49 protein-coding genes and 2 pseudogenes (2 of these 51 cut by a window edge) are annotated in these 57,196 nt (G+C 72.5%); 20 read left to right on the forward strand and 31 right to left on the reverse strand.

The features are described from left to right. The 3 genes in view from AB0F52_RS16055 to AB0F52_RS16065 are tightly spaced (at most 14 nt apart) and all read right to left on the reverse strand, a layout consistent with a single transcriptional unit that may run on beyond the window. A protein-coding gene (locus AB0F52_RS16055; RefSeq protein WP_360170529.1) for an acetate--CoA ligase family protein crosses the window boundary here: on the reverse strand, positions 1 to 330 show its 5' end (the start). 1,797 nt of this gene lie to the left of the window's left edge; only the first 330 of its 2,127 coding nucleotides appear in the window; the start codon lies at positions 328 to 330; its stop codon lies off the left edge, out of view. 1 nt (position 331) lies between these two features. Next, positions 332 to 1,561, reverse strand: coding sequence for a formyl-CoA transferase (gene frc, locus AB0F52_RS16060; RefSeq protein WP_360170801.1), 1,230 nt, complete (start codon positions 1,559 to 1,561; stop codon positions 332 to 334). 14 nt (positions 1,562 to 1,575) lie between these two features. Continuing rightward, positions 1,576 to 3,312 (reverse strand): thiamine pyrophosphate-binding protein, encoded by a 1,737-nt coding sequence (locus AB0F52_RS16065; RefSeq protein WP_360170532.1) that lies wholly within the window; start codon positions 3,310 to 3,312, stop codon positions 1,576 to 1,578. A gap of 262 nt (positions 3,313 to 3,574) precedes the next feature. Here AB0F52_RS16065 and sucC point away from each other — a divergent pair, with 262 nt between their 5' ends. Genes sucC through AB0F52_RS16080 form a run of 3 tightly spaced genes read left to right on the forward strand, consistent with a single transcriptional unit; the run spans position 3,575 to position 6,618 of the window. Then, positions 3,575 to 4,720 carry an ADP-forming succinate--CoA ligase subunit beta gene (sucC, locus tag AB0F52_RS16070; RefSeq protein ID WP_360170535.1) on the forward strand — a complete coding sequence of 382 codons (1,146 nt, stop codon included), beginning with the start codon at positions 3,575 to 3,577 and terminating at the stop codon, positions 4,718 to 4,720. 3 nt (positions 4,721 to 4,723) lie between these two features. Then, entirely contained in the window at positions 4,724 to 5,608 is an 885-nt protein-coding gene (gene sucD / locus AB0F52_RS16075) for a succinate--CoA ligase subunit alpha (RefSeq protein WP_360170538.1), read from the forward strand. Beyond that, positions 5,608 to 6,618 (forward strand): LysR family transcriptional regulator, encoded by a 1,011-nt coding sequence (locus AB0F52_RS16080; RefSeq protein ID WP_360170804.1) that lies wholly within the window; start codon positions 5,608 to 5,610, stop codon positions 6,616 to 6,618. The genes sucD and AB0F52_RS16080 overlap by 1 nt, the downstream gene beginning before the upstream one ends. On the opposite strand, the gene fdhD is transcribed toward AB0F52_RS16080, so the two are convergent. The 3 genes from fdhD to AB0F52_RS16095 all read right to left on the reverse strand — a co-directional run bounded on the left by fdhD (position 6,606) and on the right by AB0F52_RS16095 (position 9,655). Beyond that, positions 6,606 to 7,442, reverse strand: a complete 837-nt coding sequence (fdhD, locus tag AB0F52_RS16085; protein WP_360170541.1) for a formate dehydrogenase accessory sulfurtransferase FdhD — start codon at positions 7,440 to 7,442, stop codon at positions 6,606 to 6,608. The genes AB0F52_RS16080 and fdhD overlap by 13 nt on opposite strands. 1 nt (position 7,443) lies before the next feature. Then, entirely contained in the window at positions 7,444 to 8,754 is a 1,311-nt protein-coding gene (locus AB0F52_RS16090) for an OFA family MFS transporter (protein ID WP_360170544.1), read from the reverse strand. A gap of 490 nt (positions 8,755 to 9,244) precedes the next feature. After that, complete coding sequence (locus AB0F52_RS16095) at positions 9,245 to 9,655, reverse strand: Lsr2 family protein (RefSeq protein ID WP_103339250.1); 411 nt, start codon at positions 9,653 to 9,655, stop codon at positions 9,245 to 9,247. A 471-nt stretch (positions 9,656 to 10,126) separates the two neighbouring features. Here AB0F52_RS16095 and AB0F52_RS16100 point away from each other — a divergent pair. After that, positions 10,127 to 10,309: pseudogene (locus AB0F52_RS16100) on the forward strand (class I SAM-dependent methyltransferase); the annotation flags it as partial. Between the two features lie 248 nt (positions 10,310 to 10,557). On the opposite strand, the gene dinB reads toward AB0F52_RS16100, so the two are convergent. Then, on the reverse strand, positions 10,558 to 11,748 hold the full coding sequence (gene dinB, locus AB0F52_RS16105; protein ID WP_360170548.1) for a DNA polymerase IV: 1,191 nt from the start codon (positions 11,746 to 11,748) through the stop codon (positions 10,558 to 10,560). A 155-nt stretch (positions 11,749 to 11,903) separates the two neighbouring features. Here dinB and AB0F52_RS16110 point away from each other — a divergent pair, with 155 nt between their 5' ends. Both AB0F52_RS16110 and AB0F52_RS16115 read left to right on the forward strand, forming a co-directional pair. Further along, complete coding sequence (locus AB0F52_RS16110; RefSeq protein ID WP_360170551.1) at positions 11,904 to 12,323, forward strand: hypothetical protein; 420 nt, start codon at positions 11,904 to 11,906, stop codon at positions 12,321 to 12,323. A 16-nt stretch (positions 12,324 to 12,339) separates the two neighbouring features. Then, a complete protein-coding gene (locus AB0F52_RS16115; RefSeq protein ID WP_360170554.1) occupies positions 12,340 to 12,852 on the forward strand; it encodes a 2'-5' RNA ligase family protein in 513 nt (170 codons plus the stop codon). Between the two features lie 12 nt (positions 12,853 to 12,864). Here the strand turns inward: AB0F52_RS16115 and AB0F52_RS16120 are convergent, their stop codons facing one another. From AB0F52_RS16120 to AB0F52_RS16135, 4 genes are all read right to left on the reverse strand, one after another. After that, positions 12,865 to 13,944, reverse strand: coding sequence for a hypothetical protein (locus tag AB0F52_RS16120; RefSeq protein ID WP_360170557.1), 1,080 nt, complete (start codon positions 13,942 to 13,944; stop codon positions 12,865 to 12,867). A 9-nt stretch (positions 13,945 to 13,953) separates the two neighbouring features. Continuing rightward, positions 13,954 to 14,544, reverse strand: coding sequence for a hypothetical protein (locus AB0F52_RS16125; protein ID WP_360170560.1), 591 nt, complete (start codon positions 14,542 to 14,544; stop codon positions 13,954 to 13,956). A 20-nt stretch (positions 14,545 to 14,564) separates the two neighbouring features. Further along, positions 14,565 to 14,999 carry an XRE family transcriptional regulator gene (locus AB0F52_RS16130; RefSeq protein ID WP_360170563.1) on the reverse strand — a complete coding sequence of 145 codons (435 nt, stop codon included), beginning with the start codon at positions 14,997 to 14,999 and terminating at the stop codon, positions 14,565 to 14,567. Between the two features lie 385 nt (positions 15,000 to 15,384). Then, positions 15,385 to 16,179, reverse strand: a complete 795-nt coding sequence (locus tag AB0F52_RS16135) for a helix-turn-helix transcriptional regulator (RefSeq protein WP_360170566.1) — start codon at positions 16,177 to 16,179, stop codon at positions 15,385 to 15,387. Positions 16,180 to 16,297: 118 nt separating this feature from the next. Here AB0F52_RS16135 and AB0F52_RS16140 point away from each other — a divergent pair, with 118 nt between their 5' ends. After that, positions 16,298 to 16,648 (forward strand): VOC family protein, encoded by a 351-nt coding sequence (locus tag AB0F52_RS16140; protein ID WP_360170569.1) that lies wholly within the window; start codon positions 16,298 to 16,300, stop codon positions 16,646 to 16,648. A gap of 73 nt (positions 16,649 to 16,721) precedes the next feature. Here the strand turns inward: AB0F52_RS16140 and AB0F52_RS16145 are convergent, their stop codons facing one another. Beyond that, entirely contained in the window at positions 16,722 to 18,446 is a 1,725-nt protein-coding gene (locus tag AB0F52_RS16145) for a discoidin domain-containing protein (RefSeq protein ID WP_360170572.1), read from the reverse strand. A 212-nt stretch (positions 18,447 to 18,658) separates the two neighbouring features. Here AB0F52_RS16145 and AB0F52_RS16150 point away from each other — a divergent pair, with 212 nt between their 5' ends. Together AB0F52_RS16150 and AB0F52_RS16155 are read left to right on the forward strand one after the other, a co-directional pair. After that, a complete protein-coding gene (locus AB0F52_RS16150; RefSeq protein WP_360170575.1) occupies positions 18,659 to 19,591 on the forward strand; it encodes a DUF1996 domain-containing protein in 933 nt (310 codons plus the stop codon). Next, positions 19,588 to 20,148, forward strand: coding sequence for a DUF305 domain-containing protein (locus AB0F52_RS16155; protein ID WP_360170578.1), 561 nt, complete (start codon positions 19,588 to 19,590; stop codon positions 20,146 to 20,148). Before AB0F52_RS16150 ends, AB0F52_RS16155 begins: the two co-directional genes overlap by 4 nt. 60 nt (positions 20,149 to 20,208) lie before the next feature. Here AB0F52_RS16155 and AB0F52_RS16160 read toward each other — a convergent pair whose 3' ends face one another. The 3 genes from AB0F52_RS16160 to AB0F52_RS16170 all read right to left on the reverse strand — a co-directional run bounded on the left by AB0F52_RS16160 (position 20,209) and on the right by AB0F52_RS16170 (position 24,995). After that, complete coding sequence (locus tag AB0F52_RS16160; protein ID WP_360170581.1) at positions 20,209 to 23,433, reverse strand: TIM-barrel domain-containing protein; 3,225 nt, start codon at positions 23,431 to 23,433, stop codon at positions 20,209 to 20,211. Between the two features lie 111 nt (positions 23,434 to 23,544). After that, positions 23,545 to 23,826, reverse strand: a complete 282-nt coding sequence (locus AB0F52_RS16165) for a DUF664 domain-containing protein (protein WP_360170584.1) — start codon at positions 23,824 to 23,826, stop codon at positions 23,545 to 23,547. Positions 23,827 to 23,963: 137 nt separating this feature from the next. Continuing rightward, a complete protein-coding gene (locus tag AB0F52_RS16170; RefSeq protein WP_360170587.1) occupies positions 23,964 to 24,995 on the reverse strand; it encodes a LacI family DNA-binding transcriptional regulator in 1,032 nt (343 codons plus the stop codon). A 130-nt stretch (positions 24,996 to 25,125) separates the two neighbouring features. Between AB0F52_RS16170 and AB0F52_RS16175 the strand changes: the two genes are divergently transcribed. Genes AB0F52_RS16175 through AB0F52_RS16185 form a run of 3 tightly spaced genes read left to right on the forward strand, consistent with a single transcriptional unit; the run spans position 25,126 to position 27,192 of the window. After that, positions 25,126 to 25,509, forward strand: a complete 384-nt coding sequence (locus AB0F52_RS16175; RefSeq protein WP_360170590.1) for a hypothetical protein — start codon at positions 25,126 to 25,128, stop codon at positions 25,507 to 25,509. Positions 25,510 to 25,519: 10 nt separating this feature from the next. Beyond that, the gene (locus tag AB0F52_RS16180) at positions 25,520 to 26,587 is read left to right on the forward strand and encodes a sensor histidine kinase (RefSeq protein ID WP_360170593.1); all 1,068 of its coding nucleotides are present in this window, start codon (positions 25,520 to 25,522) and stop codon (positions 26,585 to 26,587) included. Further along, positions 26,584 to 27,192: a response regulator transcription factor gene (locus AB0F52_RS16185; protein ID WP_360170596.1), complete on the forward strand. Its 609-nt coding sequence runs from the start codon at positions 26,584 to 26,586 to the stop codon at positions 27,190 to 27,192. The genes AB0F52_RS16180 and AB0F52_RS16185 overlap by 4 nt, the downstream gene beginning before the upstream one ends. 31 nt (positions 27,193 to 27,223) lie before the next feature. Here AB0F52_RS16185 and AB0F52_RS16190 read toward each other — a convergent pair whose 3' ends face one another. The 9 genes and pseudogenes from AB0F52_RS16190 to AB0F52_RS16230 form a co-directional block, all read right to left on the reverse strand. Beyond that, positions 27,224 to 28,585, reverse strand: a complete 1,362-nt coding sequence (locus AB0F52_RS16190; RefSeq protein WP_360170807.1) for a rhamnulokinase family protein — start codon at positions 28,583 to 28,585, stop codon at positions 27,224 to 27,226. Between the two features lie 44 nt (positions 28,586 to 28,629). Then, a pseudogene (locus AB0F52_RS16195) lies at positions 28,630 to 30,050 on the reverse strand (L-fucose/L-arabinose isomerase family protein). Positions 30,051 to 30,066: 16 nt separating this feature from the next. Continuing rightward, the gene (locus tag AB0F52_RS16200) at positions 30,067 to 32,085 is read right to left on the reverse strand and encodes a bifunctional aldolase/short-chain dehydrogenase (protein ID WP_360170599.1); all 2,019 of its coding nucleotides are present in this window, start codon (positions 32,083 to 32,085) and stop codon (positions 30,067 to 30,069) included. 2 nt (positions 32,086 to 32,087) lie between these two features. Further along, on the reverse strand, positions 32,088 to 33,263 hold the full coding sequence (rhaI, locus tag AB0F52_RS16205) for an L-rhamnose isomerase (RefSeq protein ID WP_360170602.1): 1,176 nt from the start codon (positions 33,261 to 33,263) through the stop codon (positions 32,088 to 32,090). Next, positions 33,260 to 33,604, reverse strand: coding sequence for an L-rhamnose mutarotase (locus tag AB0F52_RS16210; protein ID WP_360170605.1), 345 nt, complete (start codon positions 33,602 to 33,604; stop codon positions 33,260 to 33,262). The genes rhaI and AB0F52_RS16210 overlap by 4 nt, the downstream gene beginning before the upstream one ends. Positions 33,605 to 33,659: 55 nt before the next feature. Then, positions 33,660 to 34,721: a rhamnose ABC transporter substrate-binding protein gene (gene rhaS, locus AB0F52_RS16215; protein WP_360170608.1), complete on the reverse strand. Its 1,062-nt coding sequence runs from the start codon at positions 34,719 to 34,721 to the stop codon at positions 33,660 to 33,662. A gap of 5 nt (positions 34,722 to 34,726) precedes the next feature. After that, on the reverse strand, positions 34,727 to 35,725 hold the full coding sequence (locus AB0F52_RS16220; protein ID WP_360170612.1) for an ABC transporter permease: 999 nt from the start codon (positions 35,723 to 35,725) through the stop codon (positions 34,727 to 34,729). Continuing rightward, the gene (locus tag AB0F52_RS16225; protein WP_360170615.1) at positions 35,718 to 36,758 is read right to left on the reverse strand and encodes an ABC transporter permease; all 1,041 of its coding nucleotides are present in this window, start codon (positions 36,756 to 36,758) and stop codon (positions 35,718 to 35,720) included. Before AB0F52_RS16225 ends, AB0F52_RS16220 begins: the two co-directional genes overlap by 8 nt. Beyond that, the gene (locus tag AB0F52_RS16230; protein ID WP_360170618.1) at positions 36,755 to 38,272 is read right to left on the reverse strand and encodes a sugar ABC transporter ATP-binding protein; all 1,518 of its coding nucleotides are present in this window, start codon (positions 38,270 to 38,272) and stop codon (positions 36,755 to 36,757) included. The genes AB0F52_RS16225 and AB0F52_RS16230 overlap by 4 nt, the downstream gene beginning before the upstream one ends. Positions 38,273 to 38,435: 163 nt before the next feature. Between AB0F52_RS16230 and AB0F52_RS16235 the strand changes: the two genes are divergently transcribed. Beyond that, positions 38,436 to 39,482, forward strand: coding sequence for a LacI family DNA-binding transcriptional regulator (locus tag AB0F52_RS16235; RefSeq protein ID WP_360170621.1), 1,047 nt, complete (start codon positions 38,436 to 38,438; stop codon positions 39,480 to 39,482). A gap of 14 nt (positions 39,483 to 39,496) precedes the next feature. Here the strand turns inward: AB0F52_RS16235 and AB0F52_RS16240 are convergent, their stop codons facing one another. Genes AB0F52_RS16240 through AB0F52_RS16255 form a run of 4 tightly spaced genes read right to left on the reverse strand, consistent with a single transcriptional unit; the run spans position 39,497 to position 44,506 of the window. Further along, a complete protein-coding gene (locus AB0F52_RS16240; RefSeq protein ID WP_360170624.1) occupies positions 39,497 to 39,736 on the reverse strand; it encodes a hypothetical protein in 240 nt (79 codons plus the stop codon). Continuing rightward, positions 39,733 to 40,659 (reverse strand): hypothetical protein, encoded by a 927-nt coding sequence (locus AB0F52_RS16245; RefSeq protein ID WP_360170627.1) that lies wholly within the window; start codon positions 40,657 to 40,659, stop codon positions 39,733 to 39,735. The genes AB0F52_RS16240 and AB0F52_RS16245 overlap by 4 nt, the downstream gene beginning before the upstream one ends. Then, on the reverse strand, positions 40,656 to 40,919 hold the full coding sequence (locus tag AB0F52_RS16250) for a WXG100 family type VII secretion target (protein ID WP_360170630.1): 264 nt from the start codon (positions 40,917 to 40,919) through the stop codon (positions 40,656 to 40,658). The genes AB0F52_RS16245 and AB0F52_RS16250 overlap by 4 nt, the downstream gene beginning before the upstream one ends. Next, on the reverse strand, positions 40,916 to 44,506 hold the full coding sequence (locus AB0F52_RS16255; RefSeq protein ID WP_360170633.1) for an FtsK/SpoIIIE domain-containing protein: 3,591 nt from the start codon (positions 44,504 to 44,506) through the stop codon (positions 40,916 to 40,918). Before AB0F52_RS16255 ends, AB0F52_RS16250 begins: the two co-directional genes overlap by 4 nt. Before the next feature lie 323 nt (positions 44,507 to 44,829). Between AB0F52_RS16255 and AB0F52_RS16260 the strand changes: the two genes are divergently transcribed. From AB0F52_RS16260 to AB0F52_RS16270, 3 genes are all read left to right on the forward strand, one after another. Next, a complete protein-coding gene (locus tag AB0F52_RS16260; RefSeq protein WP_360170636.1) occupies positions 44,830 to 45,453 on the forward strand; it encodes a hypothetical protein in 624 nt (207 codons plus the stop codon). Beyond that, positions 45,450 to 46,583 (forward strand): glycoside hydrolase family 3 N-terminal domain-containing protein, encoded by a 1,134-nt coding sequence (locus AB0F52_RS16265; RefSeq protein ID WP_360170640.1) that lies wholly within the window; start codon positions 45,450 to 45,452, stop codon positions 46,581 to 46,583. Before AB0F52_RS16260 ends, AB0F52_RS16265 begins: the two co-directional genes overlap by 4 nt. Before the next feature lie 85 nt (positions 46,584 to 46,668). After that, positions 46,669 to 49,002, forward strand: a complete 2,334-nt coding sequence (locus AB0F52_RS16270; RefSeq protein ID WP_360170643.1) for a glycoside hydrolase family 2 TIM barrel-domain containing protein — start codon at positions 46,669 to 46,671, stop codon at positions 49,000 to 49,002. A gap of 82 nt (positions 49,003 to 49,084) precedes the next feature. On the opposite strand, the gene AB0F52_RS16275 is transcribed toward AB0F52_RS16270, so the two are convergent. Continuing rightward, positions 49,085 to 49,447 (reverse strand): DUF488 family protein, encoded by a 363-nt coding sequence (locus AB0F52_RS16275; protein WP_360170646.1) that lies wholly within the window; start codon positions 49,445 to 49,447, stop codon positions 49,085 to 49,087. Between the two features lie 442 nt (positions 49,448 to 49,889). Between AB0F52_RS16275 and AB0F52_RS16280 the strand changes: the two genes are divergently transcribed. Further along, positions 49,890 to 52,871 (forward strand): BTAD domain-containing putative transcriptional regulator, encoded by a 2,982-nt coding sequence (locus AB0F52_RS16280; protein ID WP_360170649.1) that lies wholly within the window; start codon positions 49,890 to 49,892, stop codon positions 52,869 to 52,871. A gap of 3 nt (positions 52,872 to 52,874) precedes the next feature. On the opposite strand, the gene AB0F52_RS16285 is transcribed toward AB0F52_RS16280, so the two are convergent. After that, positions 52,875 to 53,222, reverse strand: a complete 348-nt coding sequence (locus tag AB0F52_RS16285) for a hypothetical protein (RefSeq protein WP_360170652.1) — start codon at positions 53,220 to 53,222, stop codon at positions 52,875 to 52,877. Positions 53,223 to 53,353: 131 nt separating this feature from the next. Here AB0F52_RS16285 and AB0F52_RS16290 point away from each other — a divergent pair, with 131 nt between their 5' ends. Then, on the forward strand, positions 53,354 to 55,426 hold the full coding sequence (locus AB0F52_RS16290) for a putative Ig domain-containing protein (RefSeq protein WP_360170810.1): 2,073 nt from the start codon (positions 53,354 to 53,356) through the stop codon (positions 55,424 to 55,426). Between the two features lie 42 nt (positions 55,427 to 55,468). Then, complete coding sequence (locus AB0F52_RS16295) at positions 55,469 to 56,332, forward strand: GNAT family N-acetyltransferase (protein WP_360170655.1); 864 nt, start codon at positions 55,469 to 55,471, stop codon at positions 56,330 to 56,332. Here the strand turns inward: AB0F52_RS16295 and AB0F52_RS16300 are convergent. Next, positions 56,257 to 56,613, reverse strand: coding sequence for an MmcQ/YjbR family DNA-binding protein (locus AB0F52_RS16300; protein WP_360170658.1), 357 nt, complete (start codon positions 56,611 to 56,613; stop codon positions 56,257 to 56,259). The two genes, AB0F52_RS16295 and AB0F52_RS16300, sit on opposite strands and share 76 nt — an antisense overlap. A gap of 54 nt (positions 56,614 to 56,667) precedes the next feature. On the opposite strand from AB0F52_RS16300, the gene AB0F52_RS16305 reads away from it, so the two are divergent. Further along, positions 56,668 to 57,196: the 5' portion of a fructosamine kinase family protein gene (locus AB0F52_RS16305; RefSeq protein ID WP_360170661.1), read on the forward strand. 224 nt of this gene lie beyond the right edge of the window; the window shows 529 of its 753 coding nt (coding positions 1–529); it begins with the start codon at positions 56,668 to 56,670; the stop codon falls past the right edge of the window.

A 57,196-nucleotide genomic window follows, 5' to 3' on the forward strand; every position in this document is an offset into this window, starting at 1 on the left:
GAGGATGCGCGCATCGGCCTGGTAAGCCTGGACATTGTCTACAATCTGCACGAACCCCGCGGAGACTGCCTCCACGTCCTGCAGGCCGACGAGCACGCCGCCGGCCTCGGTCTTGTGCAGGACGTCCGGCGAGACGATCTTCAGCACCACGGGGAACCCGATGGCTTCGGCGTGCGCGACTGCTTCGTCGGCCGTGGTGGCCAGCCGCTCAGCGGGAGTCGGGATACCGTATGCCTCGCACACCGCACGCCCCTCGGGCGCGGTCAGCGACGACCGGCCTTCGGCGGCCGCGTGCTCGAGGATCTGTTCGACCGCCGCGCGATCCGCCACGTCAGATCACCCCCGCCGCGCGGAACTTGTCGAGGTCCGCTTCACCGTAGCCGAGCTCGGCCAGTACCTCGTCGTTGTGCTCCCCGAGCAGCGGCGGCCGTTCGATCTCCACCGGCGAGTCGGACAGCTTGAGCGGGCAGCCGACGGTCTTGAAGGTGCCGCGCTCGGGGTGCGGGACCTCGACGACCGAGCCGAGCTCGGCGAGGGTCTCGTCCTCGATCAGTTCCTTCGTGGACAGGATCGGTCCACAAGGGATGTTGTGGGCGTTCAGCTCCTCCATCACTTCCCACTTGGTGTGCTTCTCGGTCCACTCCTCGACGAGCGCGAACATCTTGTCCAGTTTGGACAGCCGGACCTCGGGCGTGGCCCACGCCGGGTCGTCGGCCAGCTCGGCCTTGCCGATCAGCCGGGCGAGCGGCGCCCAGCCGGGTGGCTGGACGATCACGTAGATGTAGTCGTTCGGCCCGCCAGGCGCGCACTTGACCGCCCAGCCGGGCTGGCCACCGCCGGAGGCGTTGCCCGAGCGCGGGACTTCGTCGCCGAACTGGTCGTTCGGGTACTCCCCCAGCGGACCGTGGGCCAGCCGCTGCTGGTCGCGCAGCTTGACCCGGCACAGGTTGAGCACGGCGTCCTGCATGGCGACCTGGACGCGCTGGCCGCGGCCGGTGGAAGTGCGCTGGTACAGCGCGGCGAGGATGGCGGCCACCAGGTGGATGCCGGTACCGGAGTCACCGATCTGCGCGCCGGTCGCGGTCGGCGGCCCGTCCTCGAAGCCGGTGGTGCTCATCGCGCCGCCCATGGCCTGCGCGACCACTTCGTAAGCCTTGAAGTCGGCGTAGCGGCCGGGACCGAACCCCTTGATCGAGGCGTAGACCAGCCGCGGGTTGAGCGCGGCCAGCTTCTCCCACGGGTAGCCGAACCGGTCGACCACGCCCGGGCCGAAGTTCTCCACCAGGACGTCCACCCCGGACACGAGCTTCTCGAAGACTTCCTTGCCCTCGGCGCTCTTCATGTTGAGCGTGATGCTGCGCTTGTTGGCGTTCAGCATCGTGAAGTAGAGGCTGTCCACGCCGGGCAGGTCGCGCAGCTGGCCGCGGGTGATGTCGCCGCGGCCGGGGGTTTCCAGCTTGATCACGTCCGCGCCGAGCCAGGCGAGCAGCTGCGTCGACGACGGACCGGACTGCACGTGCGTCATGTCGAGGACGCGGACGCCCTCCAGTGCCTTGCCCATGCCATGGCCTCCGCTCACTTGTACATGGTCTGGTTCATGGTTCCGGGGGCGTACACGTCGGGATCGACCCAGACGTTGATCAGCGATGGCTTGCCGGACTCCCGCGCCCGCAGCAGCGCCGGCCCGATGTCGGCCGGGTCGCGGACCTCCTCGCCGTGGCCGCCGAGCATCCGCGCGAACTCGTCGTAGCGGACGTCGCCGAGGGTGTTGCCGACGCGCTCGCGCGGCAGGCCGTACTTCGCGGCCTGGCCGTAGCGGATCTGGTTCATCGACGAGTTGTTGCCGACGATCCCGACGAACGGCAGGTCGAACCGCACGAGCGTCTCGAAGTCCCAGCCGGTGAGGCTGAAGGCGCCGTCGCCGAAGAGCGCCACGACTTCCTTGTCCGGGCGCGCGTGCTTCGCGGCCAGGACGAACGGGATGCCGACGCCGAGTGTCCCGAGTGGACCGGGGTCCATCCAGTGGCCGGGCGACTTGGGCTGCACGACCTGGCCGGAGAAGGTAACGATGTCGCCGCCGTCGCCGATGTAGATCGAGTCCTCGGTGAGGAACTCGTTGATCTCGTGGACCAGCCGGTACGGGTGGATCGGGCTCGCGTCGGAGTGCTGCAGCGGCAGCCTCTTCTGCTTCGCCTTTTCCTCCACGGCCTGGAGTTCTTCGAGCCACGCCTTGCGTCCGACGGCGCCGTTGTCGGCGCGGCCGGACGCGGCCTCGGCGACGGCGGCGAGGACCTGGCCCGCGTCGCCGACGATGCCGAGGTCGATGTCGCGGTTCTTGCCGACCGTGCGGTAGTCGAGGTCGATCTGGACGACGGCGGCGTCCTTCGACAGCCGCTTGCCGTAGCCCATCCGGAAGTCGAACGGGGTGCCGACGATGACGATGACGTCGGCGTTGTCGAAGGCGTAGCGGCGCGAGAGCTGGAAGTGGTGCGGGTCGCCCGGGGGCAGCGTGCCGCGGCCGGCGCCGTTCATGTACGCCGGGATGTTCAGCGTCCGGACGAGCTCGGTCGCGGGCCCGGTCGCCCGGGTGGTCCAGACCTGGCTGCCGAGCAGGATGGCCGGCTTCTTGGCGTGCACCAGCAGGTCGGCGAGCTTCTCGACGTCGGCGGGGTCGCCCGCGTTCTTCGTCGACGCCCGGTAGCGGCCGGCTTCGGGGATGCGGGCCTGGTCCAGCGGCACGCGCGCGTCGAGGACGTCACGCGGGATCTCCAGGAACGACGGTCCGGGCGCGCCGGCGTAGGCCTCGCGGAAGGCCATCGAGACGAGGTCGGCGACGCGGGCGGTGTGCGGCACGGTGGCGGCGAACTTGGTGATCGGCGTCATCATGTCCACGTGCGGGAGGTCCTGCAGGGACCCCATCTTGTGCTGGGTCAGCGCGCCTTGGCCGCCGATCAGCAGCATCGGGCTCTCGGCGCGCAGCGCGTTCGCGACTCCGGTGACGGCGTCGGTGGTGCCCGGCCCGGCGGTGACCACCGCGCAGCCGGGCTTGCCGGTGATCCGCGCGTAGCCGTCAGCCGCGTGCGCCGCGACCTGTTCGTGGCGGACGTCGATGACCTCGATGCCTTCGTCGACGCAACCGTCGTAGATGTCGATGATGTGGCCGCCGCACAGGGTGAAGATCGTGTCGACCCCTTCGGCCTTCAGCGCCTTGGCCACCAGGTGGCCGCCGGAAATTTCCGCGGGCGCGGGCTCGGCGCCGTTCGTCGCTGCGGCACTCTCCCCCTTGGTGGTGCCGGTCGTGGTCAGCGCCATGGCTCAACTCCTCTGGTCCGCCGCCGGATTTCTCTTGTCCGGCGGTGCGTGTCGCCTCTTCTTCCATCAACTGAGTTCCGAGGTCAGCGGCCCCTTCGCGGCAGACTGTAGATTGCATACCGTATGGGGTAGGCATATAGTCACTCTTCAAGCAGCCCGTGTCCAGGGCCATCCGCAGGGTTTTTCCGGACTCGAAACCGGCCCCCGCGGACCACCACTCCACGCCCTTCGCCCGGCCCCGTCGCGGAAAGGACGCTCCCCCATGGACTTGTTCGAACACGAAGCCCGCGATCTCTTCGAGAAACACGGCGTACCGGTCCCCCGCGGCCGGGTCGCCGCCGATCCGGCCGCGGCCCGGTCCGCCGCGGCCGCCCTCGGCGCGCCGGTGGTGGTCAAGGCCCAGGTGAAGACGGGCGGGCGCGGCAAGGCGGGCGGCGTCCGCGTGGTGCACACGGCCGACGACGCCGAGCAGGCCGCCGACGACATCCTCGGCATGGACATCAAGGGGCACACCGTGCACCGCGTCCTGGTGACCGAGGCCAGTGATATTTCGGACGAGTACTACCTCTCCTTCCTGCTCGACCGGGCCGGGCGGACGTTCCTCGCCATGGCGTCGGCCGAAGGCGGGATGGAGATCGAGGAGGTCGCGGCCACCCGGCCGGACGCTCTGGTCCGGGTACCGGTGGATCCGCTGACCGGGGTCGACCCGGCCGCGGTCGCCGCCGCGTTCCCCGCCGACGTCCGCGGTGAGGTCGCCGGGGTCGTCGAGAAGCTGTGGGAGGTGTTCGTCGCCGAGGACTGCACGCTCGTCGAAGTCAATCCCCTGGCTCGCACGGCCACCGGGATCGTCGCACTGGACGGCAAGATCACGTTGGACGACAACGCGTCCTTCCGCCGTTCCTCGTCGTTCGACGACCCTTCGGACGGAGATCCGCTCGAGCGCGAGGCCCGCGCGAAAGGCCTCAACTACGTCAAGCTCGACGGCGACATCGGCGTGATCGGCAACGGCGCCGGCCTGGTGATGTCCACTTTGGACGTCGTGGCGGCAGCCGCGGCCGAGGCGGGCGCGCGGGGGCCGGCGAACTTCCTCGACATCGGCGGCGGGGCGTCGGCGCAGGTGATGGTCGACGGCCTGACCGTGATCCTCGGCGACCCCCAGGTGCGCAGCGTGTTCGTCAACGTCTTCGGCGGCATCACCGCGTGCGACGCCGTGGCGACCGGGATCGTGCGGTCGCTCGGGGTTCTGGGAGCGCGCGCCGCCAAGCCGCTGGTGGTCCGGCTCGACGGGAACAACGTCATCGAAGGCAGGCGGATCCTCGCCGAAGCCGCTCACCCCCTGGTCACCGTGGTGGCCACCATGGACGATGCCGCCCGCGAGGCGGCGAAGCTCGCGATCGCGGAGGTCTGAGCCGTGGCCATCTTCCTGGACGAGAACAGCCGGATCGTCGTTTCGGGCATCACCGGCTCCGAAGGCGCGAAGCACACGCGGCGGATGCTGGCCGCCGGGACGAACGTCGTCGGCGGCGTCAACCCCCGCAAGGCCGGGCAGCAGGTGGAGCTTGCCGGTCGTTCGCTGCCGGTGTTCGGCAGCGTCGCGGACTCGATGGCGGCGACCGGCGCGGACGTCTGCGTGCTGTTCGTGCCGCCGCCGTTCGTCGCCGGCGCCGTGATCGAGGCGGTGGACGCCGGGATCGGGCTGGCGGTGGTGATCACCGAAGGCGTCCCGGTGCACGACAGCGCGCGGCTGTGGGCGCACGCCGTCGCGGCCGGCGGGCGGACCCGGATCATCGGCCCGAACTGCCCGGGCATCATCTCCCCCGGCCGGGCGAACGCCGGGATCATCCCGGCCGACATCACCGGCCCGGGGCGGATCGGCCTGGTGTCGAAGTCCGGCACGCTGACGTACCAGCTCATGCACGAGCTGCGCGACATCGGGTTTTCGACCTGCGTGGGCATCGGTGGCGACCCGATCATCGGGACCACGCACATCGACGCGGTCGAGGCGTTCGAAAAGGACCCGGAGACCGACCTGATCGTGCTGATCGGCGAGATCGGCGGCGACGCCGAAGAACGGGCCGCGGAGTTCGTGCGCGCCAACGTGTCGAAGCCGGTGGTCGGGTACGTGGCGGGCTTCACGGCCCCGGAAGGCAAGACGATGGGCCACGCGGGCGCGATCGTGTCGGGCTCGGCGGGAACGGCCGCGGCGAAGAAGGCGGCGCTGGAAGCCGCGGGGATCCGGGTCGGGCGCACGCCGAGCGAGACGGCGGCGCTGGCCCGCGAGGTCCTCGCCCGGTGATGGAGCTGCGCCAGCTGGCGGTGGTGGTGGCGGTCGCCGAGGAAGGTGGCTTCACGGCGGCCGCGCAGCGCCTGCGGACGGTTCAGTCGACGGTGTCCACGGTGGTCCGGGCGCTGGAGCGGGACCTGGGCACACCGCTGTTCCACCGCACGACGCACCGGGTGGTCCTGACACCGGCGGGCGAGGCGTTCGTCCCGGCCGCACGGGCGGCCCTCGATGCGGCCGAGCGAGCCCGGGCGGCGGTGTCCCCGGTGACCGGCCGGGTCCGGCTCGGGGTGTGCCCGGGCTTGCTGGCGGACCTGCACCGGACGCTGGCCCGGCTGCGGCACACGCACCCCGGCCTGGCGCTGGAGGTCCGGCAGCTGCGGCCGGAGCGGGTGCGGTGCGAAGTGGCGGAGTCCACTGTGGATGTGGCGCTGACGCTGGTTTCAGGCGGCGGCGCGGCCGGCTCGGTGCCCGGAGGCGGGAATCCCGGCCCTGCGGCCGAACCGGCGACGACCGCACCCGCGGAAAGCCGCCCCGCAGCCACCGAACTCCCCATCCCCCGCAATCCCGCACCCGCCCAACCGGTCGCTACCCCGCTCGGCGCCGACGAACTGGTCCTCGTCACCGCGCCCGGCGGCTCGCGCCCCACCCCCGCCGAACCGATCGCCACCCCACTCACCGCCGACGAACTGGTCCTCGTCACCGCGCCCGGCGGCTCGCGCTCCGCCCCCGCCGATCTCTCCGGACTGTCCCTCGTGGACTTTCCGGTGGGCTGGGCGATCCGGGAGGCCGTCGACCGCGCCTTTCCGCGCCGGCGAGTCTCCCTGGAAGTCGATGATCTCGCCGTGGCCGCCGGGCTCGTGCGGGCCGGGCTCGCCGCCTGCGTTCTGCCGTCCGCCGCCGTCGGGCGGTTTGCGGACCTCACCGTGCGGCGGTTCGACCGGCCCGTTCCGTGGCGGCTCGCCGCCGTGCACCGGGCCGACTCCGGCCCCGCCGTCGCCGCCGTGCTCGCTCAGCTCGGCTGAAGACCCAGGCGGTCCGGTCGCGTGTAGACGTTCATCGACGTCCCGCGCAGGAACCCGACCAGCGTCAGCCCCAGCTCGGCGGCCAGGTCCACCGCCAGCGACGACGGCGCCGACACCGCGGCCAGCAACGGGATCCCGGCCATCACCGCCTTCTGCACCAGCTCGAACGACGCCCGGCCGCTCACCATCAGCGCCGTCCCGGACAGCGGGAGCTCGCCGTCCCGGGTCGCCGAGCCGACGACCTTGTCCACCGCGTTGTGCCGGCCGACGTCCTCGCGCAGGCACCGCAGCTTCCCGCCGGCGTCGAACAGCCCCGCCGCGTGGAGACCGCCGGTGCGGTCGAAGACCCGTTGCGCCGCACGGAGTTCGTCCGGCAGCCCGGCCAGGGTCGCCGGGTCGGTCGCGAACGGGTCGCCGGCGACCGGCCAGGTGACCGACGTGCGCACGGCGTCCAGGCTCGCCTTGCCGCACAGGCCGCACGAGGACGTCGTGTAGAAGTTGCGCTCCAGCGAGGCGTCCGGCGGAGCGACGCCGTCGGCGAGCACGACGTCGAGAACGTTGTAGGTGTTGCCGGACGAACTCCCAGCGGCGCCGGCGCAGTAGCGGATCGACCGGATGTCGGCCGCCGCGCGGACCACGCCTTCGCCGACCAGGAATCCGGCGGCGAGGTCGAAGTCGTCGCCGGGCGTCCGCATCGTGATGGTCAGCGGCTTCCCGGCGACCCGGATTTCCAGGGGCTCCTCGACGGTCAGCGTGTCCGGCCGCGTGGTGTGCCCGCCGTCGTGGACGCGCAGCACCCGCCGCCTGCTGGTCATCCGCCCCACGTCAGGCCACCGGCAGCAGCGACTTGGGCCGGCCCGGCTGGGTCAGCCGCCCGGACAATACCGCCGCGGCCAGGCTCAGCACGCCGGCCGCGGTGAAGGCGCCGACGAACCCGTGCGCCGTCACGACGAGCGCAGCCGGGGCGATACCCACCACAGCACCGACGGCCTTGGCGCTGTAGAGGATCCCGAAGTTCTGCGCCGCCGACTCCTCGCCGAAGTACTCGCGCACCAAGCCGACGAGCAGCGTGTAGCAGCAGCCGTTGCCGAGGCCGGCCAGCGCGACGCCCAGCAGCAGGCCGGCGGCGTGCCGGTGGGCCCCGGAGTAGAACAGCACGAACTGGGCGACCCCGCCGGCGAGCAGGGCGAACCGCAGGATCCGGTGCCGGCCGAGCCGGTCGGCGAGCCGTCCGATGAGGACACGGCCGCTCCCGGTCGCCGCGGCGAGCAGCGCCAGCGCGGCCGCGGCGAGCCCGGGCCCGCTGCGCGCGGCGGTGAACGTGGCCAGGTAGGCCAGGTCGAACAGCAGGACGGCGGCCGCGAGCACGACGACGAGGTACAGCGAGAGCGTCGTCCGGCACCGGAACAGTTCCGCCGGCCGGTAGTGCCGGACCGCGGGACGCCGGTTGTGCGCCCGGTCGAGCGCCCAGGCCCGGGGTTCGGGCGTGGCAGGCCACCAGTGCCGCGGTGGGTACCGCAGCAGCGCGGCGCACCCGGCGATGACGACGAGCACGACGGCGGCGGTGACGTCCAAGAGCGCCGGACGCGCGGCCGGCCGGGCGGCGGCGAGCACGACGAAGGGAACGCTGCCGAAGGCGAACGCCCCGCTCACGATGCCGGCGCGGGGGCCGGTGCCGTCCGGGAACCAGGCGAGGACCGCGCCGACGCACGTGGCGTACACCAGCCCGGTGCCGAGGCCGCCGAGCACGGAGTAGCCGAGGAACACGGCGGACAGGCTGGTCGCGTGGCCGAGCGTCACGAGCCCGGCGGCGCACAGGACCGCGCCGGCCGCCATCGCCACGGGGGCGGGGAGCAGGCCACGGTCACGGAGCCACGCCACCGGGAACGCGGCCCCGGCCTGGCAGACCGCCCACACCGCGAGGGTGAGGGCGATCCCGCCGGACGTCCAGCCGGGCAGCCGGCTCAGCGACGGCACGATCGCGCCGAAGCCGTATTGCTGCACCCCGGCGGCGAGCATGGCGGCGGCGGCGAGCGCGGTGATCCACGCTCGCGGCCGGCCGAGCAGTTCCCGGTCGGACTCCCCGACGCGGTATCGCCGTCCGTAGACGTCTCGCAGCTCGCGCACCTCGGCCATGCCGACCGCCTCCCACCAAACTGAAGATTGTATGCAGTATGGAGTAGGCTGAGTGTGCACTCGGAGGCGGTGGATGTCTACCCGGAAGAGGGCGCGGGGGCCCGGATGGCGGAGCGAAGGGCCACGAACCGGCGCAGGGCAGCAGTTACGCCACGACGGCGTCGCCGGCTGTCACGGCGCGAAGGGGAGGCGGCCCGGTGGCCATCGAGGGAGGAGGCGGCCACCGGACCGGTGCTCCGCCGCGGTACCGGCCGCGCGGAGCACTGACAGTCTGGCCATCGAAACCGCTTTCCGACAAGCTTTCGCCGCCACCGGATGGCGCAACGCCCGATTGGCGGCGCCGAGAACCGGCGCAGCCGGTCCAAAGAGAACCGCCGGCGTGACAGCGAGGCACGAAGGGAACACCGAACGCCACCCGAGCACGGTCAAGCGGCGACCGGCCGGCGAAGCTGCGCCTGCCGGCGCGCCTTCGCCGGCACGGGCACGGCTTTCAAGACTTCTTGCGGGTCGCTCGCTTGCGCGCCGGCTTGGCTTCGGCCGGTTCGGCCGCCGCGGCCTGGTCGGCCTCGAAGCCGGCGATGATCTCGCTGGACAGGCGGCCGCGCTCGGCGACCTCGTAGCCGTTCGCCTGCGCCCACTCGCGGATCTGCCGGTTGCGCTCGCGGTCGGTGCCCGAGCCGGACGGGCCGGACAGCGACTGGCCGGTCGCGAGGCGGACCTTGCGGCCGCCGATCCGCCGCGCGGCGGCGACGTAGCGACCCAGTTCGTCCCGCAGCGCGGAGGCGTTCTCCTCGGACAGGTCGATCTCGTACGTCACCCCGTCGAGGCTGAAGGGGACGGTCTGCGAAGCCTCGCTGCCGTCGAGGTCGTCCACCATCTGGACCTGCACCCGTTGCGCCATGATTCGTCGTTCCTCATCTTCTCCAGAACACGGTCGGACTGACCCTAACCTGTCGAATCATGCCCGGCACGCGCGACACCCTGAAGCGTCCACAATGGCCGCCCGGGCGAGCGGCTCGCCCGCGTCCAGAGTGACCGCAACGGCGCCGAAATGCTCGTCGTTTTGGCGTCGATTCAATTTCGTGATATGCTCGAAATCGAATCGGTACCACGACGGCACGAACCTCGCCGGTTTTCCCGCTAATACTCCTCGCCCCGGCCACACCGCCTTCACGGCCACCGCCGCGCGAGCGGTACATTTGCGCCCCGCCACCGAGCCGCTCATCTTCTCCGATACCCTCGCGGCACGCCCGCTCGGCGACCACGCCGAGGAACTCCTGACCTACCACCGGCTCCACGGTACCCACCGTCCGATCCTGCCCGTGCCCGCGCCGAAGCGGTGCACCGGAGCCGGTTCGGCGAAGCGTGCCCGATGCGCGGCAATTCCGGTATAGACCAGTATGCGATTCTCGGCGCCGGGGTCGAATCGTTCGCGCCCCGGACCCCGTCGCGACGATTCCGGGGGTTCGAGGCCGACCATCCGCCGACTCAGGTCGTCAAACAGGAACTGCCGCCCGGCGTCGACCTCGCCGAACCGGCTTCGACGACCTTCGTCCCGGCCGACTTCGAAGCCGGGCCGCCGCGGCAACGGCTCGTCCAGAGTGGACTGGACCGTTTCTCCCCGTGTTCGCCGGCTGGCTCGGTGTCACCGGCTCCCCGGGCGCGGGCGGCGATTGCCGTGCCATTGCCGGAGCTCCGCGGATTCGCGCCGATCGCAAATCGTGGCCGGTCACCTGCCGCCGGCGGAACTGCGCCACGCGGTACCGCATCGGCCGAGAACTCCGCGGACGCTGCCGGGAAACCTCAGTCGGGCAGCATCGGCACTTCGAGGTCGTCCGGCCGGCCGAGCAGCACCGCACGGGTGACCGCGGACTTCCCGAACCGGTCCCGCACGGCGTCGAGCGCGGTGTCGAGCTCGGTCGCCGGCTGCCGTTCGAACGGCAGGGCCGGCTGGAACGGGTTGTCGTCGGCCAGGTTGGACAACGCCGCGCCCAGCAGGGTGATCCCGCGGTCGGCGATCAGCGGCAGCGCGGCGACGAGCAGCTCCCGCGCCGCGGCGAGCAGCACGCCGGTGCCGGCGGTCGGGTCGGTCAGCGTGTGCGAACGGGTGGCGCGGGAGAAGTCGGCGAAGCGCAGGCGGATCGTCACCGTCCGGCAGACGCGGCGGGCCGCGCGCAACCGGCGGGCGATCCGGTCGATCAGCACGACCAGCACGACGTCGAGCTCGGCCGGGGTCCGCCTGCCGCGCCCGAGGGCCCGCTGGGCGCCGATCGATCGCCGTCGCGTGCCGATCTCGACGCGGCGCGGGTCGTCGTTGAGCGCCAGGTGATGCAGGTGCGATCCGGCGGCCCGGCCGAGCAGGCCGACGAGGTCCACGTGTTCGGACGCGGCCAGCTGCCCGACGGTCGTGATGCCGCGCGCCCGCAGCTTCTCGGCGGTGACCTTGCCGACGCCCCAGAGCGCCGAAACCGGCAGCGGGTGCAGGAAGGCCAGCTCGCCGTCGTGCGGGACGACGAGCAGGCCGTCGGGCTTGGCGACGCGGCTGGCCACCTTGGCGAGGAACTTCGTCCGCGCCACCCCGACGGTGATCGGCAGTCCTGCCCGCTCGGCGACGGCGGTGCGCAGCCGTTCGGCGACGTGGCTCGGCCGCCCGCCGATCCTGGCCAGCCCTCCGACGTCCAGGAACGCTTCGTCGATCGAGATGCCTTCCACCCACGGCGTGGTGTCGTGGAAGACCTCGAAGACCGCCCGGCTGGCCGCGAGGTACGCCGACATCCGGGGTCGCACGACGACCGCGTGCGGGCACAGCCGGCGGGCCTGCGCGCCCCCCATCGCGGTGCGCACGCCGTAGGCCTTGGCCTCGTAACTCGCGGCGAGCACGACCCCGCCGCCGACGATCACCGGCCGGCCCTTCAGCGCGGGGTCGTCGCGCTGTTCGACCGACGCGTAGAACGAATCGAGGTCGGCGTGCAGGATGGGCCCCTCGTCGGTCATAGAACATATGTTCGCATATCCGGGCACCGAAGTCCGCTCATCCGCCTACCGCGGGTGACGTGCCGCCGGTCGAAACTGCGCTCTTTGACGGTTGTCGGCGCTCTGTCGCCCGGCTCACACTCGAGCCAACGCACCACCCGACGACTGGGGGCGACATGACCGAGAAGTGCCGATGCGGCGACCACCACGCCGAAGCCGGGCCGGACCCGGAAGACCGGCCGTCAGCACCGCGGCACCCACTGCTGGCGGCGACCCTGGCGCACGAAGACCACGTGGAGGACGCCGGCGGCCTGGATCCGACCGACCGCGTGACGTGCCGGACGCACCACCGCTGGCTGCACGACTGCGTGGCGTCGCCGGTGCACACGAACCCGGCCATCGGGTACCGGTGGTGCCGTCGCTGCGACCACCAGGCGCTGGTCGCGGTGGACGAGCTGGCGGGCGAGGTCACCATCCGGTGCGGGCTGTGCGGGGCGATCCCGCACAGCCGGGCCAACCAGGAGCTGGTGGAGCTGTGCCGGAGGAGCCTGGCGCTGGCCCGGTCCGCCCGGTTCCCGGCGATCGCCGCCGCCTGACTGCCATGATGCGGAGGTGCCCGCACCCGGAACCACCGCGTTGCTCATCCTGCTGCCCGCCGCCGAGCCGGCGCTGGCCGCGGCCCGGCGGGTCGATCCCGCCTTGGTCCGTCCGGGCGTGCCCGCCCACGTGACGGCGCTGTACCCCTTCTTGCCGGATGCTTCGCTGACCGACGAGGTCTTGGCGGACGTTCGCGCCGTGGCGGCCACCGTGCCCCCTCCGGAAGTCCGGTTGACGGAGCTGGTGGTGGCGCCGGGGTTCGTGGCTCTCGCCGCCCCCGCTCTCCAGGCGATCACCGATGCGGTTTGTGCCCGGTGGCCGGAGGTCCGGCCGTACGGAGGGCGGTTCGGTCCGCGCCCGGCCCCGCACCTGACGGTCGCGATGGGCGGTTCGGAGGACGCTCTCGAGCGAGTGGCCGGAGAAGTGCGGCCGCTGCTGCCGCTGGCCGATCGCGCGGAGGCACTGCAGCTGGTGGCGCTCACGGACCGCGGCTGGGAGCCGCGGCTGGAGGCACCCTTCGCCGGGTGAGCGGCGCCACCGTCACGGACGGGTGGTCTCGGCCGCCGTTGTTCCCGCGAGCTTCCGGTACGCACGGGCGATCGCGCGCAGCCGGGCTACGTCCGCGGCGAACGGTTCGGCTGCCGCGGTGGGCGGCTCCGTCTCGGACGGCTCGTCCGGCAGGTCCCGCACCAGCCTCGCCGCCGTCGCCGGGGCCAGGTCCGGGGTCGCGCCCGCCAGGATCAAGCCGTCGTTGGTCTCGCTCATCGCCGTCAGCAGCCGCTCCCGGCGGGACGACCCCGCCGGATCGATGCGCGCGATCTCCGGGAACCGCCGCGTCAGATGGGTGCGCAGCGGCCGGAGCAGGCGGAGCGTCCGCGCGTCGCGGCGCGATGCCGCCAGGCCCGGGACCGCCGGGATGGTCAGGCCCACGACGATCAGCAGCACCGACACCGCCGGGAACCCGACGTCCAGCGCGCACGGCAACGTCGAGAACGGCCCGCGGCACAACGCCTTGACCGGGTGATCGGCCTGCAGCGCGCGGATCGTCCCGGCCACCTTGCCGCCCAGGTACGCCACCGCGAACGCCGACGCCAGCAGCAACAGCGCGAGGCCCGCGCGCAGCGCTCCCCCGCTCGCCCGGATCGTCACCGCCGCCACGAAACCGATGTCGAGCACCGCGAAGCCCAGGTACACCGTGTAGGTGAAGACGTAGACCACCAGGGTCGGGTGGGTGCGGTACAGCTCGTCGAACAGGCCGATGCCGCGCGGCAGCCCCGGGGTGCTGAAGAAGGTCACCACCAGCACCGTCAACGCCACGCCGAGGGCGACCAGCCGGGTGCGGCGCCCACGGTCGCGGGTGCCGCTGATCTCCGCCACCGTCAGGCCGATGCCGTACGCCGCGACCATCGTCGCCAGGTTCGACAGCAGCCGGCCGAGGCTCGGGTAGAGCTCGCTCTCGAACTGCTGCGCCCGGTGCGACAGGAAACAGAACGCCGCGCCGAGCGCGATGAGCGAGACGGCCAGGCCCGCGCCCGCGCCGGTGCGTCGCGCGCGGGCCGCTCGCCAGATTCCGGCGAACAGGGCGAAGAGCCCCACTCCGACGAAAAGTATGTCGATCACGGGACGCGACTATCCCAGGAGGGCCGCCAGCCGCCTGGCCTGGTCCGCCGCTCGGCCGGACGCGCCCGGCTGAACGGCGCGTGGCTCGCTCGTCGCCGCGCTCATCAGCAGGACGGCGATCAGCTCGGCCTCGTACTCGTCGGTCCCGGTCGTGACGCGGGTGAGCAGGTGCGACAACGCCCGCGGCGCCAGGTCCGGGGCGAGCTCGGCGGCCTCGGCCTCCGACATCAGGCACGTCCCGGTGTGCGCGCACAGCATGTGGGCCAGCTCGTGGGCGATGATGTGGTCCTGGTGCAGCGCCGACGTCCGCTCGGTGTAGGCGATCAGGTCGTAGCCGGGGCGGGCCTGCCACGCACCGGACGGCTGACCGGGCCGGTACGTGATCGGGACGAGGTCGATCTCGCGGCCCCGCCACGCTTCGAGGCCGTCGACCCAGGCGTTCATCGACCACGGCCGCGGGAGCGGGACAGCGGCGAGCACCGTCCGCACGCGCTCGCGTGCCCGGTCGCGGAGGGCCGGCAGGCCGCGCTCGTCGATGGGTCCTCCCCGGTCACCGGGCGCCAGCCGGGTGCACCGGGGCGCGAACACGGACGAGGTCATCGTAGCCGAGCCGACCGGAGTCACTCCGGCTTCCGCCGCCGGCCGGCGCGACGCCGGGTCTCGTCGTAGCTGCTGAGCTGATCCAGCAGCGCGGTGACGGTTTCGCGGTCGCGCGGCGAGAGCCGCATGGCTCGCTGCGCCAGGTTCCGCGCCTCGCTGTCCCGCCACGCCACGACGTCCTCGACCTGCCGGTCGACCTGCCCGGCCACCTCGTCGTCGAAGAAGTACGTCACCGGGACACCGAAGAACTGGGCGAGCGCCTGGATGTGCGAGCGTTTCGGATCCTTGCGCGCGCCGACGGCCAGCTGCTGGACGTGGGTCGCCGACATCGTGACACCGGTCTGCTCGGCGACCCCGTGCGCGATCTCCCGGTAGGAGTACGGCTTGCGATCCGGCGGGTGCACGGTCGCGATCAGGTGCGCCAGCCGTTCGGCGAAACTGCGCTCTTCGCTCACCACACACCACCTGCAGCCATGAAACGTGACACCGGACAGGATAGCTGTTTCGAAAACTTGACACAACCTGTGCCGGAAAGACTACGATACTCGGGTCCGGTGTTTCGGAAACGTGACACCGGCCCGGGGTGGCGCAGCGGCCCGCGGGTGACTCACGTGGCCGCTGGGGGTGACCACGCGCCTAGCCCCACCGTCTGCGCCGCCCCTTCTCGCAAACTCCACCTCCTGCGCAGCCCTTCTCGCGACTCCGCCTCGTCCGGCCTCCCCCCTCCCGCCACTCCGCGTGATGTCAACGGGTGCTCGGCACTTGCGGCCCGCTCCGCGCGGACTGTGCCGCATCCGGTGACCGCGGCCGATGCCCACGCCGCGCCGCCGACCACCTGCCTCAGCGCGCCAGCAGCCGCCGGATTGCTCCGGGCGGTGCCCCCGCGTGTTCGCGGACCGTGCGGGTCAAATGGGCTTGGTCGGCGAAGCCGAGGTCCGCCGCCAGCACTCCCAACTCCCGCTCCCCCGCCTCCAGCCGCTCGAGGGCACGGCCGACCCGGACCCGGTTGCGGTAGCGCGTCAGCGAAACACCCAGCTCGCGCGGGAACGCGCGGCTCAACCGGTACGGCGACACCCCCAGCGCCTCCGCCAGCGGGAACAGCCCGGCCGCCGCCGGGTCGTCCGCCACGATCGCTTCCCGTGCCCTTCCCACCACCGCGCGGTCGTCGCCACGACCCGGCGATGCCGGTGTCGGGGCCTGCGCCGCCTGGATGATCGCGCCGCGCACCAGTGCCAGCAACTGTTCCGCCAGGGCGTAGTCCAGGTCGGCCGCCGAAGCGACCACGCGGCGGTGGGCGGGCTCGAGCGCGCCGTCGACGTACACCGTCGATGGGCCCGGCCGATCGCCCGCGAGGTGGCGCCACAACCGCGCGCCGAACTCCACCGACGTGCAGACGTCTCCGCCCGCCGGGTGCGCGAAGCGCTCTTCGTCGCCCGGTCCGGCCAGGTAGGCCGACGTCGGGTCGGCGTCCGCGACCACGCCGCGGACCTTCCTGCGGAACCGGCCCCGGCGCACGAGCACCATCCGGTGGCCGGCCGACACCTCCGCCGGCGACCAGCCGGTGTGGTCGTCGGCGCACCGGACCACGCTCACCGAAAAGCCGGGGCGGGCCACCACTTCGACTGCCTCACGCACGACCCGGACGGTACGCCGGGGGTACGACACTTTCCGGCCCGCAAGGATCTTCAAGACCGCGCCGCGGGACCGCGAGCAGGCTGCCACCCGACGAAAAGCACGACGAAAGGAACCACCCGTGCCCGCTGAACTCACCACCGTCGTCCTCGACTGCGCCGACCCGGCCGCGCTCGCCGCCTTCTACGCCAAGGCACTCGGCTGGGAGGTCTCCTATGCCGACGATGACACCGTCCAGCTCGGCGGCGGTCCGGTCGGCCTCGGCTTCCAGCGCGTCGCGGGCTACCGCGGCCCCGCCTGGCCGGACGCCGCCAAGCACGTCCACCTCGACCTGCGGGTCGGCGATCTCGCCGGTGCCGTCGAGGAATTCCTGGCACTGGGCGCCACCAAACCGGACTTCCAGCCGGGCGGCAGCGACTGGACCGTCCTGCAGGACCCGGAAGGGCACCTCTTCTGCCTCGCCGAGGGCTGACAGCGTGGTGGTCCCTCGGCACCGAGGGACCACCACACCCGTCATGAGGAGCCTGGCCGAGACCCACCGGCAGTCACCGCGAGGCGATCACCCGCAGCGAGCGCGTCTCGATGCCGACGTTGCCGTGGCCGTCCCGGGCGTAGAGGTAGAGCTTCCAGACGCCCGGCTGCTGCGGCGCGGTGACGGTGAACGTCCCGTTCCCGGTGAACGAGGCCGGGATCAGGCCGCCGGCGTTGTTGATGTACTTGCTGTTGTACCCCATGGTGTAGGTGATCGGGTCACCGTCCGGATCGGACACGCCGGCCGTCATGGTGAACGTGCTGCCCGCCGGCACGTCGGTGACGCGGCTGAGGTTCATCGACGCGATCACCGGCGGGGTGTTGCCCCCGGTCTGTCCACTGTAGATCTTGCGAACGGCGTACCAGGAGAGCCGCTTCTCGTTGCCCGTGGTGATGTTGAACCAGACGCCGCCGAAGTCACCTTCGGTGCCGTAGTGGAACAGCGTTGCGCCGAGCGCCACTCCTGGGTGGGCCAGCACGCAGTTCCAGGCGTTGACGTAACCGTCGCGCTTCTGCTGATCGGCCGGTTCGGCGGGCACGCCGTTGACGTCGTCCGGCACCTCCCACTCGCCGGCCGGGCCGGTTTCGGTGATGACGTACGGTTTCGAGTAGCCGCCCGCGAGCCAGTCCTGCTTCACCTGGCAGACGTGGGCGTAGGAGTTGACCGCGTAGAGGTCGAGGTTCGGTGCGTACGCCTTGTAGTACGGCCACGCGCCGGTCCAGGCGTCGGTCGAGGTGACCGGGTGGTTCGCGTCGATGGCGTGGATCGCCTGCGCGGCTTGGTCGACGAAGCGCGTGTAAGCGATCCGGTTCTGCTCCAGCTGCGTGCCGGAGTAGCAGTTCTGCATCCCGAGGATCGACTCGTTGCCGACGTTCCACAGCAGCACGCCGGGGTGGGTTTTGTATGCAGTAACCCATTTTTGGATCTCGGCGAGCATCGTGTTCTTGTATGCGGTATCCGTTGTGTAGTCGACGCAGCCGCCACTGCCCGGACCGCCGCCGGGTTGCAGCCAGAACCCGCTGACGACCTTGATGCCGTTGGCCGCGGCGGCGTCGAGCAGGGGCTGGGTGGTGCCGTCGGTGCCCCAGGTGCGGACCGTGTTGACGCCGATCGCGTGCAGCTCGGGCATCCGCGCGGCCGCTTCGCTCACCGGCGGGCCCCAGGTGAGTCCGTTGACGGTCCACGGTATCCCGTCGACCGTCAGCTGCCAGTTGCCCTGCGTACCGGTCACCCGGGTGACGCCGGGACCGCCCTGCGTCCCCGGGGTTCCGCTGACCTGGAATTCCCACAGCGAGTAGCCGTAGCCGCCGACACGGTGGGTGCCGTAGAAGCGCACATAACGGCCATGGCCGGTGACGACGAGATTCTGTATACCGCCGACCGCCGTCGTCGTGCTGTATACAGTCCGCCAAGTACCGGCATCGTCGGAAACCTGGATTTCGTAGGCAGTGGCGTAGGCGGCTTCCCAGTTCAAGGTGACCTGGCTGATGTCGGCGGGAACGCCGAGGTCGACCTGAAGCCACTGCGGGTCGCTCCAGGCGCTTGCCCAGCGCGTGCCGGGGTCGCCGTCGACGGCCGCCGACGGCGGTGTGCCCGCGCCCTCGCTGCTCGACGCGGTCGCGGGTCTGCCTTGGGAAAGCAGCGTGGCGGCGTGCGCCGGGAACGGGACGGCGAGCAGGCCCAGCACCAGCAGGGCCACCAGCGCCGGGACGGCGCGGAGGAGCGACGGTCGGTCCACGATGACTCCCGTACGACAGGGGACGGCACTCGGAGAGCGCTCTCCAGCGCGATCGATGGTTCGGCACGAGCCCGGCGCTGTCAAGGATCGCGGAGAAACCCGACAATGACTGTCCGGGCGGCGAATCGGGTGCTCCTTGACAGGTTCACGCTCAGCTGCGCATGCTGTGGGAGAGCGCTCTCCCATCCTTGGCACCTCACCGTGGAGGACCCTTGGCAACGAAAGCCGCGCTCCTCGCCTGCACCGCCGCCACCGTGCTGGCAGGCGCCTTCCTCACCGCGGCCACCTGGTCGCCCGCCGGGGCCGACGACCTGGTGACCCACCACGAGTTCCAGGTCAACTGCTCCCCCAGCCACCACCAGCCGGACGACCCGATCGTCTTCCCGGGGCTGCCCGGCGCCTCGCACGACCACACGTTCCTCGGCAACAAGACCACCAACGCGGCCACGACCCTGCAGTCGCTGCAGGGCGCGGGCGTCGGCAACACGACCTGCATAGCGCCGGACGACCTGTCGGCGTACTGGTTCCCGACGGTCTACAACGGGAACCAGGTGGTGCTGCCGAACTTCGCGCAGGTCGTCTACTACAAGTCCGGCATCCTCGACTACACCAAGGTGGTGCCGTTCCCGCCCGGCCTGCGGTACGTCGCCGGGAGCGTCACGGCGACGCAGGACGAATTCCAGCACGCGCCCGGCGCGATCGAGGGCTGGGAGTGCGGGGACAGCTTCCACAACTGGGACGTGCCCGTGCACTGCGTCGAGGGCAGCCAGCTCAACATCCGCTACCAGGCGCCGAGCTGCTGGGACGGCGTCCACCTGGACTCGGCCGACCACAAGAGCCACCTGGCGTACCCGGACCGGGCGACGCTGACGTGCCCGGCCGGCCACCCGGTGGCCGTGCCGATGCTGGAGTTCAAGATGGCGTTCCCGGTCAGCGGCGACATGTCCGGCGTGCACCTGGCCAGCGGGCGCGGGTACTCGTGGCACTACGACTTCTTCAACGCGTGGGACCCCGAGACGCTCGCGGCGCTGGTGAAGCACTGCATCAACGGCGGCCTGCAGTGCGACCCGCGCGGGTTCGACCTGTACAAGCCGGATCGCGGCAGCGTGCTCGGACCGAACTACCGGCTGCCCGGCCGCCCGTGAGACGCCGGGTCCTGGGGGCCGTGGCGGTGGTGGCGCTGACCATGGGCGGATGCGCCACCACCGCCCCGGCCGGTCCCCCGGCGGCCGTCAACCAGGCGGCCATCGACCAGGCGGCCTTCAACCCGACGGACGTGGCCTGGCTGCAGCTCGTGGTGCCGATGACGGAGAACGCCGTGACCGCGGCCCGGCTGGCGCCGGAGCACACAGCGAGCGCTGAGGTCCGCTCGGCGGCCGACGCCTGCGCGGGAGCTCAAGAACGGTTACTGGCCCGCCTGCGAGCCGCCCGCGACCGGGCGGGGCTGCCGGCGAGCGACGTCCACGGCGGACACCGGATGCCGGGCATGGTCACGGCGGCCGATCTGGTCGCGTTGCGCGGCGATCGGGGTGCCGGGTTCGACCGGCGGCTGGTCGCGCTGCTGCGGGCGCACGCGGCGCAGCTCGTCGTGCTGGCCGCGGGCGAACAGGCCTCCGGGGCGGACGCGGAGACCCGTGAGCTGGCCCGGGAGGTCGACGCCGAGGGCACACGGGAAAGCGAGGTGCTCCCGAAGACGGCGTGAGACGAGCCGTCGAGGCCACGGGGATCCGTGGCCTCGACGGCAGTTCCGGCTCCGGCAGGCTCAGTACGTGACGGTCACCGGACCCCGGCCCGGCTGGGCCGGCGCGGTCACGGTCAGCGTCTTCGTCGCCGCGTCCCACTTCCACGCCGTCGGCGGCGCCCAGCCGTTCCCGACCTTCACCCGGCTCGGGGCCGACGCCACGCCGAGGAACTTCACCGTCCACTCGCGGGGTGCCGCCCGGAACGAGCCCTGTGTGGGCGAGACCGTCACCGTGTGCGCCCCGTAGCACTCGCTGTAGGCGATCTTCGTCGACGACGAACGCGCCGACGACACCCCGTTGTCTTCATACAGCGAGAACTTCCCGGAGCCACCCGGCGCCACCGTCACCGTCACCCGGTCCAGCGGGTTCTGGACGTCGTTGGCGACGTCGGCCGTCCGGGTGGCCGTGATGCCGCCCGCGCGGAGGAACACCGGCATCGTGCCCAGGTCCGACGTCACCTGCTGGGTCGTCCCGCCCGCGTAGGTCTTGCCGGTGAAGTAGTCCGTCCACTGCCCCGGCGGGAACCACACCGACGTCGTCGCCGACGTCCCCGGGGAGGTCACCGGTGCGACCAGCAGGTCCGGCCCGTAGAAGTACTCGCTCTGGGCCGCCGCGTACGCGGCCGGCTCGTCCGGGTACTCCAGGTACGTCGGGCGCACCACCGGGACGCCCGTCGCCGCCGCTTCCTGCGCCAGCGTGTACGTGGTGGGCACCAGGTTTTCCCGCAGGTTCAAGAACTTCGTCGCCGACGCCTTGGCCGCGTCGCCGTACTGCCAGGGCAGCCGGTCGCTGTGGTTGCTGTGCAGGCGGTCGATCGGCTGGAACGTGCCGAGCTGCACCCACCGCGCGTACATGTCGTCCGGCAGCTTGGCCGTCTGGTGCTGCTGGCCGCCGGAGGTGTAGGTCTCGCTGCCGCGCAGGCCCGTCGTGTCGTTGTGGCCGCCGATGTCGTGGCTGATCGCCGACATGCCGGTCGCCGCCGACTCCGCCGGCGTGATGCCGACCTCCATCCGCAGCGTTCCCCACGTCGACGAGGTGTCGCCGGTGAAGTGGAGCGTGCTGCGCTTGTCCGCCCACGGCCCCGTGGCCAGCCCCGTCGGGCCGCCGTAGCCGCCCGCCTGCAGCGAGCCGTACGCCCGCGAGATGACGAACCCGCGGCCGGTCGCGGGCGCCGCGAGATCGGCGTACTGCTGGTTGATCCACGCGTCCGGGGTCACGCCGGGCAGGCTCGAGCGCGAGGCGTCACAGCACCAGTCGAGCCACCAGAAGTCGTTGCCCTGCTTCATCATCCCGGCGTGCAGGTCGAGGTAGGCCTTGAGCTGGTCCGGGTCGCCCCAGTCGAAGACGTAGCAGTCGGTGCCGCAGTTCGACTTGACCAGCTTGCCCTTCGCCGTCGCCTGGGCGCGGGCGAACTGCGGGTCCGAGCCCATGATGCTGGGGTGGATGTTGAGGTTGTTGTGCAGGCCCTGGGCCTTCGACCAGGCGAAGAAGCCGGCCGGGTCGGGGAACTTCGCGGTGTCGAACTGCCAGCCGTTCCACGTGTCCGGCGCCTTGAAGTCGGTGTCGGTCACCAGGACGTCCAGCGGGACGCCTTCGCTGCGGAACCGGGGCAGGATCGTGTCGCGGTAGTCGGCCGCGGTGCGGTCGATGTACTCGGAGTACCAGACGCCGTAGGCCCAGCGCGGCAGCAGCTGCGGCGGCCCGGTCAGGGTCGCCAGGTCACGCAGCCCGGCCTTGTAGTCGTGGCCGAACGCGAAGAGGTAACCGTCCTGGTAGGGGTTTCCGCCGTGGGACGGCCGCTGCGTCACCGCACGGGTCCGCGTGTCGTACAGCGCGGAGATCGTGTCGTCGAGCAGGTACCAGCCGTCCTGGTGCAGGAGGCCTTCGGTGGTCGACGGCGTGCCGTTGTCGCCGTTGACGCCGTCGAGACCGCGCCGGTAGCCGCCGAGCGCGAGGTGCGGCGGCGGCGCCGTGCCTCCGGCCGGGGTGACGGCGACGGTGTCGACGTTGACGTGGCAGCTGGTGTCCTCGGGACAGCCGAGGACGACGTCGTTCGTGCCCGCCTTCAGGTCCACCGGCACGGACGCGCTCTTCCAGGCGTCCCAGCCGTCGGTGATCGGCAGCGTCAGCGTGCGGGTGACGCCGTTCGCGGTGACCGGCGCCGTGCGCATTTCGTGGCGGCCGTCGCCGCCGGTGCCGTTGGCGTAGCGGACGTGCAGCAGGTACGTGCCGTCGGCCGGGACGTCCGAGACTCGGTGGGTCAGCGCCGAACCGCGGTTGAGCTCGGCGACGAACCCGCGCCCGGCGTAGCCGGTGTGGTCGGTCGCCACGACGGCGGACCCCGAGCGCAGGCCGGCTTCGGCCTCGCAGCTCGTCCCGGCCGGGCAGCCGGTGAACGCGCGCGCCGAGGCCGGCGGGAAGGACGCACCCGCGGTCAGCACGGCCAGGCCGTCGAGGTTGACGTTGCCGGAGTCGGCCGCGGTCCGCTCGAGGCGGACGCTGTGGTGCCCGGCGGCGAGGGTGACCGGGACCGAGGCCAGGGCCCAGGCGTTCCAGTCCGCCGTCACGGGCAGGGTGAGTTTCTGCGCCGCGCCGCCGTCGACCGAAACGCTCAGGGTGCGCGTGACGTGCTGGCCGTCGCCGCCCTGGCCGTTGGCGTAGCGCGCGGTCACCGAGTACGTCCCCGCGGTGGGCGCGAGGACGTCCGCCGTCACCGAGTTCCCGGTGCTTTCGAAGCCGGCGAGGAAGCCTTCGCCGGTGTAGCCGGAGTGGTCGGTCGCGACGCCGAGCCCGTCGGTGGTGAGGTCTTCGGCCTCACACCGGGCACCGGCCGCGCAGGTCAGGTGGTGCCAGGGGGCCGCGAGCACCGGGGTCGCGCCGGCGGTCGTGCGGAGTTCGAGGTTGCCGCCGTCGAACGGCCCGGAGTTCAGCCGGTAGGTCAGCGTCGTCGCACTCGTCTTGATCGTGAGGACGCCGCCCGAAACCGTGCTGGTGTACGGCGTGGACGGGAAGGCGCCGCGGCCGACGGCGTTGAAGGTGGCGGCGTCGGTGAAGCGGCCGTCGCCCGCGTACTCGGTGCGGATCAGGGTCGGCGACAGCACCTGGAAGCGGGCGTTCCCGGCGGTGACGGTCTGGCTCGCGGGCCCGGCCACGGCGGGGGTCGCGACGGCCACCGCCGCGACGGCGCTCCCGGCGACGGCGAGCGCGCAGGCCCGCCGGATGGTTCTCGCTGTTCTGCTCCGCACGGCGGAACTCCGTTCCGGTGAAGGGGACTCGGCGGCGTTACAACGTTGGAAATCTGAGCACAGCAAATCGCCCGATGTCCAGACCATTGAGCAGAACCTGTCCCGGACAGATCAGCGGCCGGTCACCCCGTCGAGCTGCTCCCGCAGGATGTCGGCGTGCCCCGCGTGGCGGGCGGTCTCGCTCGTCATGTGGGCCAGCACCCACCGCAGGGTGTGGAACCTGCCGTCGATCGACACCGCCGAGGGCGCGTCCGGGTGCCCGGCGGCCCGGATCGCCGCGTCGCTCTCCTCGATCGCCGCGCGGTAGCCGGCCAGGACTTCGGGAGCGGTCAGGCCGGCCGGGACGTCCATCCCCACGTCGCCCGGGTCCGGGCCGCCCGCGACGCGTCGCAAGTTGTTTGACGTTCGGAGTGGCCGGAACCGGCTCGCGCCCCCGAAACCGGCCCGGTCAGCGCGGACTTCCGGCCACTGCATCGGACCAGCCGCCGCCAGGAGACTGTCGACGTACCTCAGACGCGCGACACCAGCGGTCAGGCCGAGTCCCGGACCACCAGTTCCGGGTCGAAGATCACCGACTCGGCGCGCAGGGCCGGGTCGGCCATGCGGTCGAGCACCATCCGGGCCATCGTCGCGCCCATCTCCTCGACCGGCTGGCGGACCGTCGTGAGCCGGGGCCGGCAGCTGAGCGCGACCCGGCTGTCGTCGAAGCCGACCACCGCCACGTCGTCCGGGACCCGCTTGCCGGCCTCGCGCAACACCGTCAGCGCGCCGTACGCCATCAGGTCGTTGGCCACGAAGAGCCCGTCCAGCTCCGGGTCCTCGGCGAGCAGGCGCTCCATCGCCCGTTCGCCGCCCTGTTCGGTGAAGTCGCCCTCGGCGACCGCCACGTACGCGTGACCGTGGCGGGCCATCGCGTCGCGGAACCCGGCCAGCCTGTCCTGCCCCGCCGGGGTGCCTGCCGGGCCCGCGATCGTGGCGACGCGGCGGCAGCCGCGCGAGACGAGCCGGCCGGCCGCGAGCCGGGCGCCGTCCTGGTGGGCGACGTCGACGTAGCAGACCGGCGCGGGGCGGCCGGGCCGCGCGAACAACGCCGTGGGGACGCCCGCGCCGGTCAGCGTGCGCGGAAGCGGGTCTTCCGCCGGGTGCAGCGAGATCAGCAGCACACCGCTGACCTGCTCCTGACGCAGCTTCGGCACCAGCTTCTCGCGCTCTTCGTCGCTGTCGACGAGCATCAGCAGCGGGTGGAGCCCCCGCGGGCGCAGGTGCGCGAGCACGCCTTCGACGACCCGGCCGAAGAACGGGTCGCCGAACACACCGCCGGTGAAGGCTTCGACGTGCCGCTCCGGTTCGGACACGACCAGCGCGATCCCGCCGGTGCGCCGGGTGACCAGCGAGCGGGCCGCGCGGTTCGGGACGTACCCGGTGTCGGCGATGGCGCGCTCGACCGTCTCGCGCAGCTTCGGATCGACGTTGCGCACGCTGTTCACCACGCGGGACACCGTGGCGCGGGAGACGCCGGCGACCCGCGCGACGTCCTCCAGGGTGGGCGGCTGCGTCGTCACCAGTCCTTTCTAGCACGCTGTGAGAGCGCTCTCCCTGTATTGCCGACCACTGTGCTGCTGACAAATGTCACGGGTGGCCGGTGGGGGACGGCACTGCCCGCCGAGGAGCCGCGCGACGAGCATTTCCGGCATGACGAGAACCGAAACCGCCGGCTTCCGGCCGGTACTGCTGCTGACCGGCGCGTACGCCGCGCTCTCCGTCCTCACTTTCGGCGTGATCGTCCTGTTCCGGGACCACCCCGCGATGGTGACCGACGCGGTCTGGGTGCGCGCCACGATCGTCGTCGCCAGTTCGCTGCTGACGTTCGCGTTCGCCCGCAGCGCCGCCCGGGGCTCGCGCAAGGGGCTCCTGCGGCTGCGGATCGTCTCGGCGGTGATGCTGGTGGCGATCGCCGTCATCGTCGCGTGGCCCGGGCTGTTCCCGCTGTGGCTGCGGATCGAGCAGGCCGCGTGCGGGCTCCTGCTGCTCGGGGTGACCGTGCTGATCAACGGCCGGCGACTGCGGGCGCGGTAGCGTGCCGGAGGTGGACGGGACGAGGGACGTGCAGCGCTGGGTGCGCGGCTGGCGGCTGCGGCTGCTCGACGCCGGCATGCTCGTCTACCCGGCCGTGACCGTGGCGGGTGTGCTGCAGCATTCCGCGGGCACCGCCGCTTTCGCGGGCTGCCTGGTCGTGGCCGCGTTCGCCGCCGGGTACCTGCTCGCCGCGGCCGCGGCGGCCCGCCGGGCCACGCGGCCGTTCTGGCTGCTGACCGGGGGCTGCGCCGTGCTGTTCGCCGTCGCGATCCCGTTCGCCCACGCCGACGCCTTCTTCCTCGCCGCCGTCGTTCTTTCGCTGGCCGTGCCGCGGCTCCCCCGGCGCGTCGCGTTCGTGCTGGTGGCGGCGGCCGCGCTCGCCGCCGTCCTGGGGCCGTGGCCGGGTGGGCCGGGTTGGACACAGGCCGTGGCGCTCGTGTTCACCGTGCTCATGGTGTCCGCGTTCGCGGAAGCGATCCGGGCGAACGCGGCGCTCGTCGAGGCCCGTGCCGAGGTCGCGCGGCTGGCGTCCGAGGCCGAACGGACCCGGATCGCCCGGGACCTGCACGACCTGCTCGGCCACTCGCTCACCGCGATCACGGTGAAGAGCACGCTGGCCCGGCGGCTGGTCACGGCGGAAGCCGCCCGCGCGGGTGAGGAGATGGCGGCCGTCGAGACGCTGGCCCGGCAGGCGCTGACCGACGTGCGCGCCGCGGTGTCGGGCTACCGGGACGTCACGTTGGCCGGCGAGCTGGCCCGCGGCCGTGAGCTGCTGCGCGCGTGCGGGGTCGCCGCGGACCTGCCGACGGCCACCGACGCCGTCGGCCCGGCGCACCAGGAACTCTTCGGGTGGGTGGTGCGGGAGGGCCTGACCAACGTGGCCCGGCACGCGCGGGCGACGCGGTGCTCGGTGACGCTCTCGGCGTCCACAGTGGAGGTCGTCGACGACGGCGTGGGCGGGATCGCGAGCGGGGGTTCCGGGCTCGATGGGCTGCGCGAGCGCGTCCTCGCGGCCGGCGGGCGCTTTTCGGCGGGGCCGCTGCACCCGCGGGGCTGGCGGCTGCGGGTGACGGTATGACGATCCGGTTGCTGCTGGCCGACGACCAGGCGCTGGTCCGGGAGGCGTTGTGCGCGCTCCTCGCCCTCGAGGACGACTTCGAGGTGGTCGCCTCGGTGGGCCGCGGCGACGAGGTCGTCGCGGCGGCACGCGAGCACCGGCCCGACGTCGCCCTGCTCGACATCGAAATGCCCGGCCTGGACGGGCTGGCGGCCGCCGCGGTGCTGGCGGCGCAGGTGCCGGACTGCCGGATCGTCATGCTGACGACGTTCGGGCGCGCCGGGTACCTCAGGCGCGCGATCGAGGCGGGCGCGGCCGGGTTCGTGGTGAAGGACGCCCCGGCCGACGTGCTCGCCGACGCGATCCGCCGGGTGCGCGGCGGCGAGCGGGTGGTGGACCCGGCACTGGCGGTGGCCACGCTGGCGGCGGGCGAGTCACCGCTGACGGCCCGCGAGCGCGACGTCCTCATCACGGCGCGAAGCGGGGCGACGATCGCCGAGATCGCCTCGCGGTTGTATCTGTCCGAGGGGACCGTGCGCAATTACGTGTCGGCGGCGATCGCCAAGACCGGGGCGCGGAACCGGGTGGAAGCCGTGCGGACGGCGGACGAGCGGGGCTGGCTGTAGGAGGCAAGGCACGCACCGGACTCAGGCGACCTCAGCCGTGCAGCCGGGCTTCGGCCGCCGCCCAGTCCGCGCGGCCCGATGGCTCGTAACGGCGGATCTCCTGCGTCTCGCGCACCAAAGCCCGCATCGCCGCCAGATCCGGCAGGTCCTCCCCCAAGGCCCGGGCCTGGACCAGCACGTTCCCCAGCGCCGCCGCCTCGACCGGGCCGGCCAGGACCGGTACGCCGCACGCGTCCGCCGTCGACTGGCACAGCAGCTCGTTGCGGGCTCCGCCGCCCACCAGGTGGATCACGTCGACCTGACGGCCGGAAACGCGGGTCGCGGCCTGGATGGCCCGGCGGTGGGCCAGCGCCAGGCTGTCCACGATGCAGCGGACCACCGCCGCCCGGGTGGCGGGTGGCTGCTGGCCCGTCGCCCGGCAGGCCGCTTCGATGCGGGAGGGCATGTCGCCCGGGGGAAGGAAGGCCGGGTCGTCGATGTCCACCACCGCGGCCAGCGCGGGTGCTGAAGCCGCGGCGGCCAGCAGCGCCGGGAGGTCCTCCGGGCACGACCACGTGCGCAGCGTCTCCGACAGCACCCACAGGCCCATCACGTTGCGCAGGAACCGGATCGTGCCGTCGACGCCGCCCTCGTTCGTGAAGTTCGCTTCCAGGGCCGCGTCGCTCAGCTCCGGAGCCGGCAGTTCCAGCCCGGCCAGCGACCACGTGCCCGACGAGATGTACGCGAAGTTCGTCCCCGGGTCCGCCGGGACCGCGACCACCGCCGACGCCGTGTCGTGCGAGCCGACCGCCACCACCGGCAGGCCGGACAGCTCGTCCGCCGTGCCCACCACCGTCCCCGGGTCGCGCAGCGGCGGCAGCAGCCGCGGTGGGATTCCGACGCGCGAAGCCAGTGACGCCGCCCAGGTCCGCGCGCGGACGTCGTACAGCTGCGTCGTCGACGCGTTCGTCCGCTCGGCGCCGATCGAGCCCGTGAGCCAGTAGCCGAGCAGGTCCGGGATCAGCAGCATCGCCGACGCGGCCTCGAGCCGGTCGCCTTCCGACACCAGCTGGTAGAGGGTGTTGAACGGCAGCTGCTGCAGTCCCGTCACGTCGTAGAGCTCGCGCGCGGACACCTTCTCCAAGACCTGGGGAAGCACGCCGTCGGTGCGCGAGTCGCGGTAGTGGACGGGGTTGCCGAGCAGCGCGCCGCGGTCGTCCAGGAGCCCGTAGTCGACCGCCCAGGAGTCGATGCCGACGCCGTCCAGGCGCCCGGCTTCGCGGATTCCGGCCAGGGTCTCGCGGTACAGGCCCAGGATGTCCCAGTACAGCGCCGGCCCCGCGCGGACGCCGCCGTTCGGGAAGCGCCGCACCTCCTCGACCGTCAGCAGCGACGGGCCGGCCGTCCCGGCCATCACGCGCCCGCTGGACGCGCCGAGGTCGACGGCCGCGACTCGCTTCACGGGCGAACCACCGTCAGCTCCAGGCCGAGCAGGTCCGCGACGGCCGTCAGCTCGGCGACGCGGTGGCCGGTGCCGAGCGCCCAGTGGTGCGCGATGCCGCTGGCCGACCACGCGTCGGTCCACTCCCCGGGGTCGCAGCCGAAGTCGACGCGGGAGGTCGTGTTGCCGATCCGCAGCAGCGGACCGGGCACCACGGTGCCTTCGGACGCGATCAGCGTGAACGTCCCGTCGCGGCGCTGGCCGAGCCCGCACAGCGTCACCGGCCCGTGCTTGACGTCGAACTCCACCGACACGCCCCAGCCGCGCTTGCCGTGGTAGACGCCCAGGCCGCGCAGCAGCGGCTTGCGGGCGCTGATCCCGAGGTGGGCCGGGCGTCGTGGCCCATCTCGACCACGCCGTCGCGGAAGTTCAGCGCCTGCAGCTCGGTGAACGAGCCACCGGCGCCGAGGCGGTCCATGACCAGCATGGCCAGGGACGTCCGCAGCTCGTACTCGCCGACGGCCGGGATGCCGCGCGCGGTGAGCAGGGACGCGCCGAGGATGAACCCGGCGCCGACGCGTTCGTGCGTCTCCCCGTCGAGGCCGCGGTGGTAATAAGCCAGGGAATCCAGCGAGAAGTCGTCGACGAGCCGGTCGAGGGCCACCGAAACCCGGGCGCCCCAGGCGAAGTCTTCGTCCACGACGGACTCGTCCACGGTGAACACTTCGCGGGCCAGCGCGACGCGTGCGGCGGTCTCGTCGTCGGTGACCTTTTCCACGCGCACCCGCAGGTCGTCGACCTCCAGGATCTCGACGTGCCCGCCGAGCTGGGCCGACACCAGCGTCGGGTCGGTGGAAACGTCCATCATGCCCGGGTAGAGGTGCCCGAGCAGGCCGTGGCGGCCGTGCCGCAGGGCCGCCCGCACGCCCGCGGCCTTGATCCACCGCTCGATCCGCGTCCACGCCCGCGGATCCTCCAGGTATCCGGACACCGAGCGGAACTCGACCCCGAGGCGCCGGAACGTGTTGGCCATTTCCGGCAGCGGGCAGGCGCCGCAGTAGGCCAGCCACGCGCCGGTGTCGAAGGACTCGTGGTCCATCGCCTCGGTGGGCTGCAGGTTCAGCAGCAGCACCGGGGCACCCGACCGCTGCGCGACCGGGGCCAGCATGCTGGAGGTCAGGTACGTCGTGAGGAAGCCGACGATCAGGTCGCAGCCGGCCACCCGCAGCTGCTCCGCCGCGGCCGCGCCTTCGGCCGCGTCCGAGACGAACCCGGCGTCGATCACCTCGCAGTCCAGTTCGGACAGTCGCGAAGAGACTCGCCGCGCGGACGCCTCCAGCTGGGGCAGCAGCGCGGGGAACTGCGGCCAGTAGGCGCCGAGCCCGCCGGAGACGAGCCCGACGCGGGTCTTGCGCAGCGTGATGCGATCCAGGGTCATCGGTCTCCTCCGGGAGTCAGCGCAGGAACGCGGCGGCCACCCCGGCGTCCACCGGCACGTGCAAGCCGGTGGTGTGGGTGAGGTCGCCGCCGGTGAGGGCGAACACCGCGGCCGCGACGTGCTCGGGCAGTACCTCGCGCTTGAGGATGGTCCGCTGGGCGTAGAACTCGCCCAGTTTCTCCTCGGGCACGCCGTAGACGGCGGCGCGCTGGGCACCCCAGCCCCCGGCGAAGATGCCCGAGCCCTGGACGACGCCGTCGGGGTTGACGCCGTTGACCCGGATGCCGTGGGCGCCGAGCTCGGCCGCCAGCAGCCGCACCTGGTGCGCCTGGTCGGCCTTCGCGGCGCCGTACGCGACGTTGTTCGGGCCCGCGAACACCGAATTCTTGGACGAGATGTAGACGATGTCCCCGCCGATGCCCTGCGCGACCATGGCCTTCGCCGCGGCCTGCGCGACCAGGAACGAGCCCTTCGCCATCACGTCGTGCTGCAGGTCCCAGTCGCGTTCGGTGGTCTCCAGCAGCGGCTTCGAGATGGACAGCCCGGCGTTGTTGACCACCAGGTCGATTCCCCCGAACGCCAGCACGGTCGTGTTCACCGCGGCTTGGACCGCCGCCGCGTCGGTGACGTCGGCGGTGACCGCCGTCCCGCCGATCTCCGCGGCGACCTGCGCGGCCGCGTCCCCGTTCAGGTCGGCGATGGCCACGCAGGCGCCTTCGGCCGCGAGCCGCTGCGCGATGGCCTTGCCGATCCCGGACCCGGCCCCGGTGACCAGGGCGATCCGCCCGGCGAGGGGCTTGGGCTTCGGCATCCGCTGCAGCTTCGCCTCTTCCAGCGCCCAGTACTCGATCCGGAACTTCTCGCTTTCCGGGATCGGGGCGTAGGTCGAGACGGCCTCGGCGCCACGCATGACGTTGATCGCGTTGACGTAGAACTCCCCCGCCACCCGCGCGGTCTGCTTGTCCTTGCCGAAGGAGAACATCCCGACACCGGGCACCAGCACGATGGCCGGGTCGGCGCCGCGCATCGCGGGCGAATCGGCGTCGGCGTGCCGCTCGTAGTAGGCGCGGTATTCGTCGCGGTATTCCGCGTGCAGTTCCTTGAGCCGCGCGACGACGTCCTCCAGGGGCGCGGTGGCGGGCAGGTCCACGACCAGGGGCCGGACCTTGGTGCGCAGGAAGTGGTCCGGGCAGGACGTCCCGAGCGCGGCCAGGGGGCCGAGCTTCTCGCGGGCCAGGAACTCGAGCACGACGTCGCTGTCGGTGTAGTGGCCGACCACGCGCTGGTCGGTCGACGCCAGCCCGCGGATCACCGGCGCCAGCGCCGCCGCCCGCGCGAGCCGCTCGGCGTCCGGCAGCGCTTCGAACCCGGGAACGACCGGCCCGAACGGCTCGGGCGCACCGCGCGAGGCGAGGAACTCCTCCGCCGTCCGGATGATCTCCAGGGAATTCCGCTCGCACTCTTCCGAGGTCGCGCCCCACGCGGTGATGCCGTGGCCGCCGAGGATGACGCCGATCGCCTGCGGGTTCGCCGCCTTCACCGCGGCGATGTCCAGGCCGAGCTGGAACCCGGGCCGCCGCCAGTCCACCCAGGCGACGCGGTCGCCGAAGCACTCCTTGGTCAGCGCCGGGCCGTCGGCCGCCGTGGCCAGTGCGATCCCCGAGTCGGGGTGCAGGTGGTCGACGTGCGGAGCCTCGACCAGGCCGTGCATCGCGGTGTCGATCGACGGCGCCGCCCCGCCCCGCCCGTGCAGGCAGTAGTCGAACGCGGCGACCATCTCGTCTTCGCGCTCGACGCCCGGGTACACGGTCACCAGCGAACGCAGCCGGTCCAGCCGCAGTACCGCCAGCCCGGCCTCGGTCAGCGTGCCGAGGTCGCCGCCGGAGCCCTTGACCCACAGGACGTCGGTGGGCGAGCCGGTGACCGGGTCGGTCACCGCGCCCTTGGCGGAGGTGTTGCCGCCGGCGTAGTTGGTGTTGCGCGGGTCGGCCCCGAGCGCGTTGCTGCGCGCGATGAGCTGCTCCGGCACGGTCATCCTCATGCTCCCCATCCGGCCTGCGTGCCGCCGGCGCGCTCGGCCACGATCTTCTCCTGGTACCCGCTGCGGTGGTAGGCCGCGATCGGGTCCGGGTCGAGCCCGGCTTCGGTGCGCAGGTCGGCCAGCAGCGGCCGGACGTCGGTGTTGTAGGCGTCCATCAGCACGGCGTTCGCGGCGAGCACGTCACCCGACTGCTGCGCGGCACGCAGTGCGGTGCGGTCCACCAGCAGCGCCTTGGCCGTGGCCTCCTGGACGTTCATCACCGACCGGATGATCGCCGGGATCTTCGCCTCGATGTTGTGGCACTGGTCGAGCATGAACGCGATCCCGTACGCCGGGTCCAACGCGTCGGCGCGGACGATCTCGTACATGATCCGGAACAGCTGGAACGGGTCCGCCGCCCCGACCATCAGGTCGTCGTCGGCGTAGAACCGCGAGTTGAAGTCGAACGCGCCCAGCTTCCCCGCGCGCAGCAGGAACGCGACGATGAACTCGATGTTCGTCCCGGGGGCGTGGTGACCGGTGTCGATGCACACCGTCGCCCGCTCCCCCAGCTCGATGCAGTGGGCGTAGGACGTGCCCCAGTCCGGGACGTCGGTGGCGTAGAAGGCCGGCTCGAACAGCTTGTACTCCAGCAGCATCCGCTGGTGGTCCCCGAGCCGCTCGTACGTCTCGCGAAGCGCCGCCGCGAGCCGGTCCTGCCGGTCGCGGATGTCGTCCTGGCCGGGGTAGTTGATGCCGTCGGAGAACCACAGCTTCAGGTCGCGCGAGCCCGTCGCGTCCATGATGTCGATGGCTTCCAGGAGGTGGTCGGTCGCCTTGCGGCGGATGCCCGGGTCGGGGTTGGTCACCGAGCCGAGCTTGTAGTCCTCGTCCTGGAAGACGTTGGTGTTGATCGCGCCGATCTCGACACCGAGGTCCCGCGCGTACGCGGTCAGAGCGGCGTAGTCGCCGACCTTGTCCCACGGGATGTGCAGCGCCACGCTCGGCGCGACCCCGGTGAGCCGGTGCACCACCGCGGCGTCGGCGATCTTCTCCTCAGGCGTCCGCGGGACACCGGGCTGCGGGAACACCTTGAACCGGGTGCCCGAGTTCGCGTACGCCCACGACGGCGTCTCGATGCGCTGGGTCCGCAAGGCCTGCTTCACGGCCGTCAAGTCGCCCACGGCGATCACTGTCCTTCCGCGACGGTTGGGGGTTCGAGGTGGAAGACCTCTTCGAGGAGCTGGAAGCCCTCGTCCGGCGGACCGCCGTCGAGGCCGGTGAAGAACTCCGCCATCTCCGCCTGCCAGCGCGTGTTGACGTCGGTCTCGGCCATCGCCGCCTGCGCGGCGGCGAGGTCGTCCGCCTCGACGTAACCGATCAGGAGGCCGTCCTCGCGCAGGAAGAGCGAGTAGTTGCGCCAGCCGGTGTCGTGCAGGGCCTGCCGCATCTCCGGCCAGACGGCGCGGTGGCGCTCGGCGTACTCGGCCAGCCGGTCGGGCTTGACCTGCAGGCAGAAGCAGTATCGGGGCACAGTCCGTCCTTGGTGGAACCCGGCCGGGCCGCCCGTCGCGACCCGGCCGGGAGTCTCAGAAGTTGAACTTGTCGATGTTGTTCGCGTCGAACGTCGTCGGCGGGCCGAGGACGATCTCGCCGTTCTCGCCGATCGTGTAGTCGCCGAGCTTGCCCGCCTTGAACTTCTCGCCCTGCTTGCCGGTGATCTGACCCGACTTGAGCGCGACACCCGCGTAGGCGGCGAGGTAGCCGATGTCGGCCGGGTTCCACAGTGCGAACTGCTTGACCGTGCCGTCCTTGACGAAGGCGCGCATCTGGTTCGGCGTGCCCAGCCCGGTCACCGCGACCTTGCCCTTGTAGCTCGACGAGCTGACGTAGCGCGCGGCGGCCGCGATGCCGACCGTGGTCGGCGCGACGATCACCTTGAGGTTCGGGAACGACTGCAGCAGGCCCTGGGCCTCCTGGAACGACTTCTGGTCGTCGTCGTTGCCGTAGGCGACCTTGTCCAGCTTCAGGCTCGCGTACTCCGGCTCGGCCAGTTCCTTCTTGAACACGTCGATCCAGGCGTTCTGGTTGGTCGCGTTCGGCGTCGCCGACAGGACCGCGACCTCGCCGGATCCGCCCGACAGGTCCTTCGCCTGCTTGGCCAGCGCCTCGCCGATGCCCTGCGTGGTGGCCTGGTTGATGAAGACGTCGCGGCAGTCCTTGGCCGCGTCGGAGTCGAACGCGACGACCTTGATGCCGGCACTGCGGGCCTGGTTGAGCGACGGGCACACCGCGTTCGGGTCGTTCGCGGCGATGCCGATGACGTCCTGCTGCTGCTGGATCAGCGTGTTGATGTAGCTGACCTGCGACGACGCGCTGGCGTCGTTCGGCCCGACCAGCTTGTACTCGCCCTTCAGCTCACCGAGGGCGGCCTTGCCGCCGCTGACCTCGATGTCACTGTAGGGGTTGTTGAGCTGCTTGGGCAGGAACGCCATCTTGACGCCCTCCTTCGCCGCGGCGTTCGGGTCCGCCGCCGCCGTGGACTGCTGGGCGCCGGAGCCGGCGTTGTCGTTCTTGGTCGTGCCGCTGCACGCGGCCAGGACCAGCACCAGCCCGGCCGACACTGCGCCGGTGAGGAACCGTCGGGACATCTTCGTCACCTTTCCGGAGTTACCGCTTGCCGACGGCGACGCACTGCCGTGCGGGCCGAAGTCACGATGTTGGGGAGCAGGACCGACACGATCAGGAGCACGCCGGTCACGATGTTGAGCGCCTCGTTGGAGACGTCCTGCAGGCGCAGCGCGTTCTGCAGCGAGGCCAGCAGGACCACCCCGGCGAGCACGCCGGGCAGCGTGCCCTTGCCGCCGAAGATGGACACGCCGCCGAGCAGGACGGCGGCCACGACGGCCAGTTCGAGACCGAACCCGTTGTCGGCGCGGGCGCTGGAGTACCGCAGCGTCCACAGCACCCCAGCGAGACCCGCGACCGCGCCGCTCACGACGTACAGCCAGAACTTGAGCCGCCCGGTGCGGATGCCGGCGAACCGGGCCGCCTGCTCCCCCGCGCCCGCGGCGAACACCCCGCGGCCGATCGGCGTCGCGTGCAGCACGACGCCGAAGATCAGCGCGGCGACGATCAGCGGGATCAGGACGTTCGGGATCGGGCCGTCGCCGATCGTCCCGGTGACCCAGCTCGTGTAGTCGCGCGGGAAGTCGGCGACCGCGCTGTCGCCCAGCACCACGAAGGCCAGGCCGCGGTAGAGCGCCAAGGTCCCGATGGTGACGGCCAGCGACGGCAGCTTCAGCACGGTGACGAAGAAGCCGTTCAGCGCGCCGAGGACCGCGCCGAGCACGATGCAGAGCGGGACGATCGCCTCGATCGCCCACCCGGCGTTCCACAGCGAGCCCATCACCGCCGACGTCAGGCCGAGCGTGCTCGCCACCGAGAGGTCGATCTCGCCGGTGACGATGATGAACGTCATCGGCAGCGCGACCAGCGCGATGGGGAGCAGGTCGAGCAGCAGGAAGGTGAAGTTGCGGCTGGTGCCGAAGTTCTCGACGGCGCCGGAGGCGACGATCAGGACCACGACCGTCACGAGCACGACGGCGGCGTCCCAGCTGAGCAGCCGGCCGAGCCGGTTCCCCTGGTCAGACATGGGAATCCCTCTTCTTCAGTGCCTTGGCGACCCGCACCGCGACGAGCCGGTCGGCGCCGATGGCCAGCAGGATCAGCGCACCGACGATCGCCTGCTGCCAGAACTGGTTGATGTCGAGCACGGCCAGGGCGCTGCCGATGACGGTCAGCAGCAGCGCGCCGAGGCCCGCGCCCCAGACCGAGCCGCTGCCGCCGAACACCGCCACCCCGCCGACGACGGCCGCGGCGACGACGTTGAGCTCGTAGCCGGTCCCGGCGGCCGCGTCCACCGTGCCGAACCGGGCGGCGAACAGGACACCGGCCAGGCCCGCGAGGGCGCCGCTGACCAGGAACGCCGCGATAGTGTTGCGGCCGACCCGGATACCCGCCAGCTGCGCGGCCTGCGGACTCGACCCCATCGCGTACAGCTCGCGCCCGGCGCGGTAGCTGCGCAGCACGATCCCGGCGGCGACCAGGACCAGCACCGCGATGAGGACCAGCCACGGCACGCCGAGCACCGACGCGGTGCCGAAGTCCAGGAAGGACGCCGGCAGCTTGTCGGCGTTGATCTGCTGGCCGCCGGCCCAGAAGTAGCTGACCCCGCGGTAGGCGTAGAGCGTGCCGAGGGTGACGACCAGCGCGGGCACCTGACCGAAGCGCACCAGGGCGCCGTTGAGCAGCCCGCAGACCGCGCCGACGACGAGCCCCACCAGGACGGCGGCGAGTACCGGCAGGCCCGGGTGGTCCTTCATCAGCGTGCCCACGGCGAACGCCGACAGGCCGAGCACCGAACCGACCGAGAGGTCGATGTTGCGGGTGATCATCACGATCGCCTGGCCGACGGCGAGCACGGCCAGGATCGCCGTGCCCAGCAGGATGTCGCGGATGCTCTGCCCGGAGAGGAACCGGGAGTTCTGCGTCGCGGTGAACGCGACCAGGACGATCAGGGCGAGGACGATGCCGGATTCGCGGGCTTTCAGCACGTTCGCGGTCCACGACCGTCGCGAGTGGACGGCCGGTTCCTTCGTCACGCGGGCCTCCTCGGTCACGGTCATGCGGCGGCCCCCTGGCCCATCGCGGCGAACATCACCGAGTCCTCGGTCGCCTCGGCGCGCGGGAGCTCGGCCACGATCCGGCCCTCCCGCATCACCAGCACGCGGTCGGCCATGCCGAGCACCTCCGGCAGCTCCGAAGACACCATGACGATCGCGACCCCCTCGGCGGCCAGGGACGACATCAGGCGGTGGACCTCGGCCTTCGTGCCGACGTCGATGCCGCGCGTCGGCTCGTCCACGATCAGCACCTTCGGGGCCATCGCCAGCCACTTGGCCAGCACGACCTTCTGCTGGTTGCCGCCCGAGAGCGTGCCGACGGGGTCGCCGAGGCGGCGGTACTTGGTGCGCAGCCGTTCCGTCCAGCGCCGGGCTTCCCGGCGCTCGTTCGCGCCGGTCAGCAAGCCGAACTTCGCGAGCGCACGCGAACGCGGCAACGTCACGTTCCGCTCGATCGAGAGGTCCATGATCAGGCCCTGCTGGCGCCGGTCCTCGGGAACGAGGGCCATCCCGGCGGCCATGGCGGCCCGCGACGAGTGCGGCTTGAGCTTCTTGCCGCTCACCTTCACCACTCCCGCGTCCCGCTCGTCGACGCCGAAGACGGCCTGGACGACCTCCGAGCGGCCGGAGCCGACCAGCCCGGCGAACGCGACGATCTCCCCGGCGCGCACGGAGAAGGAGATGTCGCGGAACACGCCTTCCCGGGCGAGACCCTCGACCTCCAGCACGACCGCGCCGGGTGCGACGTCCTGCTTGGGGAACAGCGCGTCCAGGTCGCGGCCGACCATGCGCTTCACCATCTCGTCGACGGTGACGTCCTCGAGCGCGTCGGTGGAGACGTGCCGTCCGTCGCGCATGATCGTCACGCGCTGGCAGAGCTCGGTGATCTCCTCGAAGCGGTGGGAGATGAACATGATCGCCGCGCCTTCCTGGCGCAGCGCCCGCGCGACGGCGAACAGCCGTTCGACCTCGATCTGGGTCAGTGCGGCGGTCGGCTCGTCCATCACCAGCACCCGGGCGTCGGCGCTGAGCGCCTTGGCGATCTCGACGATCTGCTGGTCGGCGATCGACAACCCCCTGGCGGGCCGGGCGGGGTCGATCCGGACGCCGAGGCGGGCGAAGAGCCGCTCGGCCTCGGCGCGGATCGCCGCCCGGTCGATCCGGCCGAGGCTCTTGCGCGGGTGGCGGCCCATCACGATGTTCTCCGCGACGCTGAGGTCCGGGAAGAGCGTGGGCTCCTGGTAGATGACCGCGATGCCGGCCGCCTTCGCGTCGGCGGGCGAGCCGAACTCTCTCGCCTCGCCGTCGAGCAGCAGCGTGCCGTCGTCGGGTTTGTGCACCCCGGCCAGCATCTTGACGATCGTGGACTTGCCGGCGCCGTTCTCCCCGACCAGCGCGTGGGCCTCCCCGGCGTGCAAACCGAAGCTCACGCCGGCGACGGCCGCGACCGCGCCGAACGACTTCGTCACGCCGCGCACCTCCAGCAGAGGGGCCCGGCCCGGGTCCTGCCGCGTCATCGCGACCTCCGGATTGAAAGGTTTCACAAATCTGGTGCGGTGAAGCTACTATGCGGCGGAACGAGAAGTCAATGAATCGGCTCAGCCGTGGCCAAACGGCTTCTCCACCGGGTACTTCGCGGTGATGTTACGTTTCAACAGCCGTCACGAAGAGGGGGTACGCATGGTGGTCAGGGAGCCGGGTGCCGAGCCGCGCGCGGCGGGCATCAAGGAGGTCGCGGCGGTCGCCGGCGTCTCCCTCGGCACGGTGTCCAACGTCCTCAACCGGCCCGATCGGGTCAGCCCGGCGACCCGCGCCAAGGTCGAAGCCGCGATGGCCGAACTCCGCTTCGTGCGCAACGAGTCCGCGCGGCAGCTGCGGGCCGGGCGCAGCCGGGTGCTGGCCTACGTCATGCTCGACGGCAGCAACCCGTTCTTCACCGACGTCGCGGCCGGCATGGAGGACGCCGCGGACGACGCCGGCGAGGGCGGCCTCTCCCTCTTCCTCTGCAACAGCGCGCACCAGCCCTCGCGCGAGGCCGCCTACCTCGGCCGCCTCGAACAGCAGCGCGTCCAGGGCGTCCTCATCACGCCGGTCGACCCGGACGCCCCGCTGCTGGGCGAGATCGCCCGCCGCGGCACGCCGGTGGTCGTCGTCGACCGCACACCGGAAGGCACCACACACTGTTCGGTCGCGGTCGACGACGTCTACGGCGGCGAGATCGCCGTGCGGCACCTGGTCGAACAGGGCCACGAGCGGATCGCCTTCGTCGGCAACCACACGACGGTCGGCCAGGTCCGTGACCGGCGGCTCGGCGCCCTGCGGGCCCTGGCGGCGGCCGGGCTCGGCCCGGACCACCTCGTCGACCTGACGACGACGGCGCTGACGGTGGCCGACGGCCGCGGCGCGGGTGAGCGGCTGGCGGGGCTGCCGGCGTCGGTCCGCCCGACCGCCGCGTTCTGCGCCAACGACCTGGTCGCCCTCGGCCTGCTGCAGACGTGCGCAAACCTGCGCATGAGCGTCCCGGACGACCTGGCGATCGTCGGCTACGACGACATCGAGTTCGCCGCGGCGGCCGCGGTCCCGCTGACCTCGGTCCGCCAGCCACGGCGGCGCCTGGGCCGCACGGCCGTCGAGCTGCTGCTGGCGGAAACGACCGAAACCGGCCACGAACACCGGAAGGTCGTCTTCACCCCGGAGCTGGTGGTCCGCGCCTCGACCCTGCGCTGACGGCCCGGCCACCGTCAGCGCAGCAGCGACTCCCCGGCACCGCGCAGCGCCTGCTCGGCCCGGGCCAGTTCGCTCTCCGCTTCACGCAGCGCATCCAGCGTCGAGGCGCTGTCCTGGTCCAGCGCGGCCAGGACTTCGCGCTCGAAGCGCTCGGCGTGCGGGTCGCGCCAGGTCGCCATGAGTGAGCGGGTCGCGGCCCGGAACACCTGGTGGTCCCGCTGCACCGCGGTCACCAGCCCGGCCAGGACGTTCACCGGTCCTCCCCCACGTCCGCGGGCAACGTGTCGAAGCCCGCCTGCTTCGCCAGCCAGATGCGGTGGTAGCCGTTGCGCACGGTGTACCGCCCGTCGGCGCCCCGGCTCAGTTTCACCGCGGTGTCACCGAAGAAGGCTTCGTAGGTTCTCTCGTACGAAGCCGGCGCACCGGTGAGCCCGGCGCGCGCATCGAGCTCGCGCATCTCCGCGAGCCCGGCGCCGGAGCGCACGGCGGGGATGATCTCGGCTTGCAGCTTCCGGAGCCCTTCCCGGACCACCCGCATCTCCACCTTCCGGAAGTCGGCCGCGCTCCGCACGCCCGAGTCGGAGTCGTCGATGAACTCGACGGGGACGAGCCGGTGCTTCCCCGGTCCGATCGACGGCAAGGGCGCGCCCGCGGCCGCTCCGGTGGTGCCGGGCATCGCGGCCCCGGAAGGGGTGGCCGGTGCGGGCAACCCGCCCACCGGGGACGTGGCCCGGCCGAGACAGCGCGACACCGCCGCCTCGAACGCGGCCACCGCCCGATCCACCTGCCGCCACAGGGCCAGGATCCGCACCCGGCCCTGCTCGGCGGTCCGGATCGCGCCGAGCAGCCGAGGTCCGGTCCGGGCCCGCAGATCGGCGACCGTCCGCTCGATCCGCCGGCGCTGCTCCAGTCCGGTGTCGCGATTCGTGGTCGCGAGCTCGACCTCGCGCCGGGCCACCGCCAAGGCGCCGTCGTCTTCGGGGTCGACCGCGGCGAGCCGGGCCTCGGCCGCCCGCAGCCTGCCTTCGAGCCGCACCACCACCGCGTCGGCGGCGCGTGAGACGTCCGCACACCCCCGCTCTACGGCCAGCCGGTGCCGGGCCAGCTGCTCGCCGTAGCGCAGCAACGCGGCGCCGACCGGGGGCAACTGGTCGGGATCTCCGGCGAACCGGCTCACCGGTTCAGCAGGCGGGCCTGGGCCGCCAGCGACTTCAGCGCCTGGATCAGCTGATCCAGGTCACGAACGTCCTGGTCCAGCCGCTTCGCCACCTGGTCGGCCGCCGCCCGCGACTTGTCGGCCGCGCTCCCCTGGAACCGGTTGATGTTCCGCAGGCAGGACCGGACCTGCTTGGCCTGCTGCTGGATCTGGTCCCGCGACTGGCCGAGCGAGTGCGCCGCGCGGTCGACTTCGTCCGGATCGAACCCCTGGTAGCTCATCGGGCCGCCGTCCGCCGGGCCGCCGCGTCGGCGGCCGCCGCACGCCACGAGTCGTCCGGCCGTGGGAACAGCCGCAGCGTCTCCGTCCGGTCGTCGTCCGGTTCGTGCAGGATCACGTAGTGCTCGCCGAGCTTCCCGGCCGCTCCGGTACCGATGACGCGCTGCGACGCATCCACCGAGCATTGACCGACGACCCGAGCCCCGAACTGACCGAGGCCGCCGTGCCCGAGCCGCCGGTCGACCGCTTCCACCGACTCCGTCAGCACCACGGTGTGGATGCCGTAGTCGGGTCCTTCGGCGAGAATCGTCAGCAGGTCGGCGCGAGGTGAGCCCTCTTCGCCGTAGCTGTTCTCGTCGCCGAGGACTCGGGCCCGCTGGAGCGCGTTCAGGACGACGATGGTCCGCTCGCCGCTGCGTTCCTCTTCCAGCCGCCGCCGCACCTCGGCCGCGAGGTCGGCGAGGGCCGCGCCGATCTTGCCGTGGCCCACGCACGTGGCGTTGTCGCCGATCTCGAGGACGTGCCGGAGCTTCTCGTGCTCCTCGTCGTCCTGTCCGAGACTTTCCAGCCCGACAACCCGCAGGGGCTCCACAGTGGACAGGCGGGCGGTGGCCAGCGCCACGGCCAGCGCGCCGACCGCCTGCCCCGGTTCCCGGTGCACGATCAGCAGGTTCGCCCCGCCCGCGCGCCGCAGCCCTACTCCGCCGGACCCCTTGATCGCCACCGGGAGGCCGAGGTGCAGCCAGAGCCGCTTGCCGTCGACCCGCGCCGTCCCTTCGACGAGCGCGGTGACGCGGTCGTCCTGGCCGACCTCGACCGGCTTGGTGCCGTCGAAGACCCGCGGTGCCCGGGTGAACCCGGCACGGTCGGCGGACTCGCGGGCTTCGGCGATGACGGCGTCGCGTGCGGCGTCCTCGGTGTGAGCGACCTGGAACTCGACGTTGCTTTCCGGGCGGCCACCGCCGTCGTTGAAGATCGCCTGGCCCGGCCGCGTCAGCCTCGCCCCGGCCGCGTTCTCGTCGCTGAGGAACAGGCGCGAGTCCGTCTCGCTGGTCTTGAGCACGATCCGGACGGCGACCTGGTCGAGCGTCCCGCGCAGCAGGCCCATCGCGCCGTGCCCCCGCAGGGTCTGGGTGCCCAGGACCGTGTGCACGCCGAACGCGCGACCCTGCCGCACGACGTGGTCCAGCAGCTGGGCGCACTCGTGCGCGATCCGGTCGTCCTCGGCGAAGAGCACCTGGAACTCGTCGACCACGACGACGATGCGCGGCAGCTTCTTCCCGGTCCGCTCGCGGTATTCGGTGAGCCCGTCGGCGCCGGCGCCCTCCGGACCCCGGAGCAGCTCGGCCCGCCGGTCGATTTCGGCACGCAGGTCGCGCAGCACCGAGAGGCCGAAATCGCGCTCACTCTGGACCGCGACCACCCGGGCGTGCGGGAGCGCGCCGTCGGCGTAGGGCTGGAACTCGACCCCCTGCTTGAAGTCGAGCAAGTACAACTCCAGCTCTGCGGGGTCGTACCGGCGGACGGCGTTGACGATCAGCGTGTGGAACAACGTCGACTTGCCCGACCCCGGAAGACCGCCCACCAGCACGTTCTGGGACAGCTTGTGCCCCAGCCGCAGGTTCAGGACTTCACGGCGTCCCTGCAGGCCGAGGGGGATGTCGACGCTCTTCGTGGTGTCGGCGCCGGTGCCCGGCTCGACCAGGGTGGCCGCGTCGATCTTGACCTCCGCCGCCGATTCGGTCGCCACCGCGTACCCGGCGACGATCGCGTTGGCCGCTTCCGGTGTGAACACCAGCGGATCGCACGGCACCCACCGCAGCTCCTGGCCGAGCGCCAGCGACGCGTGCATGCGACCCTCGGCTCCCAGCACGAACGTGTGCGGTCGCAGCAACTGGCTGTTCCACCACGGTGCCGACGCCGGCGCGGTGCCGCGGACCCGCATGACCGGGTAGTGCCCGGGCCCGTCGTCGAGCCAGTAGGCGTGCGAGAGCGCCTCGTCCGCGACGACCAGCACCGAAATGCCGAGGCGAGCGCCGCCCTCGATGATCTGCCGCAGCCGCTGGGCCGAGTCTTCGGAGAAGCCCTGCGGGTAGCCGGTCACCACCACGACGTGATTCGGCTCGGCGAGCTGACCGGCGGCCGCGTTGTAGGCGTCGAGGTTCGGGAACGTGTCCTTGAGCGCACGCTGCTCGAGCTGCGCCATCCGGTCGCTGACCCGCCGCAGCGCCGAGGCGATGTCGTCGGGCTCGGCCCAGACGGCGTCCCCGATCAGCTGCTTGCCGAGTTCGAGCAGCGACAGCAGCGGGCCCGCGCTCTGCCCCCGGCCCCGGGGGTCGATCCAGGTCAACGTCAGCCGGCCGGGCAGGGCACGGGACATCTGGTCGAGCACGATCCCCGTGACGGCGCGGCAGGCGTGCTCGTACGGCAGGTTCTGCTGGTCGGTCAGGAAGGCGACGCTTTGGTAGACGTAGTCCAGGTACGGCAGCCGGGCCCAGCGCTCACCGGGCAGCGGGTCGAACGTCCAGAGGTGGTGCGGGGCGCGCAGGTTCCCCAGCTCGGCGGCGACCGGCGGGTCCGTCCGCCGGTAGCCGCCGAGCTGCCGCACGGACTCGGGCCAGAAGGCGGAGAACGGGGACACCGGCTCGGTGAACGTGCGCGCGAGGGGCCGCAACGAGCCGACTTCCTCGGCACGTGCCTTCTTCGCCCGCTTCGCGGCCTCACGCGCCGCGACGACGTGCTTCTGCCAGTGCTCCAGCAGTTCCGCGGCTTCCTCCGCGATCAAGGCCGCCGGATTGCCGATGATGAACTTCTTCCACAGTGGACTGCGCGCGTACTCCGCGCGGACGGCGATGAGCTCCCGCATCCCGTCCGCATCGATGTCGAGCGAGGCCAGGAGGCCCGCGCTGCGGCCGAGCGCACCCTCCGGCAGTTCGGCCCGCAACGTCTCCGCACCGTCACGCAGCCCGGCGTAGGCGTTCGCGGCCCGGGTGGCTTCCGCGGCGAGCTCGTCCTGGGCCTGGGCGATCGCCGTGACGACGGCGTTGGGATCGGTGCCGTCCACCTTCCTGGCGGGATTGCCGGACCGGCGCTCGATCAGCGGCCACAGTGACTCCGGCGCGTTGAACGCCAGTGCGGAGAGCACGACCGACTGCGGGTCGCCCTCGTACGTACCGGACCGGAGGTCGTCGGTGATCGCGGCGACGAAGACACCGAGCCGGTCGGCCGCGGCCAGCACCGCCGGCGTCGCGTCGCCGGCGCCGGCCAGCGCACGCCGGAGCTCACCCGGCAGGTCTGCCGCCGGTGCGGAACGCAAGCGCGGGCTCAACCGGATCAAGCAGCACTGAGCGAGAAGCAGAAAAGAATCCGGATCCTCGAGCAGACCGATCTCCTGCTGCGCCAAGCTGCCGCGAAAACGGCTCGCGAGCTGTTCTTCGTCGTGGTCCGCGACGGCGCGCAACCGGCACACCGCGGCCGCCAGTTCGTCCAGCACCGGCTCGGCCATCGGCTCGGACAGGCTTCCCGGCGGCGGCGACCCGCCGCGGCCCGGCAGAGCGGTTCCGGCGCGGGACATGGTGCTGTTTTCCACGGGCAGAACCCCTCGGTACTCGGCGGCGAATCACTCTGCCCATCACAGTTCGCACGATTACCAGCCGATGTTACGAATTTGGAAAAAGATATTTGTTCCCCCGAACGAAAGATCGTCGGAAAACGATTAACCCGGCAAATCGCTGCAACATTTCCGGAAGAGAAGGCGATAGTGACACCACGCGGCCGGTACCGGTCGCGGTGAGGGCGAGGTGCGCCATGCCGTTCTGTTCCCGTTGCCGTCGCCGGACTTCCGGCGGCTCGTGCCCCTGCGCGGAATCGGCGGAGTCCGTCGCTCCGCCGGTGCCGCGCCGAGCCACGGACGTGACGGGACGGCTCGCTGCCCGGCGGGCCAACCGGTCGGTCGCCTTGGTGTTCACCGCCGTCGTGGCGGTGGTCGGGTTCGTGGTCGCCCTGGCGATCCCGGGCAGATCCGGGAGCGGCTCGGCGTCTTCGGGCTACAGCGCCGCCGGCGTGAACAGCGTGGGTTCCGGGTCCGGCGGCTACCAGCCGACCTCTCAGACCTACCCGGACACAACGGCGGTCTCGACGGCCCCGGCGTACTCGGGCGACGCACTCGACCAACTGCGCCAGTACGCGAACTCTGATCTGCCCGCCGTCCGCGCCACGCTGGAAGACCACTGGGTGGCCCAGCTGAGCTCCAAAAAGGTCGGCATGCCCGCGAATGGGATCGTCTACGACGCTCCCGCGATCCTCCAGGACCACCTCGGCCTCCGGAGCCGGTTCGCCTCCGTCCGCCTGATCTGGACCGAGGACTGGAGCAGCTTCAGGTACCCGGACTTCTGGGTCACGGTGCACGACGAACCGTTCGGGACGGCCGACGAGGCGAACGCCTGGTGCGACCGCAATGACCTGCCGAAGGACGACTGCTACGCGAAGCGGTTGCGGTCCACCGGCGGGTACGAAGGAAACACCAAGGTCCGATGAGCCGGACGAGGTTCCTGCTCGCGGCGGCCGTCGTGGGCGCGCTGCTCGTGGCGGCCGTCTCCCGGCCGTCGCCCGATCCCCTTCCGGAGACAGGCTTTCCCCCACTCCCGGCTCGCACGGCCAAAGAGCCGGCCGAGAGCTGCGCCGCCGTGATGGCCGGCCTGTCCCTGCGTCGCCGGCTCGCCCAGCTGGTCGTCGTGGGCGTGGACGCCGGCGACGTCACGAGCACCGTCCGGCTGGTGCGCACCGAACAGGTCGGCGGGATCTTCTTCGGCGGCAACGCGACCGCGGTCCTCCGCGACGGCGCGTTGTCCCAGGTCCAAGCGGTCGCCGAGGTGCCGGTCTCGGTTGCCGTCGACGACGAGGGGGGACGTGTCCAGCGCATCGACGTGCTCGACGGCCCCCTGCCGAGCGCTCGCACGGTCGCGTCGGCGATGAACCCGGACCAGGTGCGCGAGCTCGGCGTCCGGCGCGGACGCGCGCTGCGAGCGCGGGGCGTGACGACCGACTACGCGCCGGTTCTCGACGTCAGCGACCAGCCCGCGGGCGCGGTCATCGGCGACCGGTCCTACGGTTCGGCCCCGGCCGCGGTGGCCGCCTACGCGTACGCGTTCGCCACCGGCCTGCGCGAGAGCGGGGTGACGCCGGTGTTCAAGCACTTCCCGGGTCATGGTCACGCACGCGGCGACTCCCACCGCGTCTTGCCGGAGACCCCGCCGCTACCCCGCCTGGCGGCGACCGACCTGCTCCCCTATGAGCGATTGGCGGAGTTCGGCGCCGCCGGGGTCATGGTCGGCCATCTCGCGGTGCCCGGTCTGACGGACGGGCAGCCCGCCTCGCTGAGCGCGGCGGCGTACCGCCTTCTGCGGGACAGGTACCACTTCGGCGGCGTGGCCGTCACCGACGACCTCGGCGCCATGCGCGCGATCACGGCGGCCCATCCGCTCCCCGAGGCGGCCCTGCTCGCCCTGCGGGCCGGCGCCGATCAGGCGCTGTGGTCCTCCGGCGGACACGTCCCCGCCGTCCTGGACCGCCTGCAGGCCGCCGTGGCGGCGGGCGAGCTGCCTCCGGAGCGGGTGCGAGAGGCGGTGCACCGGGTCCTCGTGGCGAAGAGCGCTTGCCGCGCCTGATCACCCGGGGCAACCCGCTGATCGTTTGTGACGTCTTACCGGTCACGAGCGATACCCCAGGGGAGCCCGAGCACGGAGGTCGTGGATGGCCGACTCGCACAGCAGCCCGGGCATGTCCCGGCGCGGGTTCCTGGCCGCCGGCGGGGCCGCGCTGCTCGGCGTCGTCGCCGGGTCGGCCGGGCACGCCGCACCCGGGGCGGAAACGCCGCGGCTGGGCGATTTCTGGCTGTTCGGGCGGTACGACGACGGCTGCACCGAGCTCGGCTTCGACGAGATCGACCTCTCGCCGGTGCAGCTGCCCCACTGCGTCACCCCGCTTTCGTGGACCGGGTGGGACCCGGCGTCCTGGCAGGACCGGTGGATCTACCGCAAGCACTTCACCGCGACGACGACCGAACGCCACACCGCCCGCTTCGACGGCGTCATGACGAACGCCGAGGTGCACCTCAACGGCCGGCTCGTCGCCACCCACGAAGGCGGCTACCTGCCCTTCGAGGTGGCGCTGCCGGACGTCGTGGCGGGCGACAACGTGCTGGCCGTGGTCGTCGACGGGCGGTGGGCGCTCGACGTGCCGCCCAACCTGCCGCGCGGCGGGCCGGCGCTGATCGACTTCTACCAGCCGGCCGGGATCTACCGCCCCGCCACGGTCGGGGCGGTGCCCCGGATCCGGCTGGCCGACGTCTTCGCGCGGCCCGTCGACGTCCTCTCCCCCGGCCGGTCGCTGCACCTGACGTGCACGCTCGACGTGCCCGTCGTGGGCGAGGTGACGGCGTCGGTGCTCCAAGCGGGCCGCGAGCTCGCCCGCGGCGGCGCGCCGGTGCACGGCACGACGGTCGAATTCGACGTCGGCGGGCTCGGCGGGGTGCGGCTCTGGGACGTCGACGACCCCGCGCTCTGCGAAGTCGTGGTGACCGTCCAGTCCGGAAAGCACACCCTCGACCAGCGGGTCGTGCGGACCGGGTTCCGCGACGCGCGGTTCACCACCGACGGCTTCTTCCTCAACGGACGCCGGCTCAAGCTGTTCGGGCTCAACCGCCACCAGTGGTACCCGTTCGCCGGCGGCGCGCTGCCGGACCGCGTGCAGCGGCGGGATGCGGAAATCCTGCGCCGCGAGCTGAACTGCACCATGGTCCGCTGCTCGCACTACCCGCAGTCGAGCGCGTTCCTCGACGCCTGCGACGAGCTGGGCCTGCTGGTGTGGGAGGAGATCCCGGGCTGGGGCCACGTCGGGGACGACGCCTGGCAGCGGCGGAACCTGGCGGACGTCGAGGGGATGGTGGTGCGCGACCGCAACCACCCGAGCATCGTCGTCTGGGGCACGCGGGTGAACGAGGCCAACGGCACGACGGCGATGTACCAGCGGACCGGGCGGCTGGCCCGGCAGCTCGACCCGTCCCGGCCGACCAGTGGGGCGCTGGCCAGTCCGACGCTCGGGCGGTTCGCCGGCAGCGACGTCGAAATCGTGGCCTACAACGACTACACCGCCCGGCGCGGGGCGCCCTTCCGGCTGCGCCCGCCGCGGCCGGGGGTGCCGTACCTGGTGACCGAGACGATCGGCACGCTCGCCGGGGCCCGCGCGTACCGCCGGACCGACGCCCCGGACGTCCGGCAGCAGCAGGCGGAACTGCACGCCAAGGCCCACGACCTGGCCGCCGCCGACGACCGCTACTGCGGGCTGCTCGCCTGGTGCGCGTTCGACTACCCGTCGGGCTGGCAGCGGGCGATCGACGGGTCCAAGTACGCGGGGGTGTCGGACATCTTCCGGATCCCCAAGCCGGCCGCGGCCTTCTACGCCTCGCAGGCCGACCCGCGGGTCCGGGCGGTCGTGGAGCCCGGCTTCGCCTGGGATTTCACGGCCCAGCCGGGCGGCCCAGGACCAGGGGCGACGATCTGGTCCAACTGCGACCGCCTCCTGCTGTTCCTCGACGACCGTCCGGCGGGCGAGGCCCGCAGCCGGCGCGCGGACTTCCCGCACCTGCGGTACCCGCCGTTCGCGGCGGACCTGGTCGTGCCGAAGGGGCGGCGCCCGGAGCTGCGCATCGACGGCTACGTGGGCGACCGGCTGGCCGTCAGCCGGCGGTTCAGCGGCGACCGGGCTTCGGACCTGCTCAGCTGCGTGCCCGACGACCCGCAGCTGCACGCGGACGGCAGCGACGCAACCCGGGTGGTCGTGGCGGCGGTGGACCGCTTCGGCACGCTGCGCGCGGGGACGGCGGGCGAAGTGCGGCTGACGCTGACCGGCCCGGCCGAGCTGATCGGGGACCCGGCGCTCGACTTCGGGGCGACCGGCGGCGCGGCCGCGGTGTGGCTGCGGCCGTTCGCCGGGTCGCCCGCGACCCTGACACTGACAGCCCGGCACCAGACACTCGGCACGGCCACGGCCACGGTCCGGGTGACAGCGAACGCGGCACGCCACTGAGCAGCGGCCACTCACTCCCCCGTGAGCCACGGCCACGGTCCGGGTGACAGCGAACACGACCCACCCCTGAACGGCGGCCGCCTCACTCCCCCGTGAGCACCGCCGCCAGCACGGCCGCCTGGCTGATCGAGGGGGAGCCGCTCGCCGTCAGCAGGGTCACCGGGCCGCCTCCGGCCAGCTCGCGCAGCCGGGCCAGGGCCGCCATGCGATCAGGCTCGCGCAGCTCCGCTCGATAACGCTCGGCGAACTCCGCGAACCGCTCGGGGTCGTGGCCGTACCACGTGCGCAGGTCGTCGGAGGGGGCCAGGCCGCGGTACCAGCCGTCGAGGACCAGCGCCGTTCGGGCGGTGCCGCGGGGCCAGCGCCGTTCGACGAGCACGCGGACGCCGTCGGCGGCCCCGGCCGGGTCGGCCAGGCGCGCCACCCGGACGACCGTCGGCTGCATGCGCGCATTCTGCGTCGAGCCGGGTCGGGCCGCCACCGGAGCGCAGCGGTGGTCACTGTCCGCGACCACCGCACGCGGGAGGATGGGCCGGGCGCTCCGCCGGCGGCCGCCGCGCTCGGACCCCGCGCGGGCCGAAGCCGGTCGAAGCCGGTCGAACGCGCCAGGCGGAAGCTGCCCCGGGCAGCAACCCCGGCACGAGCCCCGGAAAAAGGGCCACCACGGCGACCGTGGAGGGGTCGCCGTGGTGGCCCTACCCCCAGCTCGTACCGCCCGTGGAACAACGACAGCCGAATCCGCCGGTTCCCCGGCGGCCGAGCCGGCCGCGGACGTCGTCGGGCGCCTGTCCGCGGCCCCGTCAGGATGGCGAACCGGGGCTGCACGACGCTTGCAGTACGCTTGCACGCCCGGTCACGATCGGGTGAACGCGAGCGGAGGTGACGGGGTGGAGTTCCGCGTCCTCGGCGCCGTCGAGGCGACGGCGGACGGCGCCCCGGTCGATCTCGGCTCCCGCAAGCAGCGCCTGGTCCTCGCCGTCCTGCTCCTCGACGCCGGCCGCCCGGTCGCCCTCGACCGGCTCGTGGACCTGCTCTGGCCCGACGATCCCCCGGCCAGCGCGCGCAACACCGTCCAGGCGCTCGTCTCCCGGCTGCGCGCGGTGTTCCGCGCCGCGGGCGGCCCCGAACTCGTCACCGAAGGGCACGGGTACGTCCTGCGCGCCGACCCGGACACCGTCGACGCCCACCGGTTCACCGCGCTGGCCCGCCGGGCCCGCGCGGCCGGCGACGAGACCGCCGTCGAGCTGTTCGACCAGGCCCTCGCGCTGTGGCGCGGCGACGCCCTGGCCGGCGCCGCGTCCGCCGACGTCGCCGGCATCCTCCTCGCCGGGTTGAACGAAGCCCGGTGGAGCGCGCTGGAAGACCGCATCGACGCGCAGCTGCGGCTCGGCCGGGGCCGGGCCGTGCTCGCCGAGCTGACCACCCTGGTCGCCGCGCACCCGTTCCGGCAGCGGTTCGTCGGTCAGCTCATGCTCGCCCTGCACCGCGAGGGCCGCACCGACGCCGCCCTCGCCGCCTTCCGCGGCCTGCGCGCCCGGCTCGCCACCGAACTCGGGCTCGACCCCTCCCCCGAGCTGACCCGCCTGGAAGCCGCGATCCTCGCCGCCGACCCGGCGCTCGACCCCGCGCCGGAGCCGCCGCCCGAGCCGGTGCGCCCGGCCCAGCTCCCCCACGATGTCCGCGGCTTCACCGGCCGCGCCGCCGAACTGGCCCGCCTCGACGAGCCGGCGGGCCCCGGTGCCGGGGCGGACATCCGCGTGGTCACCGGCACCGCGGGCGTCGGCAAGACCGCGCTCGCCGTCCGCTGGGCGCACCGCGCCCGGGACCGGTTCGCCGACGGCCAGCTCTACCTCGACCTGCGCGGGTTCGACCCGGACCACGAGCCGCTCACCCCGGCCGCCGCGGCCGGGCAGCTGCTGCGGGCGCTGGGCACCGACCCGCGCGCGATCCCGCCGGACCCGGACGGCCGCACGGCGCTGTGGCGCTCCCTGCTGGCCGACCGGCAGGTGCTCGTCCTGCTCGACAACGCCCGCGACAGCGCCCAGGTGACGCCGCTGCTGCCGCCGTCGGGCACGGTCCTGGTCACCAGCCGCCAGCGGCTGGGCGATCTGATCGCCCGCACCGGCGCGCGGGCGGTGCCGCTGGCCGTGCTGCCCGCCGAGGATTCCCGGCAGCTGCTGGAAACCGTGCTCGGGCCGCCCGCGGTCGCCGCCGAGCCGGCCGCGGCGGCGGAGCTGGCCCGGCTGTGCGGGCACCTGCCGCTGGCGCTGCGGCTGGCCGCGGCGAACCTCGGCGCGGGCGAGGTGTCCGGCATCGCCGAGCTGGCGCGGGAACTCGCCGACGGCGATCCCCTCGCCGGGCTGAGCGTCGACGGCGCCGAAGAAAGCGCCGTCACGACGGCGTTCTCCGTGTCGTACCGGGCCCTGCCCGCCGAGCACCGCCTGCTGTTCCGGCGGCTCGCGCTGGTGCCGGGCCAGACGTTCACCGCGCCGGTGGCCGCGCGGCTCGCCGCGGTCGCCGACGGCCGCGCGGGCCAGCAGCTCAAGGCCCTCGCCGCGGCCAACCTCGTCGAACGGCACCTGCCCGGCCGCTACCGCTTCCACGACCTGCTGCGCAGCTACGCGGGCGGGCGCGTCGCGGCGGACGACACCCCCGCCGACGGGGACGCGGCCCGGCGCCGGCTGTTCGACCACTACCTGACGACGGCCGACGCGGCGGGCCGGCTGCTGATCCCGCACTTCCTCCGGCTGCCCCGGCCCGAGCCGGACAAGGCGTTCGACGGCACCGAAGACGCGCTGGCCTGGCTGGACACGGAGTGGCCGAACCTCGCCGCCGCCGTCGAGCACGCGGCGGCGCACGGCCCGCGCGAGTACGCGTGGCACCTGGCCGACGCGCTGCGGGCGTTCTTCCACCACCGCGGCCACCACACGGAGTGGATCGACACGGCCACGACGGCGCTCGCCGCCGCCCAGGCCGGCGGCGACCGGCAGGCGCAGGCGGCGATGCGGCTGTCCATCGCGCTCGCCGGCGTCAACAGCGGCCGCTACGCCGAAGCCCGCGCCCACCTGACGACGATCCTGAACGACGGGCTGGCGGCGGAGTGGCCCACCGGGCGCGCCGCGGCGCTCAACAACCTCAGCGCCGTGCACCAGCGGCTCGGCGACGCGCACGAGGCGATCGCGTGCGGCCTGGAAGCGTTGCGGTTGTGCGAAGAAACGGCGATGCCGGCCATCACGATGGCGCTGGCCAACCTCGGGTTCGCCTGCGGCCAGATCGGCGACTTCGACGCCGCGCTCGGCCACTTCGGCCGCGCGCTGGAGATCGCCGAACGCGACGGCGCGCGGTTCAGCGTGGCCGTGCTGCTGGTCGACCTCGGGCACGTCCACCGCGATCTCGGGAACGCCGACGCGGCCGGCTTCTACGAACGAGCCCTGACGGCCAACCGGGAACTCGGGTACCAGTACGGCGAAGCGGCGGCGCTGTCCGGCCGCGCGGTCATGGAGGCCCGGGCGGGTGACGCCACCCGGGCCCTCGCCGACGCGGCCGACGCGGTGGAACTGACCCGCCGCATCGGCGACCGCGGTACCGAGGCGTCCGCGCTGGCCGCGCTCGGGGAAGCCTGCCTCCGGCTGGATCGCGCGACCGACTCCGTGGCCCATCTGACAGCGGCACTGGACATCGCCCGCGAGACCAGCTTCACGTGGTGCGAAGCCGCGGCGCTGACCGGTCTCGCCGAGGCGGCGCTCGCCGTGGGTGACACCGAAGTGGCCCGCACCCACGGCGAAGCGGCGGTCAAGCTCGCCGCCCAAGCGGGCTACCGGCCGCTGGAAACCCGGGCGGCGCACACCTTGGCGAGTGCGGCCGGCTGAGCGTCAGCAGGTGGCCGGGGCCGAGCACTTGGCGCGGGCCAGGATGGTGCTGAAGTTGTCCTGGCAGGCCGCGCTGATCGCGGGGTTCTCGACCTTGATCAGGATTTCGTCGTTGTCGCGCAGGGCCGCGCCGGAGATGTTGTGCGAGCCGGTGAAGACGAGCGCCGCTTGAGCGTCACGTTCGCTGGGTCGGCCCGGCCGGCTTGAGGATCGGCATCGCGGTGTCGGCCGTCGGTCAGCTGGACCAACCGGCGCGGCGTGCGCGACGCCGCTGCCGGCCGGCGCGAGCAGGAAGAGCCCAAGCTCGCAAGCCGCTGTACAAGATCCGTACACCCGGACGTTGCCGCGCATACCCGGCGAAAGGGGCGTCCGGGCAGCCGGAACCCGACTCTTGGCGGGTTCCGCCCATCCGGACCGCAGAGGACGCTTCTCCTGGCTCCCACAGGCGGAGCCGGGAAAGGACGACCTCCATGAGATCGAGGGTGCTTTCTGCTGCGCTCGGCGTGGCCATCGGCCTGCTGGGCACAGTCGCCGTCGCCGCGCCGGCCGAGGCCGCCGCGGGCTGCGGTGACCAGCTCGTCGGCAACGGCGGGTTCGAGAGCGGCACCACGCCGTGGACCCAGACCAGCGGCGTCATCTCCGCCGCCACCACGGCGGAACCCGCGCACGGCGGGACGATGATCGCCTGGCTGGACGGCACCGGCAGCACGCACACCGACACCCTGTCCCAGTCGCTGACGCTGCCCGCCGGCTGCGCGTCGGCGACGCTTTCGTGGTGGTCGCACATCGACACCAAGGAGACGACGACCAGCACCAAGTACGACAAGCTGGTGGTCCAGGCGGGCACGGACACCCTGGCCAGCTACTCGAACCTCGACAAGAACACCGGCTACGTCCAGCGCACCGTGGACGTCTCCCGCTACCTCGGCCAGACCGTGACGCTGAAGATCACCGGCACCGAGGATTCCAGCCTGGCCACCGACTTCGTCCTCGACGACATCTCGCTGACCACGACCGGGACGAGCAACCCGCAGTCGCCGGTCGTCACCTCGCCGGGCACCCAAACCGGCGCCGTCGGCCAGGCCGCGTCCCTCCAGATCCAGGCGAGCGACCCGCAGGGCGACACGCTGACCTACAGCGCCACCGGCCTGCCCGCGGGCCTGACGATCGGCGCGAGCACGGGCAAGATCACCGGCACCCCGACCACCGCCGGGACTTCTTCGGTGACCGTGACGGCGCAGGACCCGGCCGGCAACAGCGGCAGCGCCACCTTCACCTGGACGATCTCGGCCGCCCCCGCCGACTCGACGCGCACGCCGATCAACCCCGCCTACACGGTGAACCTGACTTCGAACACCGCCGGCGACACCTGGACCGGGCACCAGAGCGTCGGCTTCACCAACGGCTCGGCGACCGCGCTGCCCGAGGTGTACCTGCGGCTCTGGGACAACTACCACGGCAGCTGCCCGACGACACCGATCACCGTCACGAACGTCACCGGCGGCACGCCGTCCGCGCTGAGCGTGAACTGCACGGCCATGAAGATCACGCTGCCCACGCCGCTGGCCCAGGGCCAGTCCGCGACCATCGGGTTCGACCTGAAGATCGTCGTGCCCAGCGGCGCCGACCGGTTCGGCCACGACGGCGCGTACAACATGATCGGCAACGCGCTGCCGGTGCTCGCCGTCCGCGACGGCGCGGGCTGGCACCTCGACCCGTACACGAACAACGGCGAGTCGTTCTACACGGTGATCAGCGACTTCGACGTCACGCTCGTGCACCCGGCGGCGCTGCTGACCCCGGCCACCGGCACCTCGACCGAGACGACCAGCGGCACCACGACCACCACGCACGCCGTGGCTCCGAAGGTGCGGGACTTCGCCTGGGGCGCCGGGCCCTTCGCGAAGATCAGCACGACGTCCGGCAAGGGCGTGCGGGTCAACGTCTACTCGGTCAGCGGGATTTCCACCAGCAGCGCCAACCAGATGCTGAGCCTGGCCGCCGACTCCATCGACGTCCACTCGGGCCGCTTCGGCGACTACCCGTACGGCGAAGCGGACGTGGTGCTGGACAACAACTTCTGGTTCGGCGGCATGGAGTACCCGGGCTTCGTGATGGACCTCGTGTCCACCACGGCGCTCCCCCACGAGCTGGCGCACCAGTGGTTCTACGGGATCGTCGGCGACGACGAGTACAACTCGCCGTGGCTCGACGAGAGCTTCACCGACTACGCCACCGACCTCTACCGCGGCATCACCGGCAGCGGCTGCGGCATCACGTGGCAGTCGAGCGCGGAGAAGCTGACCAATTCGATGGCCTACTGGGACGCGCATTCGTCCCGGTACTCCACGGTGGTCTACAACTACGGCAAGTGCACCCTGCACGACCTGCGGCGGCTGATCGGCGACACGGCGATGGCGAACCTGCTGAAGTCCTACGCCCAGTCGCACTGGTACGGCGTGTCGACCACGGCCGAGTTCAAGGCCGCGGCGCAGGCGGCGGCCGGGTCGACCGACCTGACGTCGTTCTGGGCTTCGCACCGCGTGGAGGGCTGAAACCGGTTGGAGTTCCCCGTCCGCTTCCGCCACTGTGGGGAGGTGGACGGGGAACGGCTCTTTTGCGACACCGCTCTGGCCGAGCGCATCGAACGCGCGGAGGCACGGTTCGTCGCCGCGTGCAGTGCTGCCGCCCGGGTGCGGCTCGGGGACGACCTCGGCTTCACCCGCCCGCTCGCCGGGGGTGTCGCCAGCTTCGCCGAGGCGGACTCGCCGTTCAACAAGGTCGCCGGCCTCGGCTTCGCCGGCCTGCCCGAAGACCTCGACGAGGTCGAAGAGGCCTTCGCCGAGCTGGGCGCGCCGGTGCAGGTCGAGCTGTGCCACCTGGCCGATCCCGCCGTCGGGACGTTCCTGACCGCGCGCGGCTACCGGCTGGAGTCGTACGAGAACGTGCTCGGCCGCCGCCTCGGCGGCCCGGTGGAAGCCGCCGACGGCGAGGTCCGGCTGTGCCGGGAGGACGAGCTGGAATCCTGGCTGGCCGCCATCGCCGGCGCCTCCATGGTCACCGACACCGAAGGCCTGCCTTCCCACGAAGACTTCACCCCCGAGATCATCGTGAACGCACTGCGGGACATGGCCGGGGTCCGGCGGTACACCGCGGAACGGAACGGCGAGTTCGCCGGCGGCGCGAGCTTCCGGGTCACCGACGGGATCGCGCAGTTCGCCGGCGCCGCGACCATGCCCGCCCACCGCCGTCACGGCGTCCAGACGGCCCTGCTGCGCACCCGGCTCGCCGCGGCCACCGCGGCGGGGTGCGACGTCGCCATCGTCACCACGCTCCCGGGGTCGAAGTCGCAGCAGAACGCCCAGCGGCAGGGGTTCGACCTGCTCTACGCCCGGGCGATCCTGGTGAAGGGCACCTCCGCGACGAGCTCCTCCGGCGCCGACAGCCGCCAGGCTTCGTAGAGGAGCTCAGCGAGTTCGTCGCCGTCGACGCCGTCGAGGTACACGACCACCCAGCCGAAGCCGCCGGCGGTGAACTGCACCTCGAACACGTCCGGCCGTTCCGAGACCAGGGCTAGCTGCTCGGACACCGTCTGCTTGAGACCGACGGTCCGCGTCCGCGGCCAGAAGTAACCGAACCGCTTGCCGCGCACGCTGAACGAGGAGTAGTCGCGCGCCTCCGAGCGCTGGACCTCCGCCAGCTTGCCGAGCAGCTGTTCGAGTTCCCGGACCTGGACCGTCACCGTCGTCCCCCTGTTCTCCGGCGCCCACCGTAGCGCGCCGGTACCGTGCGGAACATGACCGAGTCCGGAGACGGCCGCGAGGTGGTGGTCAAGCGGGGCCACGCGCCCGGCGCGACGGCGGCCGAAGTGGCGGGCCTGCGCTGGCTGGCCGCGGCGGGCACGGTCCCGATACCCGCCGTGCGCAGCCACGACCGGGACCGGCTGGTGATCGACCGCGTCCCCGCCGGCCGCCCGTCGGCCTCCGCGGCGGAACGTTTCGGCCGCGGGCTGGCCGGTTTGCACGCCGCGGGCGCCCCGGCGTTCGGGGCACCGCCGCCGGACGGACCCGCGGAGGCGTGGATCGGCCGGGCACCGATGGCCAACGTGCCGTCGGACGACTGGGCGTCCTGGTACGCGGCCGACCGCGTGCTGCCCTACGTCCGGCTGGCGGTGGACGCGGGCACGTTCGGCCCGTCCGAAGCGGCGCTGTTCGAACGGGCCTGCACGCGCATCCCGGCCTCGGCCGAGCCGCCCGCGCGGCTGCACGGCGACCTCTGGAACGGCAACGTCCTGTGGGACGGACGCGAGGCGTGGCTGATCGACC

The organism is Amycolatopsis sp. NPDC024027 (assembly GCF_040638975.1).
Taxonomy (GTDB): domain Bacteria; phylum Actinomycetota; class Actinomycetes; order Mycobacteriales; family Pseudonocardiaceae; genus Amycolatopsis.

Excerpts from the sequence above, each read along its gene's own strand:
- AB0F52_RS16095 (WP_103339250.1), bottom strand. The coding sequence starts at position 9,655 with ATGGCGCAACGGGTGCAGGTCCAGATGGTGGACGACCTCGACGGCAGC.
- AB0F52_RS16185 (WP_360170596.1), top strand. The coding sequence starts at position 26,584 with ATGACGATCCGGTTGCTGCTGGCCGACGACCAGGCGCTGGTCCGGGAG.
- AB0F52_RS16275 (WP_360170646.1), bottom strand. The coding sequence starts at position 49,447 with ATGCAGCCGACGGTCGTCCGGGTGGCGCGCCTGGCCGACCCGGCCGGG.
- dinB (WP_360170548.1), bottom strand. The coding sequence starts at position 11,748 with ATGACCGACGAGGGGCCCATCCTGCACGCCGACCTCGATTCGTTCTAC.
- rhaS (WP_360170608.1), bottom strand. The coding sequence starts at position 34,721 with ATGTCCCGACGGTTCCTCACCGGCGCAGTGTCGGCCGGGCTGGTGCTG.
- AB0F52_RS16235 (WP_360170621.1), top strand. The coding sequence starts at position 38,436 with ATGGTGGTCAGGGAGCCGGGTGCCGAGCCGCGCGCGGCGGGCATCAAG.
- AB0F52_RS16220 (WP_360170612.1), bottom strand. The coding sequence starts at position 35,725 with ATGTCTGACCAGGGGAACCGGCTCGGCCGGCTGCTCAGCTGGGACGCC.
- AB0F52_RS16110 (WP_360170551.1), top strand. The coding sequence starts at position 11,904 with ATGACCGAGAAGTGCCGATGCGGCGACCACCACGCCGAAGCCGGGCCG.
- AB0F52_RS16080 (WP_360170804.1), top strand. The coding sequence starts at position 5,608 with ATGGAGCTGCGCCAGCTGGCGGTGGTGGTGGCGGTCGCCGAGGAAGGT.
- AB0F52_RS16225 (WP_360170615.1), bottom strand. The coding sequence starts at position 36,758 with ATGACCGTGACCGAGGAGGCCCGCGTGACGAAGGAACCGGCCGTCCAC.
- AB0F52_RS16265 (WP_360170640.1), top strand. The coding sequence starts at position 45,450 with ATGAGCCGGACGAGGTTCCTGCTCGCGGCGGCCGTCGTGGGCGCGCTG.
- AB0F52_RS16200 (WP_360170599.1), bottom strand. The coding sequence starts at position 32,085 with ATGACCGTGCCGGAGCAGCTCATCGCGCGCAGCAACGCGCTCGGGGCC.
- AB0F52_RS16270 (WP_360170643.1), top strand. The coding sequence starts at position 46,669 with ATGGCCGACTCGCACAGCAGCCCGGGCATGTCCCGGCGCGGGTTCCTG.
- sucC (WP_360170535.1), top strand. The coding sequence starts at position 3,575 with ATGGACTTGTTCGAACACGAAGCCCGCGATCTCTTCGAGAAACACGGC.
- AB0F52_RS16175 (WP_360170590.1), top strand. The coding sequence starts at position 25,126 with ATGACGAGAACCGAAACCGCCGGCTTCCGGCCGGTACTGCTGCTGACC.
- AB0F52_RS16230 (WP_360170618.1), bottom strand. The coding sequence starts at position 38,272 with ATGACGCGGCAGGACCCGGGCCGGGCCCCTCTGCTGGAGGTGCGCGGC.
- AB0F52_RS16285 (WP_360170652.1), bottom strand. The coding sequence starts at position 53,222 with ATGCGCGGCAACGTCCGGGTGTACGGATCTTGTACAGCGGCTTGCGAG.
- AB0F52_RS16090 (WP_360170544.1), bottom strand. The coding sequence starts at position 8,754 with ATGGCCGAGGTGCGCGAGCTGCGAGACGTCTACGGACGGCGATACCGC.
- AB0F52_RS16190 (WP_360170807.1), bottom strand. The coding sequence starts at position 28,585 with ATGGCCGGGACGGCCGGCCCGTCGCTGCTGACGGTCGAGGAGGTGCGG.
- frc (WP_360170801.1), bottom strand. The coding sequence starts at position 1,561 with ATGGGCAAGGCACTGGAGGGCGTCCGCGTCCTCGACATGACGCACGTG.
- AB0F52_RS16065 (WP_360170532.1), bottom strand. The coding sequence starts at position 3,312 with ATGGCGCTGACCACGACCGGCACCACCAAGGGGGAGAGTGCCGCAGCG.
- AB0F52_RS16250 (WP_360170630.1), bottom strand. The coding sequence starts at position 40,919 with ATGAGCTACCAGGGGTTCGATCCGGACGAAGTCGACCGCGCGGCGCAC.
- AB0F52_RS16125 (WP_360170560.1), bottom strand. The coding sequence starts at position 14,544 with ATGACCTCGTCCGTGTTCGCGCCCCGGTGCACCCGGCTGGCGCCCGGT.